The organism is Neisseria sp. P0021.S007, from assembly GCF_051956855.1.
On the sequence record NZ_JBQCXA010000001.1, the window covers coordinates 399,275 to 456,945 of the forward strand.

A 57,671-nucleotide genomic window follows, 5' to 3' on the forward strand; every position below is an offset into this window, starting at 1 on the left:
TTCTGTTTTGGCAATGTGCTGGTATCGCCGTTTTTGTTAGGGTTTTGCGGTGAAAATAATGTGAATTTGGCGTTTTTTACCGAAAACGGACGTTATTTGGGGCGGCTTCAGGGGCGGCAAAGCGGCAATGTGCTACTGCGTCGGGCGCAGTATCGGGGGTCGGAGCAAAATCCTGTGCCGATTGCGCGCAATATCATTGCGGCGAAGATTCAGGCGAGCAAGCGGGTGCTTCAGCGGCAGATTCGCAATTACGGCGAGAATGCGGCGATTCAAAGTGCGGTCGATGCTTTGAACATTTCGCTGTGGCAGTTGAAGGGCGTGGCGGAGCTGGACGTGGTGCGCGGTATTGAGGGCGATGCGGCGGCGCGTTATTTCGGCGTATTTGGGCAGCTTTTGAGCGAAAAAAGCGGTTTTTCTTTTGACGGACGCAACCGCCGTCCGCCTAGAGACGGGGTGAATGCGCTGTTGTCGTTTGTGTACAGTCTGTTGGGCAAGGACATCAGCGGCGCGCTGCAAGGTGTGGGGCTGGATCCGCAGGTGGGCTTTTTGCACGCCGACCGCCCGGGGCGCGACAGTTTGGCGCAGGATATTTTGGAAGAATTCCGCGCGTGGTGGGCAGACAGGCTGGTGTTGTCGCTGATTAACCGCGGGCAAATCAAACCGCAGGATTTTGTTACCGAGGCAAGCGGCGCGGTGAGCTTGAAAGCGGAGGCGCGTAAGCTGCTGTTCCAAGCCTTGCAGGCGAAAAAGCAGGAGAAAATAGTTCATCCGTTTTTAGGCGAGGAAGTGGAAATTGGGCTGCTGCCGTATATTCAGGCAATGTTGTTGGCACGGCACTTACGCGGAGATTTGGCGGAATACCCGCCGTTTTTGATGAGATAGGTTTGCAGGCCGTCTGAAAACGGATCGGATATTTTCAGACGGCCTTTAAAGCAGCCTGTATATGGGAATACAAAATGCTAATGCTGATTACTTACGATATTTCGTTGGAAGACGCGGACGGACAGGCAAGGCTACGGCGCGTGGCGAAATTGTGTTTGGACTACGGCGTGCGCGTGCAGTATTCGGTGTTCGAATGCGATATCGCGCCCGATCAGTGGGTTGTTTTAAAGGACAAACTTTTGAAAACCTACAACCCTGAAACTGACAGCCTGCGCTTTTACCATCTGGGCAGCAAATGGCGGCGGAAAGTAGAACATCACGGCGCAAAACCGGCGGTGGATGTGTTTAAGGATACGTTGATTGTGTAAATCGCCAACCTGCGGTTCTCATGAAAATGCGGCAGGGTTGGCGAATTGGGATTGTTCTTTAATAATCAGGATATTGCGAATGCGGGCGTAACGGAAAAGGCTGTGTTATACTCGCGTTCACGCTTTTCTTAGGAGCTTAGCGAAATCGGGGCTGCGAAACCTGATGGAACAAGGCTTTTAAGAGAGGCTCAGCCGCCTTCGGGCGGCTGTGTGTTGAAACCTTTGCTGCCTGCTTTATCAATCAGGGCAGAGACGCAGCCGCCTTCGGGCGGCTGTGTGTTGAAACAACCTGCAGGATTGTTACGTCAGCAGTGAATACGCGCAGCCGCCTTCGGGCGGCTGTGTGTTGAAACTAACCATGTAGTTCCAGTAGTTCCAGTATCAGACAGCCGCCTTCGGGCGGCTGTGTGTTGAAACCATACAAAGTCCATGATTAATCCTTTCTCTATACCAGCCGCCTTCGGGCGGCTGTGTGTTGAAACAGGCTATTAGCAAAGATGCTGGCGGTGCTAACTTCAGCCGCCTTCGGGCGGCTGTGTGTTGAAACCATGGCTTCGCATTGTACTAGCACTTTTGTTAAGTCAGCCGCCTTCGGGCGGCTGTGTGTTGAAACCTACCCAGTATCTACCCTGCTATCTCCCTGCTATCCAGCCGCCTTCGGGCGGCTGTGTGTTGAAACATACGGTAGGCAACAATGGCAGGCATGAACAAGGCCAGCCGCCTTCGGGCGGCTGTGTGTTGAAACGCACCGTTTTGCAATCCTGTTTTTTCGCCTGCTTCACAGCCGCCTTCGGGCGGCTGTGTGTTGAAACAATTTAAGCAATACCAAATCGACATGGCGCAGATGCAGCCGCCTTCGGGCGGCTGTGTGTTGAAACCCGATTGCTTGGTTAAACTGGACGAGGAAACATTTCAGCCGCCTTCGGGCGGCTGTGTGTTGAAACCCATACGACCTGCCGCCATTTATCAGATTTTGACAGCCGCCTTCGGGCGGCTGTGTGTTGAAACCTGCCGATGGGTTACAAGATTGGTGGGGCGCATACCAGCCGCCTTCGGGCGGCTGTGTGTTGAAACTCTTATTATCCTGAAAGGACAAAACCATGAAGAACAGCCGCCTTCGGGCGGCTGTGTGTTGAAACGGACGGTGCTTGGTACGGAACAACAGGAAGTTGTACAGCCGCCTTCGGGCGGCTGTGTGTTGAAACGCAAATGCTTGACTAGCTTTGCATATACCAAAAAACAGCCGCCTTCGGGCGGCTGTGTGTTGAAACTTTGAAAGTGAAATTGATTCATGCGTCCAGTCTATCAGCCGCCTTCGGGCGGCTGTGTGTTGAAACTTTACATTTGCCGTCATACCTTTTCGCCGCTATCCAGCCGCCTTCGGGCGGCTGTGTGTTGAAACTGAAAAATTTCGTTTGATTGTAAATCGAGGTAGACAGCCGCCTTCGGGCGGCTGTGTGTTGAAACAATGCCTTTAAATGTAAACTCCCCTTTATCGGCCAGCCGCCTTCGGGCGGCTGTGTGTTGAAACAATTTCATAGCCGCCGTATGTGTAATAGTCGGTTCAGCCGCCTTCGGGCGGCTGTGTGTTGAAACAATGATTTCTTCTTCAGTTTTGGTAACTTCTTTGACAGCCGCCTTCGGGCGGCTGTGTGTTGAAACTACGATGTGTTACCCGTCTTTGAAATGCTGATTGCAGCCGCCTTCGGGCGGCTGTGTGTTGAAACCATTATACCCACACTTATCATAGAAGTATTGCGGACAGCCGCCTTCGGGCGGCTGTGTGTTGAAACTTAACAGGGCAGTTATATAAGTACCACGTTAGAATCAGCCGCCTTCGGGCGGCTGTGTGTTGAAACCGCTCACACATAACGCGCCGAAAAATAAAACGGCCAGCCGCCTTCGGGCGGCTGTGTGTTGAAACTGGTTCTTGGCGAATCTGTCGGGCGTGATTGCGAACAGCCGCCTTCGGGCGGCTGTGTGTTGAAACCCTAATGTACCGCTTATACGTGTGCAATATATCCCCAGCCGCCTTCGGGCGGCTGTGTGTTGAAACTACGGATTTTTTAACCGTCGATTTTTTTTTTTCCAGCCGCCTTCGGGCGGCTGTGTGTTGAAACCGCGCCCCCGATGGCATTTATAGCAAGCCACAAACCAGCCGCCTTCGGGCGGCTGTGTGTTGAAACCGTTCCGACCCGCGATTGGGATATGGTATCAATAACCAGCCGCCTTCGGGCGGCTGTGTGTTGAAACTTGAGTTTGTTAAAGGAAGCCTTGTTGTTTTATGCAGCCGCCTTCGGGCGGCTGTGTGTTGAAACAACAGGGGTAGCCCATCTGCAATTTTCCGGTTCACAGCCGCCTTCGGGCGGCTGTGTGTTGAAACTAACTAAAAATTTATAACTAGAGGGTTAGACGTGCAGCCGCCTTCGGGCGGCTGTGTGTTGAAACCGCCGTCCACACCACGCGCCGAAAAATAAAACGGCGCAGCCGCCTTCGGGCGGCTGTGTGTTGAAACTCAAAATGGACTACTAGGCAAAAAAAATATCCCCCCAGCCGCCTTCGGGCGGCTGTGTGTTGAAACATCATATCTATTTATCCTCAGTTTTGTAATGAAACAGCCGCCTTCGGGCGGCTGTGTGTTGAAACAACCCTTTACATAACGGCTATACCTGTGAGGATACAGCCGCCTTCGGGCGGCTGTGTGTTGAAACTCCGGATTCTTATTGAAATCCTCCGCCAGTTTGATGCAGCCGCCTTCGGGCGGCTGTGTGTTGAAACGATCACCTTGTGAGCAATGCCGCAGGCTAAGTGATCAGCCGCCTTCGGGCGGCTGTGTGTTGAAACCCCCGTTTCAAGCTCGACGACGCCGCGCAGGATCGCAGCCGCCTTCGGGCGGCTGTGTGTTGAAACACGGCAAATTTTGGAAAGTGTTGCCGTTGGATTTTCAGCCGCCTTCGGGCGGCTGTGTGTTGAAACAGCACCCACCCATACTGGCACACCAGCAACTACCAGCCGCCTTCGGGCGGCTGTGTGTTGAAACATTGAAAATTAGCGTCTGATTAGAATTATTTTTAACAGCCGCCTTCGGGCGGCTGTGTGTTGAAACAACACGCCAAACCAAACGCCTGCGGAATAAGTGCGCAGCCGCCTTCGGGCGGCTGTGTGTTGAAACTACGCCCCCGATGGTATCTACTGCCAGTCCAAAGTCAGCCGCCTTCGGGCGGCTGTGTGTTGAAACGCTTAACGATTTATTGGCCGCGCAGGCTGCCGATCAGCCGCCTTCGGGCGGCTGTGTGTTGAAACAGACGGCCTAGAAACGGCGCGCTTGGATTTATTCAGCCGCCTTCGGGCGGCTGTGTGTTGAAACCTTGACCTGTTCAGCATTGAGCGTTGTACCCGCTCCAGCCGCCTTCGGGCGGCTGTGTGTTGAAACGTACCGTTCAAGCACGTCATGACGGTGTTGGAAGCAGCCGCCTTCGGGCGGCTGTGTGTTGAAACATTTGAGATATACAAACCGGCGCGTCGGTGTACCAGCCGCCTTCGGGCGGCTGTGTGTTGAAACTCAATATCAAAGCCGTCAGCGCGGAAGATATGATGCAGCCGCCTTCGGGCGGCTGTGTGTTGAAACAAGTACATCTGTGTCATAAACAGGGCAGGCGTTGATTCAGCCGCCTTCGGGCGGCTGTGTGTTGAAACAAGAGCTGGCCGAAAAAGTCGAGAAATTAGAAAACAGCCGCCTTCGGGCGGCTGTGTGTTGAAACCGGCAAGCAGTGGCTGACCGCTGAAGACGATAAAGCAGCCGCCTTCGGGCGGCTGTGTGTTGAAACACTAAACCGGACTGCTGAGCCATAAAATGCGGCTCAGCCGCCTTCGGGCGGCTGTGTGTTGAAACGACTGCTACACATCGTCCCATCGAGACGGTGGCGCAGCCGCCTTCGGGCGGCTGTGTGTTGAAACCGCGTTTGGGGCAACCGCACCTGCACCAACGACCAGCCGCCTTCGGGCGGCTGTGTGTTGAAACCGCGCAAACTCAAGAAATCACACAAAAAATACAAGAGCAGCCGCCTTCGGGCGGCTGTGTGTTGAAACGGCAAACGCCGACTGCGCAGAACCGGCATCAATGTCAGCCGCCTTCGGGCGGCTGTGTGTTGAAACTCAACTTTTTGGACGAAGACGGCCTAATGTTTTCCAGCCGCCTTCGGGCGGCTGTGTGTTGAAACACGGATTAAAAGCAAGCAAGCATGGATTGTTAATTCAGCCGCCTTCGGGCGGCTGTGTGTTGAAACGCCTATGTATTGATAGAGGCCGCCTTTACAATGCAGCCGCCTTCGGGCGGCTGTGTGTTGAAACATCGAAAGAGTAATTAATATTGACGGAATGGTTAACAGCCGCCTTCGGGCGGCTGTGTGTTGAAACCAAAACACGCTGGAATCTCGCAAGAACAGTATTCAGCCGCCTTCGGGCGGCTGTGTGTTGAAACTGCCAAAGCTCACGCGCCTGCCGGTGGCGGTGGTGGCAGCCGCCTTCGGGCGGCTGTGTGTTGAAACACGCAATTACGCGCCCTTGCCGATAACTACGATGCAGCCGCCTTCGGGCGGCTGTGTGTTGAAACACGCAATTACGCGCCCTTGCCGATAACTACGATGCAGCCGCCTTCGGGCGGCTGTGTGTTGAAACTATCTTGGAATTTGACGGCCTGTTGACCCAAATCCAGCCGCCTTCGGGCGGCTGTGTGTTGAAACTTATGCGATCCATTGAAATATCCGCATTTTTCAATCAGCCGCCTTCGGGCGGCTGTGTGTTGAAACAGGCGCGATGGATTCGCCCATTTTGGCTAAAAAGCAGCCGCCTTCGGGCGGCTGTGTGTTGAAACAGGTCGCTGTCGTCGTAGACGGTGTCTTGGTCTTCAGCCGCCTTCGGGCGGCTGTGTGTTGAAACGCAGTGTTTTGGCCGTGTCAGCAATCACTATCGCGGCTCCAGCCGCCTTCGGGCGGCTGTGTGTTGAAACCAGCAAAACCCTCTACTCGCCGCCTTTACCGGCCCCAGCCGCCTTCGGGCGGCTGTGTGTTGAAACTCTGCCACCGTATCTCATGTCTAAGTAAGGAAGAGGGGCTGTATGTTCAAATATTGTCCAAGCAGACCGCTCTTCTTTTGATCCTTCGCTTTCCGAAGCTTTAGTGAAAGCTGTGAAGGATATTAGAAGCAAGTCATAAAGGGTAATCAATAACAATGCCGTCTGAAAAAGTTTCAGACAGCATTTTTTCTATTTGCATATTAAATTTAATATCATATTATCATTGCATAATATCAGTTTAAATTTTTTAGAATTTCAATATGAAAACCCTAATTTACTACGCCCATTCTGCCCAAGACAAACTCGGTAATCTCTTGCCTTACGAACATTGGCAAACCTTACAAAGCCATTTGGTCAATGTTGGGGAAATGGCGGTGGAGTTTGCTCGGGTATTCGGTGCCTGCCATACTGGACAGCTTCATGACTAAGGGAAATATTCGGAAGCCTTTAACCGCCAATTACATGGCAGCCCTTTAGTCGATCAAGCTATCGCCGGAGCCAAAATTGCAAAAATGCTTGCTTCAGGGTGGGTTCCAAAGTATAAACTGTGGTTATCTTTCGTAGGCTAGATAACTTTATTAATGAATTAAAAGGCAAAAATAATGGAAATTAAACAAACCAATCCAACCATCAAATCTCGTGCGGCGGTGGCATTCTCCCCAAATCAACCCTTACAAATTGTGGAAATCGACGTAGAAATGCCACGCAAAGGCGAGGTGTTAATTCGTAACACTCACACTGGTGTGTGCCATACTGATGCGTTTACGTTGTCAGGAAGCGATCCTGAAGGCGTATTCCCTGTGGTGCTTGGACACGAAGGTGCGGGTGTGGTCGTTGCTGTGGGCGAAGGTGTGTCAAGCGTAAAACCAGGTGATCACGTCATTCCTCTTTACACCGCTGAATGTGGCGAATGTGAGTTTTGTCGTTCAGGTAAAACCAACTTATGCGTTTCAGTGCGTGATACACAAGGTAAAGGCTTAATGCCAGATGGCACGACGCGTTTTTCTTATCAAGGTCAGCCGATCTATCACTATATGGGCTGTTCGACTTTCAGTGAATACTCAGTTGTTGCCGAAGTTTCACTGGCGAAAATCAACCCGGAAGCAAACCACGAACAAGTATGTTTACTCGGCTGCGGCGTTACCACAGGTATTGGTGCGGTACATAATACGGCAAAAGTGCAAGAAGGCGACTCTGTTGCAGTGTTTGGTTTAGGGGCGATTGGTTTAGCTGTGGTGCAAGGTGCACGTCAAGCTAAAGCGGGTCGTATTATTGCTATTGATACCAATCCTGCAAAATTCGAGCTGGCAAAACAATTTGGTGCAACGGATTGTTTAAATCCTAACGATTACGATAAACCAATCAAAGATGTGTTGTTAGACATCAATAAATGGGGTATTGACCATACCTTTGAATGTATCGGCAATGTAAACGTGATGCGTCAAGCATTAGAAAGCGCACACCGTGGTTGGGGACAATCCATTATCATCGGCGTAGCGGGTGCAGGGCAAGAAATTTCAACTCGCCCGTTCCAGTTGGTAACCGGTCGTGTTTGGAAAGGCACGGCGTTTGGTGGCGTGAAAGGCCGCTCTGAACTGCCGAAAATGGTGGAAGATTCAATGAAAGGCGATATCGAGTTAGAACCGTTTGTGACCCACACAATGACGCTCGATCAAATTAATGAAGCCTTTGAGTTAATGCATGAAGGTAAATCGATCCGCGCTGTTATTCATTACTAAGGTACGCGATGAAACTGATTGAACAACATCAAATTTTTGGTGGTTCGCAACAAGTGTGGGCACACCATGCCCAAACGCTGCAATGCGAAATGAAATTTGCCGTCTATTTGCCGGATAATCCGGAGAATCGACCGCTTGGTGTGATTTATTGGCTTTCCGGCTTAACGTGTACGGAACAAAATTTCATTACCAAATCAGGCTTTCAGCGTTACGCGGCAGAACATCAAGTAATTGTGGTTGCTCCCGATACCAGCCCTCGCGGAGAGCAAGTGCCGAATGATGCTGCTTACGATTTAGGGCAAGGTGCGGGCTTTTATTTGAATGCGACCGAGCAGCCTTGGGCGACGAATTATCAAATGTATGATTATATTTTGAATGAGTTGCCTAGTCTGATTGAGGAAAATTTCCCTACCAACGGCAAACGTTCGATTATGGGACATTCAATGGGCGGACATGGCGCATTGGTATTGGCGCTGCGAAACCAAGAACGTTATCAAAGTGTTTCTGCCTTTTCGCCCATTTTATCGCCTAGCCTCGTGCCTTGGGGAGAAAAAGCCTTTTCTGCCTATTTAGGAAAAGATCGCGAAAAATGGCAGCAATATGATGCCAGCTCACTCATTCAACAAGGCTATAAAGTACAAGGTATGCGCATTGATCAGGGCTTGGAAGATGAGTTTTTGCCAACACAATTACGTACCGAAGATTTTATTGAAACCTGTCGTGCGGCAAATCAACCAGTCGATGTGCGCTTCCACAAAGGCTATGATCATAGCTATTACTTCATCGCCAGTTTTGTTGGCGAGCATATTGCCTATCATGCGGCATTTTTGAAGTAAACCAAAGAAGTGATTCGTGAATCGACCAAACGTTGGTATGAACGTTAATTTTTTATGTTAACGAAAATAAAAAGGCATCAGATTGATGCCTTTTGTTTTTTATAAATGATAAAAAATAATGCTCTCAAAATGAACTAGTCTGCCCACTCTATTTAAATATCCCCCCATTCCAGTCCAAACCGTTGCAAATACTTTCTCAGTCGATCGCTGTCATTGACTTTTGCCCTTTCTGTTCGGGAGACGTTGAACAATGCACGGCCGGCGGCGGCCATGTTGGGATGTTTGCGGCATTCGTCGATAACGTGTTGCAGTTGTAGTTTGTCGAATAAATCCAATGTGTCCCAATCGATTTTATCGGGGTAGTCTTGTGCTTTTTCAGACGGCCTGTTATGTAGGAGGCCGTCTGAAAAGGGTTCTTCCGACCATAACCATTTGAGGCGTTCGATTTCGGCTTGGACTTGTTCTACTTGTATCCTGCCTTGCGGCGCGAGTGTGGCCAGGCGCATGATGCTGGCGGCGAGGTCGCGGAAGTTGCCGCGCCATGGTGCTTGGTTGGAGTGGGCGAAGTCGAGGTAGGTGGCCAGGGCTTCTTTGTTGAAGCGGGTGGTTCGGCCGAGTTCTTGCGAGGCTAAGGCGAGCTGGTGTTCGACGTTGGGCTCGATGTCTTCGCGACGGTTGGCGAGTGCAGGTAGTGGGTAATTCCAGATATTAATGCGGGCGAACAGGTCTTCGCGGAAGCGTCCGGCGCGGATTTCGTGGCGTAGGTCGCGGTTGGTGCCGGCGATAAGTTGGAAGTCGCTTTTGACTTCGCTGTCGCTGCCGACGGGATAAAAGTGTTTTTCTTCAATGGCTTTGAGCAACATAGCTTGCTCGTCCAAGCCCAATTCGCCAATTTCATCTAAAAACAATACACCGCCGTCGGCGGTTTTCAAATAGCCTTCACGCTTTTCTGCAGCACCGGTAAAGGCGCCTTTTTTGTGGCCGAACAGGGCAGATGCTGCGCCGTCGCCGCGAAGGGTGGCGCAGTTTACATCGACAAATGTGCCTTTAATCAGATGGCGCGCTTTTTTCAATTCAAAAATCCTGCGTGCCAGCATGGATTTACCTGCGCCTGTCGGGCCGGAAAGCAGAATGGGGGAAGGAGAGTTGAGTGCGACTTGTTCAATTTCGGCAATCATGCGGTTGAAGGCGGCGTTTTGGGTAGAAATGCCGCTTTTCAGGTAGCGCACTGCGTCATCGCGCACGGCGGCGAGGCGTTCGGCCAGCACGTCGTAACGCGCCAAGTCCAAATCGATGATTTCATAACTACCGACATTGCCGTCCTCCATACTGCGTCTTTGATTTTTGGGCGGAGCGGTTTGCAACAGTACGCCGGGGATTTGACGTGATTCCACCAATAAAAACAGGCAGATTTGGGCAACGTGTGTACCTGTCGTGATGTGGGTGAGATAGGTTTCTTCTTCTGTATCAAATGGATAGTTTGCTGCCCAATCGTGCAGTTTGGTATAAACCTCGGAGAAATCCCACGGGTTTGCCAGCTCCATAGGCACGAGATTGACGACTGTGTGCGGCGACACCTGCTGAATATCGGCTTTTACATGATCCGCCAGTTCGCGGTATTTCTCCGCATAAAACAGCTCCATACGGTCGAGATGAAAATCTTGACGCTGATTCATGGCGACGTTTGGCCGCCATTTCAACCAACGGCCCTGACCGAAACCTTTGTCCAGCACTGTACCAAGAAAGCTGACGGCGACTTGTTTTTTGGGGATGGTATTCATGTTTCAGAGGGTCTTTAAATTATTTTTCCAGGACAAATTTTCCGTTTACTTAGCCGCAAGTGTTTGTCCAAATCATCGAATCGCATCATATATCCTTGTATATTTTATTTTCTATATAACTATCTATAAATATATTTTTTAGTATTATACGCTATTTGGCGATAAAAGCCACTTTAAAATATATTTTCTTTATATTCAATTAATTAAAAATTATTTTTATAAAAATTTTATTCTTGGCACGCTGTTGGCTATGTTGTGAATGTAACGATACAGCAGATGCTTCGGGAAATACAGTTACCGGAGAAAAATTTTCCGTAAATTTAGTTGCTGTGTGGTTACAGGGCGAATGCCAACAAGACTACATTTGGATTAACAGGTTCGAATCCTGTCTCGTCTGATAGACGTTGAACGTCTTGTTTATTTAGTCGCTCACCCTTTTCAATATGGCAGGCAAATGCCTGGGGAAACTACAACATGGATATCCTTGTGTCGCAGGTTCGAGTCCTGTCTCTGTTATCCAAAATAGCAGAGTAGCTCAGTTGGTAGAGTAAAGGCATGTTTCCCTTAAAAACTTGTTGCGTGCCATATTACTTTTACGGCAGCAGGCGGATGCTCGGAGAGGGTACATTAACCTTTCACGTTAAAACCGTTTCTCTTCATGTTTATCCGCTACGCTGCCATCCATTCGAGGCCGTCTGAAATATTCAGGCGGGCTGATATAAAAACCGTTTTCGGTATATTTGGCAAATACCGGAGGAATTACAGCCTACCAAGCTCGAGGTCGCGGGTTCGAGTCCCGTCTCTGTCGCCAACTATGGCAGAGTAGCTCAGAGGATAGAGCGCGTAAAAATTTCTCCACTCTTTGTTGCCCAATGTGCCACCCCTTATGGGCGAATGCTATTAGGATTACATTCCTTTCTTGCTACAAACCCGAATGATCCTAATTAAACTGGTCGCCCTACGGCAGTAGGCGGATGCCCGGAAGAGAATACATTAGCTTTCAGTTAAAAACGCTTCTCTTCATCTTTAGCCGCCACGCTGCCACCCATTCAAGGCCGTCTGAAAAACAAAGCTAAAACAAGTTCAGACGGCCTCAAACCAACAATATGAAAGAAAATGAAAATGGCTAATACTAATTTGTTTCAATCTATTAAAAACCGTTTTACTAAAACCGATACCCATAATGAAGCCGGCGGCATCGCCTACACGCTGACGCCCAAACAACAGCTGGCACAGCTTGCGGCTACCGGTTGTCTGAATAATACCTTCTATGCTGATGCACAAAGCCAACTTGACCAAGTGCTGAAATTGGCAGAAAGCCTGGATGCCGAGTTTATTGCCAAAACTGCCGTATATGCCCGTCAAAAAGGTTTTATGAAAGATATGCCTGCGCTGTTGCTTGCCGTGTTGGCGCAAAAAGACGTGAACATGCTCGCTCGTGTATTCGACCAAGTGGTGGACAACGGTAAAATGTTGCGTAACTTCGCACAAATTATCCGCAGCGGCGCAGTCGGCAGAAAATCCTTCGGCAACCGTCCGAAAAAACTGATGCAGACTTGGCTTTTGACCGCCACCGAAAAACAACTGTTGAACGCCGCTGTCGGAAATTCGCCGTCGCTGGCAGACGTGGTCAAAATGGTGCACCCAAAACCGCGTGAAGCATGGCGTGCCGCATGGTTTGCATGGCTGATCGGCAAACCGTACGATCGCGAAGCATTGTCGCCCATTACCCGTGCTTTTGAAGATTACAAACAAAGCCGAGAAGGCGAATTGCCCAACGTTCCTTTCCAAATGCTTACAGCTTTAGACTTGAACTGCGGTGACTGGGCGCAAATCGCCCGCAACGGCTCATGGCAGCAGGTTCGCCAAAACCTGAACACTTTCCTGCGCCATGAAGTATTTGCCAAAAGCAAAAACATCAAAATGGTGGCAGAAAAACTGCGTGACGAAACCGCCATTGCCCGCGCCCGCGTCCTGCCTTACCAATTGCTGACCGCGTATCAGGCAACATCTGACCAAATGCCGTTTGAAATCCGCGAAGCCCTGCAAGATGCGATGGAAACTGCCGTACAAAACGTACCGGCAATCCAAGGCAAAGTCGTGGTTTGCCCGGATGTATCCGGCTCCATGCACAGCCCGGTTACCGGCTATCGCGGCAGTGCGTCCACCAAAACCCGCTGCATCGACATTGCCGCACTTGTGTCCGCTGCCATGTTGCGTACTAATCCGCAAGCCCGCGTGATACCGTTTGAGCAAATCACGGTAAACGTGAAGCTCAACCCACGCGACAGCATCATGACCAACGCCGAAAAACTCGCCAATATCGGTGGAGGCGGAACAGCATGTAGCGCACCGCTTGCCATGTTGAACCGTGAAAAAGCTGAAGTGGATTTGGTCGTCATCGTGTCAGACAACGAAAGTTGGGCAGATGACAGCCAACGATGGGGTGGTAAAACCAGTCTGATGAAAGAATGGGACATCCTGAAAAAACGCTGTCCCGAAGCCAAACTCGTTTGCCTGGATATCCAGCCTTACACCAAGGCTCAAGCACGAAACCGTCACGATATCTTGAACATCGGCGGCTTCTCCGACCAAGTGTTTGCCCTGATTGGTTCCTTTGCCGAACGAGGTATGGGTACAGATTTCTGGGTAGATGAGATTGAGAAAACGCCGCTGGCAGCTGTGAACTGAAGCTAAGGCCGTCTGAAAAAAGGGTAGAAATATTTTTTCAGACGGCCTATTTATTCAGGACAAGCTGAGAACAAGAATAAGGAAACAAAATGCAAAAATTTATCTTAATACGCGGTCATCAGGGTTCGGGAAAATCGACTTTTGCCGAACAAAAAGCCGCCGAATTTAAAGCGCAGTATCAGGATGCGGAAGTTGTCCGTATTGAAAACGATTTGTTTATTACCGATGAATACGGTGAATATCGTTGGTCGGGCGAAGCGGTGGATAAGGCGCAGAAATGCGGCAATGCCTTGATGACTGAAACCTTGAGACTTGGACGCCAAAATCCGAATCGAAATATTTTGATCATTAATTCCAATACCAACCAAAAAGCTTCGCGTTGCCGTCATTTATTGGATCAGGCGGAGAAAAGCGGTTTTGAAACAGAAATTTATCGACTGCACAATTTCTATCCCAATCTGCACGGCGTGAAAGAGCATGATGTGTTGGCGGCGTATATCAAGCTGAACTAAAACCGTGTGGCAAACGAAATCCATATCGAGGCTGTGCAGCCGGCAAATACAGAGCAGTTAGAAAAAATCAAACAGATGCAGGCTATCGAGCATAAGCCGCTGCTGTTTGATGAGGCGCAGCAAACCTTTGTGACCGATCATTATCTGCAACACGGCAGCCGTAACTTTACTGCCAAAGCATCCAAGCGTTATCCTGAATTGCGCGTGTTGAAATACGCACGCAGCGTGTTCTATAACAACTGCTTTGATGATGCTTTGCTGGAAATGCGCGGTTTGATTATCGACGCGCACAACCGCATCATCGTGCGTCCGTTTAAAAAAGTGTTCAATTATTCGGAACGTATTGCCAAATGCAGCCGTTATCCGATCATAATCGGCGACGAGAGACTGGTAGATGCGGTGGTGAAAGTAAACGGCTTCCTCGGCTGCTGTACTTTCGTATCGCTTTCAGACGACCATCCGTCCCACGGCGCGACGTTTGACGGCAAAGTGCTGTATTCGACTACCGGCTCGCTTGATAGTGCGTTTGCCGACATGACCGCCGCACATTGCGCTCAATACGAAACCCTGTTCCACGCTTATCCAAACCATACTTTTTTGTTTGAAATCACAGATGCGAAAGACGTGCACATCATCCGCGAAGCATTGGGCGAAACCTTAATCGGCTGCATTGATGTGGCGACCGGCCGTCAATTTTCTGAAGCGGAATTGGACGAAATCGGCAAACAATACGGCGTTCGCCGTCCAGAAACGCTGAAAAACATCACGTTCGGCGAGCTGAAAGGCCGTCTGAAAAATGTGGAGCACGAAGGTTTTATGGTGTTTGATGCCCAAACCGGCGAAATGCTGTTCAAACTCAAATCGCCGTATTACTTGATTTCCAAGTTTCTGGGACGAAGCAACGAAGGCAACATCGGACGCAAGCTCGACAAACGCCACGTCGACGAAGAGTTTTACCCTTTAATCGACCACATCCGCGAACATCGCGAAGCGTTCAACGCCATACCGGAATTGGATAAGATTGCGTTTATCCAAGCATTCTTGCGGCAATTGTAAGGCCGTCTGAAAATATATGGAGCAACATGTATTTATTTTCCGCGCTCGTATGCTTCAATTTCACCGACTTTAGGTGCATAGCCGCTGTTTGTGTCGTGACGCAAGTCCAACCAGATATCGACCAATGCCCAAGCAGCCGGAGCGGCAATCACGTTTTGCCCCATACATAAAACCTGCGCATCATAGTTTTCCACCGAGCCGTGGAGCGTGAGTAAATCATGCGCCGTTGCCGCCCGTATGCCGCGCACCTTATTGGCGGCGATTGCCGTACCCACGCCGGTGCCGCAAATCAACAGCGCACGGTCGGCGCGTCCTGCCGCGACTTCTTCGGCCGCGGCAAACGAGAGTTGCGGATAGGTCCCTTCGGGCGAGGATAAATCGACCAAGCTGCTGACGCGCGGGTCGTTTTGCAGATGCGCTTTGAGCGCGTCTTTCAATATTGCGCCGTTGGCCGGCGCGGCAATAACCAAACGCATAAAAACTCCTTGAAGCACACAATAAACATTACTCAGCATACGCCCGCGCGTGATACGATTCAAGCCTGCAACGCAGAAAGCACGGTATGAGCAAAACCTACTTCACATCAGACCTACATTTCTCACATAAAAACATCGCTAAATTCTGCCCCCAATTTCGACCGTTCGATAACGTGGAGCAGATGGATGAATTTTTAATCCGGATATGGAATGAAACCGTTACGCCTGAAGATACGGTGTACAACTTGGGCGATTTTTCCTTTGCCCAAGACCATAAGCAGATAGAGCGCGTTTTGTCGCGGTTAAACGGGCAACATCACTTGATTTACGGCAATCATGATCATGTGATTCGGCAGTATGCCGATTTTTTCCGCAGCCAAACCAAGCATGACGGCCATCCGCTGCTGTCGTCCATACTGCCGTATTTGAAACTCAAATTGCCGGAAATTAAGAATACACTGGTTCTCTTTCACTATCCGATTCAGGAATGGGACGGCTGCTATCAGGGCTGGTATCACTTGTACGGCCATTTGCATGACAGGGTGGCGGAAATCAAAGGGCGTGCTTTAAATGTCGGATTCGATTTGCACGGCCGTTTTTTGACGGCGCAAGACGTCGATAAGTTTTTGTGTGATTTGCCTAAAATTTCGTATTTTGGTGAAGCAGGATTTAAAGCCAACTCGCCGGAAGAAGCGGCAGAGCTGGTGTCTCGGAAACTGGCGCAGTTAAATCAGGTATAATTTCAGACGGCCTTTGCGGATTTCCGGCAAAGGCCGTCTGAATATCAATTTCCCATTTTTGAGTGATACATGGAAAACCTTTTGGCTTACTTACTACAAAAAATCAGCCTCCCCAACCAAACCGGCAAGGACAAGTCATGAGCAGTAAGCCTTTGAAGTATCCCGTTTCCGCTTTGGTTGTTTTGTATGATAAAGACGGCAATATCCTGCTGATTGAACGCACGGCGCCGCAAGGTTTTTGGCAGTCGGTTACCGGCAGCTTGGAAGAGGGCGAGCGTATCGAAGAAACCGCATGGCGCGAAGTGTGGGAAGAAACCGGTATCCGCCTTGCAGACGGACAGCTGGAAAACTGGCACGACAGCACCGTTTATGAAATCTATCATCACTGGCGCCATCGCTATCCCAAAGGCGTTTTTGAAAACCGCGAACACATCTTCTCCGCCCAAATTCCGCGCGATACGCCTATCGTCCTGCAACCGGACGAACACGTTGCCTACGGTTGGTTTAGTGCGGAAGAAGCGGCAGAAAAAGTGTTTTCGCCTTCCAATAAACGCGCAATTTTAGAACTGGTCAAAAGGCTGAATGCCAAAAAGGCCGTCTGAATACGACAGTTTCACATTTTCAGACGGCCTTGGGTTTGCTATACTTTCGCCGTTTGACTCTATTTAAAATCAAAGGAAACCATCATGGCAGACTTCAATAAAATCCTGACCCCGGGCGATGTGGACGGCGGCATCATCAACGTTGTCAACGAAATCCCTGCGGGCAGCAACCACAAAATCGAATGGAACCGCAAACTGGCCGCTTTCCAACTCGACCGCGTTGAACCGGCAATTTTCGCCAAACCGACCAACTACGGCTTCATTCCGCAAACTTTGGACGAAGACGGCGACGAATTGGATGTATTGCTGGTGACCGAGCAGCCTTTGGCAACCGGTATTTTCCTGGAAGCACGCGTTATCGGTGTGATGAAATTCGTTGACGACGGCGAAGTGGATGACAAAATCGTCTGCGTTCCGGCCGACGACCGTAACAACGGCAACGCCTACAAAACTTTGGCCGATTTGCCGCAACAACTGATCAAACAAATCGAGTTCCACTTCAACCACTACAAAGACCTGAAAAAAGCAGGTACCACTAAAGTTGAATATTGGGGCGATGTAGAAGAAGCGAAACAAGTCATCAAAGAATCTATCGAACGTTGGAACAAACAAGCCTAATCGGTTTGCCCCATCCAATATCAAGGCCGTCTGAAAATCAGATTTTCAGACGGCCTTTTCATATCTCAGCAGCCTATCAATCCTTCAAGCATTTTCAAACTGATATTTCAAACGAATCAATCATATTATTTTAAATAATTGTTCCCTAAAGCCGAAATTTCAGACGGCTAGAGAATAGGTTTTCTAGATTGCAATTACAGCATCAGCCCCAAAACGCTTTTTCAAATCCTGCCGCGCATTCTGGTGGCAGTTCCCGTTGTAGTAAATCATGCAGAGCAGAATATAATTCTGGAGGTATGTCGCAGCTTTCTTCATCGTAGAACTCCCCGCCTGCTTTCCGCCATTCGCGCTCAAAATCATAAATTGCCAATAAGGTTTGCATTAGTATTGCTACGGAAGGGGCGATAAGGCGGCGTTTTTCTATTGTACCGTAACCTATTATCAACCAATAAACAGGACTGCCGGGAGCGGTGGTATCAGCAAAAAGAATTGAATCGTCAAACATTATGCCAAATATCGCCCATTCTTCACGCCAGCCTTGTGTAGGCAGATATTGCTTGGTCTTCCTATCCCAGCCGAAGGCCCAATCGTGCCAACTGTTGGGCAATTTGGGATAAGTCACCCATTGTAAAAACAGAGTTTCCATCTCCAGCCAATAATTGGCAAGTAGATTGTCGGAATGCCATATGCCGTCCATATGGCGGTAGAAGTCGGCTAATGCACCCAAATGTAGATGACGGTTACCTTCCAGTGGGGGCAGTTTCTGCAACGTTTCTGTATAGGGAAAACCAAAGGTTTGTGCGAAGGTGCGTATAAGGGAGTGAGGCATAAAGTTTGCTTGCTGTATTTTTACGGTTTAAGTCCGTGGAAGATAATGGATTATAGTGGATTTAATTAAAATCGGGCTTGACGCAGGCTAATGATGTAAGCCATCGATTTAGTTTATTTTTGATCTGCCAACGTTCATCAGTCAGAACATAAATATAGTAAATTCAAATTGTCTATAAGTTAGTGCGATATTTTGCCAATATAACAAAATCGTCTTTAAAACAAACAAACCATTCTTTCTCATTTTCAGACGGCCTCATTAAAGTAACGCCTATACCAAAAATAAGGAGTGCTTCAATGACTGCTACCACAACCGATCCACGAGCCAAGCTGCCTGAGACGCCTTTGTCCGGCAACGAAGCCTTGAAAGAGCGCAGCGATTATCTGCACGGTACGATTAAGGAGGAGTTGAAAGACAATTTTACCGGCGGCTTTACTGCCGACAACTTTCAACTTATCCGTTTCCATGGCATGTACGAACAGGACAACCGCGATATCCGTGCCGAGCGTACCGAACAAAAACTTGAACCCTTAAAAAACATGATGTTGCGTTGCCGTTTGCCCGGCGGCATCATTACGCCGAAGCAGTGGCTGGGTATTGACAAATTTGCCGGTGAAAATACGATTTACGGCTCTATCCGCCTGACCAACCGTCAAACCTTTCAATACCACGGCATTTTGAAAACCGATTTAAAACAGGCACATCAGGCATTGCACAAACTTGGTTTGGATTCCATTGCCACAGCCAGCGATGTCAACCGCAATGTGTTGTGTACCAGCAATCCGGTGCAAAGCACGTTGCATCAAGAAGCCTATGAATGGGCGGCGCGCATCAGTATGCACCTTCTGCCGCGTACCATGGCATATGCCGATGTCTGGCTGGACGGTGAAAAAGTGTTTACAACCGAGCCGACCGAGCCGCGTAATAAAGAAATTGCTGATGAGGTCGAGCCGATTTTGGGTAAAACCTATTTGCCGCGCAAATTTAAAACTGCCGTCGTAATTCCGCCCGACAACGATGTGGACATTCATTCCAACGATTTGGGTTTTGTGGCGATTGCAGAAAACGGCAAGTTGGTGGGCTTCAATGTATTGGTCGGTGGCGGCTTATCCAGCGAACACGGTAATACCAAAACTTATCCGAACATTTCTTACGAATTTGGTTTCGTTCCGCTCGAATACACCCTCAACGCCGCTGAAGCTGTTGTCAGCACCCAGCGCGACTGGGGCAACCGCAGCGACCGCAAAGCAGCGCGTACACGCTATACGCTGCAACGCGTCGGCGTAGATGTGTTCAAAGAAGAAGTCGAAAGGCGCATGGGCATTAAATTTGAACCTATCCGCCCTTACGAATTTACGCATCGCGGCGACCACATCGGCTGGGTACAAGGGCATGAAGGCAACTGGCATTTGACTTTGTTTATTGAAAACGGCCGTCTGCTCGATTATCCCGGTAGGCCGTTGAAAACAGGTATCCGCGAAATTGCTAAAATCCATCCCGGCGACTTCCGTCTGACGGCAAACCAAAATCTGGTGGTTGCCAATGTACCGCCCGAATTGAAAGACACGATTGATAAAATCGCCAAAGACCATGGCCTTATCAGCAAATCGATTACCATCCAGCGTGAGAACTCGATGGCCTGCGTTGCCTTGCCGACCTGTCCGTTGGCAATGGCGGAGGCTGAGCGTTTCCTACCAACATTCTCCGATAAAATTGACGAAATGTTCGCCAAATATGGTTTGGAAGACGAATACATCGTTTTGCGCGTAACCGGTTGCCCCAACGGTTGCGGCCGCGCCATGCTGGCAGAAATCGGTTTGGTCGGTAAAGCGGTCGGCCGCTACAACCTTTACGCAGGCGGCAACCGTGAAGGCACCCGCATTCCTCGTTTGTTTAAAGAAAACATTACCGAACCTGAAATCCTTGAAATTGTCGAAGGCTGGGTGGCAGATTGGTCTCGAAACCGTTTAGATGATGAAGGTTTTGGCGATTTTGCCATCCGTACCGGCATCGTCAAACCTGTATTGGACGCTCCGCGAGACTTCTGGGCATAATGCATACAACCAGATCCGCAAGTCTACAATAAGAAAATAGAGAAAACCAAAGGCCGTCTGAAAATCAGATTTTCAGACGGCCTTTTATATTGTGCGTATTTATATTAAAGATGGAATATAAACCGAATCAGCGACGGCGGCCAAAGCCCCGACCCATACTTGGGCGGCGGTAGTTGGAAGGCTGACGCGCGGTTTCGCGGTAACGCTGTTGCTGTTGAGCGTTTTGTTGCTGGGCACGCAGGGTGCGCGTATTCAGCTGTTGGCTGGTGCGTCTGTTTGGACGTGCGGTTTGATAATAGTTGGCACGGGCTTGACGTGCAATCGGGCTGTTTTGATTGCTTGCCTGTGTGAATTTGTTGGCCAATGCGTTGCCGATAAATGCACCGGCTGCCGCGCCCACCAAGCTTTGCAGCAGCCAGCTGCCGGTGGATTGGTCGTAGATATATTGTTGGCCGTCTGTACCGGTTACCGGTTGGCCGTTGTTGCCGTTAGCTTGTGCCTCGGCAGGAATGGTGTCTTTCACGGCTTCAGGCGTGAGCTGGTAAACCGTATTGTCTTCTTGTTGGCCGTTTTGTTGTGCCAACTGTTGTTGTAATGCTTCGATTTGTTTTTGTTGCTGCTCAAGCTGCGCTTGGGTATTGTCTTTGCAGGCAGCAAGGGCAAAAGTGGAAAGGGCGGCTAAGGCAATCAGTTTTTTCATTGTTTTTCCTGAGAGAAGTTTGTCTTTGCCGAGATTTCGGCGGAGTGTGTTCGCCTAATATTAAACCATTTCCCTGTTTTTCAAGTAGTTTTACAAAATAATATTGGAAAGTTGCGCTGCAAATGCACGGCTGTTGGCAGCCAGATTGCCCAGTGCGGGCATTTCGTGTTCGGTTTCGATAATCAGCAGGTTGGCAGGGCGGCGGGTGTGCAGGGACATTTGCATTTCAGCGGGAGAGAAGGGCATGTGATGGCGTTTGGCGAAAGCTTCGGCGCGTTTGTTGGCGGTTTTGAGCATGGGCAACAGGGTAATATCCAAATGGAAACGGCGTACGCCCAAAACCAAAATACGCGCTGCGAAGAAATCCGCTTCATCAGTAAAAACGTTGGGGCTGCTTTGATTGAAGTCGTGGCGCTCTGCGGCAATCAAGGTCGCGATGGTGCGTACTTGCGGAATCAGGGCTTCGCTGATGAGGCTGTCAGGCGAATCAGGCAAAGTGTGCATGTTGAGCATGCTGTGGTGGCTGTTGCTGTCAACGACCATGCGGCAGGTGTGTAACATTTGTGTTTGGCTGTGGATTTTAGTTGAGGCAGTCATGGCTGTATTCCTTATTTCTTAAAAATGGGTGGATTTAAGCGGCCATGGTGGGTATAAAAAAAGCCGCTCAAATGAGGCGGCTCTAATTTGCGTATTTTCAATTTGGTCTGTTTTAGACAAGCGCAAAAAAGTACCGCACGTTTGTGTGGTACCAATAGAAGAAAGTAGCAGAGCGTTGCGCGGTTTGCATGATGAAAATACGTCTTTAATGTATAAAAGAATGGAACGTAGTTTAAAACAAGAATGCCAGTAATTTCAATATCCAATCGACAAAACCCACCAATAAATCTACAAGTTGTTGTAATCCTTCCAATTTATTTTCTTTCGAGTGAGTCAAATTTGCACAATTATAATGCAAAACCGGGTGAATTGATAACAATCCGAGCAGGCTCTTTAAAAAGGCCGTCTGAAAACTGAATTTCAGACGGCCTTTATTTTTGTTTATCCAATCAATAAATGTCGCGTTGGTAGCGTTTGTCTTCGCGCAGGTCGTTGAGGTAGTCTTCGGCTTCGTCACGGCTGAGTTTGCCTTGGGTTTCGATGACTTCGATCAGGGCGTTTTCGACATCGCGTGCCATGCGTGCGGCGTCGCCGCAGACGTAGATGTGTGCGCCTTGTTGCAGCCAGTTCCAAACTTCGGCGGCGCGTTCGGTGATTTTGTGTTGGACGTAGACTTTGTATTCGCCTTGACGGCTCCATGCGAGGTCGGCGCGGGTGAGGAGGCCGTCTTTGCGCCAATCGCTCCATTCGAGTTGGTAGAGGAAGTCGTCGGCCAGGCGTTGGTTGCCGAAGAAGAGCCAGTTTTTGCCGCTGTCGCCATTGGCTGCGCGTTGTTGCATAAAGGAGCGGAAGGGGGCGACGCCTGTGCCTGCGCCAATCATGATGATGGGAGTGTCGCCGTTTTGGGGCAAGCGGAAGTTGGGGTTGGGTTCGACAAAGACACGGATTTCGCTGCCTTCTTCGAGGCGTTCGCCCAAGTAGCCAGATGCTGCGCCGGTGTAGGTGTGGTCGTAGTGGTTGAAACGGACGACGCCTACGGTAAGGTGGACTTCTTCGCCGACTTCGTCTTGGGCGGAGGCGATGGAGTAAAGGCGCGGGGTTTGTGGGCGGAATAGGCTGTATAGGGTTTGTGCGTCCAGTGGGTGTGGATGGGCGGCAAATACGCCTACGGGCGGTGTGGCGGCGAGGTAGGCATCCAGTTGGGCTTTATCTGCGACTATGGTTTTGAGTTCTTCGTTGTTTGTTAATTCGGCGTATTGTTGGACGAATGCCGGTGTGTTTTGGGTGATGTCTGCGGATTCGGTCAGGGCGGTGCGGATGTCGGTTTCGCGGTCGTCTGAAAGTTGGACGGTTTCGCTGCCGGTCAGTTGGTTGAGGTCGAGGATTTCTTGGACGAGGTCGGCGGCATTAAGCGGCCATACGCCGAGTGCGTCGCCTGCCTGATAATGCAAACCTGAGCCGCTGAGGTCGATTTCGATGTGTTCGACGTCTTTTTCCGCATCGCGCGAGGTAATTTTTTGGCGCACGGATAGGGTGGCTGTGTAGGGTTTTTCTTTGGTATAAATGGCGTCGTTGCTTGGTGTTGCTGAACTGTTTGGTGCAGCGGTTATACTTGGGCTTGCTGCTTGGGCGGTTAATTCGGCTACTTTGGGTACGACGGCGGCAATCCATGCGTCGGCATCGGCTTGGAATTCTAAGTCGCAAATGCCCAAGTCGTTCAGACGGCCTGCGCCCAGTTCAGCAAATTTGGCATCAAAGTCTTTGCCTGCTTGGCAGAAGTTGGGATAGGAGGAATCGCCAAGGCCTAAGACGGCAAAGGTGAGTTTGCTGAGTTCAGGTTTCTTTTTGCCGTAGATGAATTTGTACAGGGGCAGGGCTTCTTCGGGCGGTTCGCCTTCGCCTTGGGTGGAGGTAACTAAAAGCACGATGTCTTCGTCGGGCAGGGTCTTGCTTTTGAAATCGCCTGTGCTGCTGAGGCGGGCTTCTACGCCGGCGGCTTGAAGTTTGGTGTGTAATGATTCGGCAACGCTACGGGCATTGCCTGTTTGTGAGGCGGAGAGGACTAATACGCGGCGGCCGACTGTCGAGGCGGCTGCTTGCAGGGCAGATGGTTCGGCTGCTGCTCCGGATACGCCTTGGCTTTGCGCCCAGCAATAGCCAGAGAGCCAGGCAAGTTGGGTGGGGGATAGGGTGGAGAGTTGGACGGAGAGTTCGGGTGGAAGCGGATTGGCTTGGCTCATTTGGATTCCTTTGTTGGACGGCTATAACCGATTGTTTGAATAATGGACAATCGCCACTTTAAACAGGCCGTCTGAAAAAAGGAAAGAATGCTTGGTTTTAATTTAAGATGATTTCGTTATATTCGGGAAGGTATTAGGCCGTCTGAACATGCTCGTTCAGACGGCCTTGGATTGGATAGAAACGAGATTTTCAGTTTCCGCTGGAGAGTTTCATCACTACGACGCCGGAGATGATGAGAAATGCGCCAAGCCAGCGGCCGAAGTTGGCAGCATCGTTGAAAAATACAACGCCTACCAAAAAAGCCCCTGCCGCGCCTATGCCTGTCCAGACGGCGTAGGCTGTACCCATCGGAATACTTTTTTGGGCAAGGTAAAGGAAGTATCCGCTGCCGACGATGCAGGCAAGCGCGGCGGCAAAGCCATGCCAGCGGTAGCCTTCCTGTTGTGCCAGCTTCAAGCCCAATGGCCAGCCGATTTCCAGCATACCGGCTAAGATTAAATAAAACCAACTCATAATATGTCCTGATAGTGTGTTAAGGTTTCAGACGGCCTTAGAAAGATTGTTTTCTTCCGAGAGTTCAACGCGTTGTCCGATATCTTTTAGATTGGAGTATTGTTCGACCAAGCGCGGTACATCGTCCAAGCTCATTGCAAACATCCATAAATAAGTGCTGACGGAATAGATATGGCCGGCGCTTCCGTAGCCTTTAAGCGTCATGTGTATAAAGGCGAAGCCGAACAATACGCTCATCGCCATGCCGATACTGAGATAGCCTAAGGCTTCGCGGTTGGAAATCAGCACGCGTAGTTTGGCAAACCAGCCATAGTGGCGGTAGAGCTGATGCTCGTTGCCGTCGCGGATAAGGTGGTTGTCGCGTTCAAACCGATTGTTTAAATGGAAATATAGGTTTTCGCTGATGGCGGCAAAACGCGGCAGCAACCATAAAAACAGGGCAAGTATCGCGACAGCCAATACGCCCACCCAAAATTCCAATATCAGCAACATCATACATGCACCGAAGATGGAGACCAGCGAAGTAGCAGCGATGGGCAGGTGTTCTTCAAAAAAACTGACAAACTCGCGCGATAGGGCAACGCGTGCGGTAATGGCGGAATGCGGTACTTCTCGCTTGCGCTGTTCCAAAACGACCGGGACGGCTATTTCAGTATAGATTTTGGTAAATGTACGCGTATCGGCTATCCTTCGGGCGGCGCCGATTATCCACATTAATAAGACCACCACACCATACAACATTGCCTGCCAGACGTTGCCTTCCATAACGGCATTAATCGCCCAGCCTCCAAACACGGGATATACCAGCAAGAGCAGATTATCCAAGCCGACGAGAGAGAAGGTTGTGATGAGTTTGCGGCGGTGTGTTTGACCGATGTGTTTCAACATTTTCCACATGGTTGCCCTCCTTCCTTATTTAGTATTGAGGGTTTGCGCCATTAATTCGGCCAACGCGTCCAAATCGGCAAACAGTCGGGCTGCACGTTTTTCACCGAAGGCGGTAAAAATTCGTTTGCTGAATTCCTGCATGTTTTGCACCAATGGTGCGGCGGATTCTTTGCCTTGCTCGGTCAGCGACAATAAGCGTTCGCGTTTGTCTTGTTCGCTTTCGTGAAATGTCAGCAAGCCTTGTTCCGCCAGCGTTTTGCATGTGCCGGAAACGGTTTGCTTGGGCAGGCTCCATTCTTCGCCTATGTGTTTTTGAGTGCGGCTGCCTTCGGTGGCCAAGGTGTAGAGAACGGCGAAGGTATTGTAGTTGGTGTTTTGCTGTTTAATCCATTGGTCAAATGCGCTGTCTATGTGGCTGATACGCATGCCGAGTTGGTCGAGCTGATTCATAAATTGGTCTCAATATTGACTAATTGGATGCGGATTATAGTCATGTTTAGGACTAATTGCAAATGGAGGGCCGTCTGAAACAATCATTTTCAGACGGCCTTGAAACCGTTAAAATAATTAATGTAGAAACGATATATTCAAACTACGATAAACCTAATAAAACCATCTTCAGCACATACGCCATGATTCATTTCTTATCTCAAAACATCTCCTCTAAACAAGCCACTGCCATCGGGCTGCTTGCCGTTGCTTTGTGGAGCTTTGTCATTTCTCTGATACGCTCTTTGAGCCTGCATATGGGGGCAGTGGGCGGAGCGGCAATGATGTACACCCTGTCCACCGTATTGATTTGGCTGATTTTCGGCCGGCCGCATTTACGCAATTACAACCGCAGCTATCTGTTTTGGGCGAGTGTGTTTTTTGTCGGCTGCGAACTGTGTTTGTCGCTCTCGGTCGGTTTTGCGCAAAACGCGAGACAGGCGGTGGAAATCGGCATGGTCAATTATTTGTGGCCGACGTTTACCATCGTCGGAGCGGTATATTTCAACAAACAGCCGTCAAAATGGTGGATAGTCATCGGCTTTGTGCTGTCGTTTTTAGGGATTGCCACTGTATTGGGCGGCGATGTCGGCTTGTCAATTTCCGGCATCTACCACAATGTCCGCACCAATCCCGGCGGCTACATCATGGCATTTGCGGATGCGGTGTTTTGGGCGGCATATTGTACGCTGACGGCGCGCGTGAAAGCGGAAGGCAGCAGCGTCGGCTTTTTCTTTGCGCTGGTGTCGATATTGTTGTGGATAGAGTATTTTCTCAGCGGCGCGGATACGTTGAGTTTTGATTCCGTATCGCTCGGCTATGCCGTTGCCGCCGCGTCTTGTATGGGCTTGGGCTATGCAGTGTGGAATATCGGTATTTCGCGCGGCAACCTGACCGTATTGGCAGGCGCATCTTATTTCATTCCGGTATTGTCTGCGGTAGTGTCATCATTTTTGATTAGCGCGCCTTTGTCCATGACATTTTGGCAGGGTGCGGGAATGGTGTGCTTAGGGTCGATTGTATGTTGGTTGGCGACCCGGAGAAAACGGATGGTGTGAGGTAATATCCCATAGTTTTGCGATATAACGAAAACAGCTTTTTTAACAACCAAACATTCTTTCCCATTTTCAGACGGCCTGTTTAAAGTAGCAGTCAGTTTGAGAAATCACGAGAAATGGGAAAGAATCATGACCGTAGCTTCCGCTCCGCTTTTACGCTTCATTACCGCTGGCAGTGTCGATGACGGCAAATCCACCCTCATCGGCCGCCTGCTCTACGACAGCAAAACCTTACTGACCGACCAGATTGACAAGCTCAACCGTGCCACTGAAAACGGCGAAACGCCTGATTTTGCCAGTTTGACAGACGGCCTTGCCGCCGAGCGCGAACAAGGCATTACCATTGACGTGGCCTATCGTTATTTCGCCACGCCCAAACGCAAATTCATTATTGCCGACACGCCGGGACACGAGCAATACACCCGCAACATGGTAACGGGTGCATCGACCGCCGATGCCGCCATCGTCCTGATAGACGCAACGCGCGTCGATTTTTCCGGCAGCGAACCCGTCCTTCTGCCGCAAACCAAACGCCACAGCGCGATTCTGAAACTCTTGGGCTGCCCCAACGTCATCGTCGCCGTCAACAAACTCGACCTGCTCGACTTCGACGAAACCAAATATCAGGCCATTACCGCAGCCTACCGCAAACTGGCTGAACAAATCGGTCTCCAAGCCCAAATCCACTTCCTGCCCATCAGCGCGTTAAAAGGCGACAACATCGTCAACGCCAGCAGCCAAACCCCGTGGTATCAAGGTTTGCCGCTTTTACCCCTGCTCGAAAGCCTGCCCGTCAACCGCCAAAACGCCGCCGACCAAGCCACCCACTTCCCCGTACAGCGCGTCGCACGGCAAGACGGCAGCAGCAGCGACGACTTCCGCGGCTATCAAGGCAGGCTGGAAGCAGGTCGTCTGAAAACCGGAGACGAAATCAAAGTCCTGCCTAGCGGACACACCGCCAAAATCGCCGAAATCTACAATCCAAACGGCAAAACCGAATCTGCCGAGGCAGGGGAAGTGTTGACTGTCGTTTTGGATACCGATATCGATATTTCACGCGGCAACAGTATTGTTTCAGCCGACAGCGCCATTGTTCCCGAACAACAATTTCAAGCCGCGCTTTGCTGGTTTGACGATATTCCGCTCAATCTGCGCCGCAAATATTTGCTGAAGCACACTACCCAAACCACGCCCGTAAAAATCAGCGAAATTGCCTATGTTTGGGACGTGAACACCCTCAGCCGCGTCGAATCCGCCGAAACGCTCAAGCTCAACGACATCGGCAGCGTCAGCCTCAAAACCCAGCAGCCGCTTTCTGCTGCCGCATACGAAGACAACCATGCACAAGGCGCGTTTATTTTGATTGACGAAGCCACCAACCATACTGTCGCAGCAGGCATGATACGCAAAGTCAGTGAAACAAACAGTTTTGAAATTTAAAAGAAAGTTGCAATAAAAAAAGGCCGTCTGAAGTTTCAGACGGCCTGTTATTTTATCCAAGGCGAAATGCTTATGCGCCGTAAACCGGATATTTATTGCACAAAGCAGTCACTTGTTCGCGGACTTTGGCGAGGTTGGCTTCGTCTTCAGGGTTGGCCAATACGTCGGCAACCAAGTTTGCCAATACGCGCGCGTCGGCTTCGTTAAAGCCGCGTGTGGTCATGGCGGCGGAGCCGATGCGGATGCCGGAGGTAACGAATGGTTTTTCCGGATCGTTCGGGATGGCGTTTTTGTTGACGGTGATATGAGCTTTGCCCAAAGCGGCTTCGGCGGCTTTGCCGGTGATTTTCATCGGTTGCAGGTCAACGAGGAAAACGTGGCTTTCAGTACGGCCGGAAACGATGCGCAAACCGCGTTTAACCAACTCTTCCGCCATAGCGGCAGCATTGATTTTCACTTGTTTTGCGTATTGTTTGAACTCAGGTTGCAACGCTTCTTTAAACGCCACGGCTTTGGCAGCGATAACGTGCATCAACGGACCACCTTGCAGGCTTGGGAAGATAGAAGAGTTCAGCGCTTTTTCGTGGGTATTGTCACGGCACAAAATCACACCGCCGCGAGGGCCGCGCAGGGTTTTGTGGGTGGTGGTGGTTACGAAGTCGCAGAATGGTACGGGGTTAGGATATTCGCCGCCGGCAATCAGGCCGGCATAGTGCGCCATGTCGACAAAGAGGTATGCGCCGACTTTATCGGCGATTTCGCGGAATTTTGCCCAATCGATTTGTAGCGCATAGGCAGATGCGCCGGCCACAATCATTTTAGGTTTGTGTTCAAGCGCCAAGCGTTCTACTTCGGCATAATCGAGAACTTCGTTTTCATCCAAACCATAAGTAATGGCGTTGTAGAGTTTGCCGGAGATGTTAACGCTTGCGCCATGGGTCAAGTGGCCGCCGTGTGCCAGAGACATGCCCAAAATGGTGTCGCCCGGTTTCAAAACTGAAGCATATACGGCTTGGTTGGCTTGCGAGCCGGAGTGCGGTTGGACATTGACATATTCTGCGCCAAACAACTCTTTAGCGCGGTCAATCGCCAATTGTTCGACAATATCAACGTATTCGCAGCCACCGTAGTAGCGTTTGCCAGGATAGCCTTCGGCGTATTTGTTGGTCAATTGCGAACCTTGGGCTTCCATAACGGCACAGCTGACGTAGTTTTCAGAGGCGATTAGCTCGACGTGGTCTTGCTGGCGCTTGTCTTCTTGGGCGATGGCTGCTGCCAAATCGGGGTCATATTGTGCGAGGGTAACGCTTTTTGAAAACATGTTCTCGATTCCTTTGTGATGGGCTGAAAATATGGGATGGAGTGCTGCGGATTGGTTCAAGATGAACTATTTTTCTTGCATTGTCAACAATTGTGTCGGGTGTTTGGTTTCAGACGGCCTGAGATTGAAGGGTTTATTTGAAAATATCATCTTGTTTTAAATGAAAATCCATTTTTTCCAGAAGTGCGACCAAATCGGATTCGGCTTGGGCGGCTTTAAGATTTTTTGCCAGTTCTACCAAGGCTACTGCATTTAATCGTTCTTTCTCCAACCGTAGAGCTTCTTCGCTGAAGATTTTGATATTGTCTGCCGATTCGGCGGCATCTATTTTTTCAAATGGATAAAATGATTCTTCGTGCACGGCCAAACCGTCAGGCAAGGGGGCAGCATGGTTGAAATCGGCATCATTGACCGGCATCCATGAAGGATGGTTTTCAAGCAGGATAAATTGTCCGTCCATGCCGTTGATATGACGGAATAGGGTGGTTCGGCCATTGTGTAAACGCATAAGCCCGATTGTATGCCCAAGTCGGCAAACCGTCTAGAAACCTGTTTCTTTCCATTGGGACGATGGCTAATGGTGATATTATTAATTTTGACATAAAACAGTTTCGGCTTAAAAAAGACTGGATAAAACGCCCGTGTTTGTTATAATGAAGCTAAAGATTAATTCGTCCTAGTTTTTGGCAGCAGTACTTTTTTATTTAATTAACAAGAGAGGAAAACAAAATGTTTCCAGAATATCGCGATCTGATTTCTAAACTGAAACAAGAGGATGCACACTTTGCCCGTTTGTTTGAGGAGCACAACGAGCTGGACGATAAAATTACCGGTTTGGTGAATAACGTGGTAACCAGCGGCGCCGAAGAAATCGAGGAGCTGAAAAAAGCCAAACTCAAACTCAAAGACGAATTGTATGCCCTTTTGCAAAAAGCAGCAGGCAAATAATTAAAATTTGAATAAGGCCGTCTGAACGGTATGATGGAAATCTCAGATTCCCTTTCATGCCGGTTTAGACGGCCTTTTTAATTATTAGGCATTTGGTTATTTTTATTGGCTTAATTTAACGAATAATTGTAAATCACTCTTAATTGCATTGAAAACTCTGTTAAGTTTATTTAAAATCTCGAATAATTTTTATTTTGATTTTTAACAAACAAAGTTAAAGAGAAACGATGCAATGAAAACATTCACACTCGCCATTTTGCCTTTGGCGTTAATTAGTGCATTCTCACACGCAGCTGAAGAGAAAGCAGTTGAGCAGGCTGAAGTCGATACCGTTTACGTTACTGCCGAGAAGCAGTTGCAGCAATCGCTCGGCGTATCGCGTATTTCGAAAGACGACATTGACAAGCGTCCGGCCGTCAACGATATTTCCGAATTTGTCCGCACCATGCCGGGCGTCAACCTGACCGGCAATACAGCGACGGGTCAGCGTGGCAACAAACGCCAAATCGACTTGCGCGGTATGGGCCCTGAAAACACATTGATTCTGATTGACGGCAAGCCTGTGAACTCGCGCCAATCCGAGCGTATCAGTATGCGCGGCGAACGCAATACGCGCGGCGACAGCAACTGGGTGCCGGTTGAAGAAATTGAATCCATCACCGTTTTGCGCGGTCCGGCGGCAACGCGTTATGGCTCGGGTGCGATGGGCGGCGTGGTCAACATTGTCACCAAAAAAGTACCGAAAGAATTCAAAGGATCAGTGAACTATTACACTAACCAGCCGCAAGACAGCAAGGAAGGGGCAACCAACCGTGTCGGCTTCAACCTTGGCGGGCCGATTATCCAAGACGTATTGGGCTTCCGTATCTACGGCAATTTCAACAAAACCGATGCCGATTCCACAGACATTAACCGCGATTCTATCACCACTGTTACTACGAAAAACGGCCCGATACGGGAACGCGGACGTGTCGTTGTGCCTGCCGGACAAACCCGCACTGTTACCAACACCACCTATGGAGCGGCAGGGGTGGAAGGTGTGAAGAATAAAGACATAGCCGGCCGCCTACAATGGAAAATCAGTCCGTCACAAACCCTGATTTTAGACAGCAGCTACAGCCGTCAGGGCAATATCTACAACGGCGATTCGCAAAATTCCAATGCTGCCAATACACGGACCGTCATTACAGATACTGCCACAGGCGTGGTGATTTCCGACACCGATTCGACCCTGCGCGAAATTTACCGGAGCGGCATTAAGGAAACCGCTCGCCTCTACCGTTCCTCCTACGCCCTGACCCATGACGGCGCGTGGGACTGGGGCGACACCAAAAACGTATTGAGCTACGAACGCACCACCAACAGCCACCTGCCCGAAGGTTTGGCAGGCGGGCCTGAGGGCAGCTATGTCGGCACGGAATACGTCCAAAGCCGTCTGAAAAACCTGCGTTTCAGCAGCGAGGCCAACATACCGTTCAAACTCGGCGTAGAAAACGTACTGACCGTCGGTGCGGAATTTACCGACAGCAAACTGGACGATCCCTCATCCAACCGCCAAGGCTTTACCGACCAAGGCCAAACATCGACCTTCCCGGGCGTTTCCGCCATACGTGGCGGCAAAACATCGCAGCAGAACAAGGCAATCTATGTCGAAGACAATATTTCGCTGACCCCGTCCACCAAACTGATACCGTCCCTGCGCTACGACCACAACAGCAAAAGCGGCGGCAACTGGAGTCCCGCGCTCAACTTCTCCCAGCAGATCGGCGCAAACTGGCTGGTCAAAGGCGGCATCGCGCGCGCCTACAAAGCCCCCAACCTGTACCAAAGCAACCCCGAATTCATCCTGTACACGCGCGGTAACGGCTGCCCCGTGGAATTGGGCAGCGACCCACACTGCTACTTTATGGGCAATGCCAACCTAAAACCCGAAACCAGCGTCAATAAGGAAATCGGCATCGAATTCGAAAAAAACGGCTGGCAGGCCTCGGCAACCTACTTCCACAATGCCTACCGCAACAAAATCATCACCGGCACGGAAATCATAGCCCGCAGCAGCACCAGCTCAGGCATCCTCTACCAATGGGACAACTCACCGAGGGCGACTGTTTCCGGCCTGGAGGGCAACCTCGTCATCCCCCTGCACAACACGCTGAAATGGAGCAACAACTTCACCTACATGCAGAAATCGGAAGACTACAAAGGCAACCCCCTGTCGCTGATTCCGAAGTTCACTATCAACAGCACGCTGGCCTGGACGCCGAACGAACGCTTTGACGCCAACCTGACCTTCACCCAATACGGCCGCACCAAACCGCGTTCGGTCGCCATCAACAACATCGAACAAAGCGGCAGCGGCGGCAGCGGAGAAACCCTGGCTTCAGCCCGCAACCAAACCGTTTTGGGCGGATACAGCATCTGGGGCATCAACGCCGGTTACAACTGGAACAAACGCGTGGCCGTGCGCGGCGGCATCAGCAATCTGTTCGACAAAAAACTGTACCGCACCGGCAACGGCGCGCAGACCTACAACGAGCATGGCCGTGCCTTCTACGGCAGTTTGAAAGTATCGTTTTAAGTAGAAGCGTATTAAATCAGGCCGTCTGAAACGGTGTGAAATGAAATCTAGGATTTCTGACACATGGTTTCAGACGGCCTTCTGATTTTAAATTTAGAAGTATTTGTTGTTACGGAATTTGCTTCTCTTTTTGGAAAAGTAAAAGGGCGGTTTTGCCGCCCTGAGAATACAAACTACTTATTCGACCCAAGTCACCATTTCATCAATCGGCTTGCGTGATTTTTTAGTGATTTCTTTGGCGCGATAGCCGAATGTTGCCGCTACGGATACGCCCCATTCGTTGGCATCAAACAGGCCTTCTGCTGCCAATACTTCGTTCATTTTGTCGTAGTTGAAGCCTTCGATTGGGCAGGAATCGATGCCGATGGCCGCTGCACCTGTAAGCATATTGGCCAAAGCAATATAGGTCTGCTTGCCGCTCCAGTCAAAGAGTGCGCGTTGGTCGTCGGCAATTTTAATGTCGGTTTCTTGGAAGCTTTTGTATCTTGCCAATGCTTTTTCCAGTTGCTCTCCTTGCAGGCCCCTGCGTTCGGCAACACTGCGGAAGAACGGGGTATCGTAACGGGCATTTTTCTTGGCAAGGATAATCACCAGATGGCTGCAGTCATCCAGTTGCGATTGCATCCCCCAGCTGAAAGGCTTGATTTTCTCACACAGGGCTTTGTTTTGAATCACCAAGAATTTCCATGGCTCGGAGCCGACGGAGCTTGGGGAGAGGCGGGCAAATTCTAGAATCGCTGCAAAATCTTCTTGGCTGATTTTTTTGTTGGGATCGTAATAACGGGTGGAGCAGCGATTTTCGAATACTTGCAGCATTTGTTCGCGTGTAATTTGATTCATCTGGTTTTCCTAATAAATGAAGATGTTATTCCAATATCCGGTTCCTTTTGAGGCATCATTACCGGCATAACCTTAAGGAGGAAACAGGCTGGGGCAACACCATGTTAAATCAAACCTGACGGTCAGGCTATCTTTTAATTCTGAATTTCGCAAAAAAAATTCGATAAATATCAATATCAATACGAAAAGGCCGTCTGAAACTTTAAACGTTAAAGTTTCAGACGGCCTTTGATTTCAAATCCTAATTACAGATGAGGATTAATCAGGTTTTCTGGAGAGAGGATGCGGTTGAGCTCTTCTTCGCTCAACAGGCCGCGCTCCAGTACGACTTCGCGCACGCCTTTGCCGGTTTGGGCGCAGATTTTTCCGACCAAGTCGCCATTGCGGTGGCCGATGTATGGGTTCAGATAAGTGACCAAACCGATGGAGTTGAAGACGTAGTGTTCGCAGATTTCGCGGTTGACCGTAATGCCTTTGACGCATTTGTCGGACAGGTTGACCGCGGCATTGCCCAAGAGGGAAATAGTTTCAAACATACATTGGGCGATGACCGGCTCCATAACGTTCAGCTGCAACTGACCTGCTTCGGCTGCGAAAGTGATGGTGGTGTCGTTGCCGATGACTTTGAAGCAGACTTGGTTGACGACTTCGGGAATCACGGGATTGACTTTGGCAGGCATAATGGAAGAACCGGCCTGCAATTCAGGCAGGTTGATTTCTTTCAAACCAGCGCGCGGACCGGAAGAGAGCAGGCGCAAGTCGTTACAGATTTTAGACAGTTTGACGGCTGTGCGTTTCAATGCGCCGTGTACCATCACATATGCGCCGCAGTCGGAGGTCGCTTCGATCAGGTTTTCAGTCAGTTTGCAAGGCAGGCCGCTGACTTCGGAGAGTTTCTCAACAACCAAAGCCGCATAGCCTTTAGGCGTATTCACGCCGGTACCGATGGCTGTGGCGCCGAGGTTGACTTCAAGCAGTAGGGAGCGGGTACGGTCGAGGTTGAGGATTTCTTCTTCCAACAACACTTGGAAAGATTGAAACTCTTGTCCGGCAGTCATCGGCACGGCATCTTGAAGCTGGGTGCGGCCCATTTTCAAAACATCTTTAAACTCTTCGGCTTTTGCGGCAAAAGAGTTTTTCAAGATGGCCAGTTTGTCGAGCAATTCGCCGATGCTGTAATACACGGCAAGGCGGAAGCCGGTAGGGTAGGCGTCGTTGGTGGATTGGCTGGCGTTAACATGGTCCATCGGATTGACGATGTCGTAGTGGCCTTTTTCGTGACCCAAGACTTCTAATGCGAGGTTGGCAATGACTTCGTTGGTATTCATGTTGACCGAAGTACCGGCGCCGCCTTGATAAACGTCGGACGGGAATTGGTCGAGGCAGCGGCCTTTGACCAATACTTCATCGCAGGCTTTTTCGATGGCGGCCGCGATTTCCGGCTTGATGGCACCCAATGCGCCGTTGGCTTGCGCGGTGGCTTTTTTAACCATGACCATGCTGCGGACAAATTGCGGTACGTCGGAAATTTTTTGCGTGGAAATTTTAAAGTTTTCAATGGCGCGCAAAGTATGGATGCCCCAATATACTTCAGCAGGGATCTCGCGGTCGCCCAATAAATCGTGTTCGATTCGTACAGTCATTTCTCTTACCTTCTCGTATAGTTGTGTTGGTGTGCGTTATGCGTTTGGAACATTAGCCCAGTTTGGCAAGATTGTCCAGTCGGTAAGGCTTAATCGTCAGGGTGAAGGCGCGCTGCTTCGCGTTCCTTGGCAACCGTATCTTTGTCTTTCAGCTTCGCACCCAGGCCCAACATTTTTTCATATTCGGATTGTGGCGTTCCGTCATCCTGCATACCGAACGCGCTGGCGTTGACCCAGAGGGCGAGCAGGGAAACGATAATGGCGAAAAAGCTGACGATATACCAAAACATTTTTTTCTTCCTTGTGTGTCTGCGTGTGCAGATTGTTGTGGTTTGTAAAGATGTGAATGTAGCACAAACGCGGTTGGGTTTAAATTCTTCTCCCGCATCCTTTCATTGATTTACCTGTAATTGTTTAGAAAGGAAAAGGCCGTCTGAAAAGTAAGACTTTTCAGACGGCCTTGGGGGCTTTGTCGGGAAGATTAGCCGCCGCATGCGCCGCAGCAACCGCCTTCGCCATGACCGCCGCGTTTTTCTTCGTTGTTGATAACGGGCAGCTCGGTTTCTTCGGTTTGCTCTTTTTTATCTTCAGGCAAATCGTTTACTTTGATTTTGTTTTCTTCGGCCATGATACATCCTTTCAATGGATTGAGGAGTGGAAAGATTCATAAAGATAGCATCTTTAAACGAATAAACCAAGCAGCACAAAACTGCCTTGTGATAATGCCATGACTTGGAACAATAAATTTGCTTGTAAAAGCGTTAAGGCCGTCTGAAAAAATCCAAAGAGGAGTGTTGGTTTTATGGTTTGAAATGGCAGCAGAAAGATTTAAGAATGCTTGATTTGAAGGGATAAACTGACATTGATTTCAAAAAACAATACAATGTTATCATCATCTGGAAACAGCCAATTTATCGGAGCATATATGTATTCACACCACAGCGAACGCCATTTCAGCGACCGCAACAACTGGCTTCGGGCAAGCGTATTGGGTGCCAATGACGGCCTGATTTCCACTGCCTCGCTGTTGACGGGCGTAGCCGCTGCCGCGCCTGATTTCCAAACCCTGCTGTTGACGGGCGTTTCGGCGCTTATCGGGGGCGCAGTATCAATGGCGGCGGGGGAGTACGTTTCTGTGTCCAGCCAATCGGATACGGAAAAAGCCGATTTACACAAAGAGCGTTTTGAGTTGGCAAATAATCCTGATGCGGAGTTGGAAGAGCTGACGGAAATTTACCGCCTCCGCGGTTTGTCCGATGCGCTTGCCGCAGAGGTGGCCAAAGCCTTGATGGAACACGATGCGCTCGCCGCCCACGCGCGTGACGAAATCGGCATTACCGAAGCTTCTTCCGCCCGTCCCATGCAGGCTGCGCTGGCTTCTGCCGCTTCATTTTGTGCCGGCGCGATTTTGCCGTTACTGGTCGCATTGACAGCTTCTAGCGCCATTGTTCCGGCCTTGGCAGTTTCCACTTTGTGCGGACTGGCAGGACTAGGCTATGTCTCCGCCAAACTCGGTGGCGCGCCTGTTGTTCCCGCCGTTTTGCGCGTGTGCCTATGGGGCGTTGCGGCATTGGTGATAACCGGATTTATTGGAAAACTGGCCGGCGTGGCCGTCTGAATGTAAGGGCTTATATTCTTTTAAACCTGTATCCAGTAAAATTGAAAATCTATTTGATCGCTAAAGGCCGTCTGAAAATTTTTCAGACGGCCTATGGTGCTTGTATTTACTTACTTACAAACTGTTTTGTCATGACCTATCCGATTCCCAAACCTCGTGAAAAATCCCGTTGGCTCAATCTGTCTCAAGGCTCGCTGCCCTTGGCTTTGGCGCGTTATCTGCCGCATAAGCAGCTCAAGGTTGTCTTGACCCAAGATGCGGAACAGGCGCTACGCCTTCAGACGGCCTGGCTGTTTTTCCGTCCGCACGATACGGCGGTATTCCTGCCGGACTGGGAAACGCTGCCTTACGAGCGTTTTTCACCGCATCAGGATTTGGTGTCGGAGCGCTTGTCAGCATTGTGGCAGATTAAAAGCGGCACTGCGGATGTGTTGTTCGTACCGGTTGCCACGGCGATGCAGAAGCTGCCACCCGTGCCGTTTCTGGCAGGGCGTACGTTTTGGCTGAAAACAGGGCAGACTTTGGATATAGGCCGTCTGAAAAGTGATTTGGTGGATGCAGGTTATAACCATGTTTCCCATGTTGTCGCGGCAGGCGAGTTTGCCGTGCGCGGCGGTATAGTCGATTTGTTCCCGATGGGCAGCGAAATACCGTACCGCATCGATTTGTTTGACGATGAAATCGACAGCATTAAAACCTTCGATACTGAAACGCAACGCACCATTTCCCCCGTTTCCGAAATCCGCCTGCTACCGGCGCACGAGTTTCCCACCGACAGCGAGGCGCAAAAGATTTTCCGCAGCCGCTTTCGTGAGGAAGTCGATGGCAATCCGAACGATGCCGCTGTGTACAAAGCCGTCAGCAACGGCCACTTCGGCGCGGGCGTGGAATATTATCTGCCGCTGTTTTTTGAAAACGAGCTGGAAACGCTGTTTGACTATATCGGCGAAGATGCGCTGTTTGTCTCTTTGGGCGATGTTCATGCCGAGGCAAACCGTTTTTGGAGCGACGTCAAATCGCGTTACGCCATGGCACAGGGCGATGAAACATATCCGCCTTTGCTTCCACAGCATTTGTATCTCTCTTCTGATGTCTTTGCAGGCCATCTGAAAAACTACGGACAAGTGCTGCCCGATGTTTCCGGCAAGGAACACACCCTGCCCGACCTTGCCGTCAACCGCCAATCCGACGAGCCGTTGCAGGCATTGAAGGATTTTCAGACGGCCTTTGAAGGACGGATTTTGCTGTGTGCCGAAAGTCTGGGACGGCGCGAAACCATGCTCGGTTTCTTGCAGCAAAACGGCTTAAAAGTCAAAAGTGTATCCGACTGGCAGGGCTTTTTGTCGGCACATGAGCCGCTGATGATTACAGTGGCGCCGTTGGCTTACGGGTTTAAATTAGAAGATCAAAACATCGCGGTCATTACCGAATCCGATCTTTATCAATATGTTGCCCGCTCACGCAAACATCATCGTAAGAAACACGCCGCCGTTTCAGACGGCCTGTTGCGCGACCTTGCCGAAATCAATATCGGCGATCCTGTTGTACACGAAGAACACGGCATCGGGCGCTATATGGGCTTGGTCACAATGGACTTGGGCGATGAAACCAACGAAATGATGTTGCTCGAATACGCGGGCGAAGCGCAGCTTTATGTGCCTGTTTCGCAGCTGCATTTAATCAGCCGCTACTCCGGTCAGGCGCATGAAAACGTTACTTTGCACAAGCTCGGCAGCGGCGCGTGGAACAAAGCAAAACGCAAAGCTGCCGAAAAAGCGCGCGATACCGCCGCCGAGTTGCTCAATCTCTACGCCCAACGCGCTGCCCAATCGGGATACAAGTTTGAAATCAACGAGATGGACTATCAGGCGTTTGCCGACGGTTTCGGCTATGAAGAAACCGAAGACCAGGCCGCCGCCATTGCCGCCGTGATTAAAGATTTGACGCAGGCGAAACCTATGGATCGCCTCGTGTGCGGCGATGTCGGCTTCGGCAAAACCGAGGTCGCCCTGCGCGCCGCGTTTGTGGCGGTAATGGGCGGCAAACAGGTCGCCGTACTTGCCCCGACCACGCTTCTGGTCGAGCAGCACGCGCAAAACTTCGCCGACCGCTTCGCCGATTTCCCCGTGAAAGTCGCCAGCCTTTCGCGTTTCAACAACAGCAAAGCCACCAAAGCCGCGCTGGAAGGCATGGCGGACGGTACGGTCGATATCGTTATCGGCACGCACAAATTGGTGCAGGACGACATCAAATTCAAAAATTTAGGTTTAGTGATTATCGATGAAGAACACCGCTTCGGCGTGCGCCAAAAAGAGCAGCTCAAACGCCTGCGCGCCAATGTCGATATCCTCACCATGACCGCCACGCCAATTCCGCGCACCCTCAGCATGGCGCTCGAAGGTCTGCGCGACTTCTCGCTGATTACCACCGCACCCAGCCGCCGCCTCGCCGTCAAAACCTTTGTCAAACCCTTCAGCGAAGGCAGCGTGCGCGAAGCCGTGTTGCGCGAACTCAAACGCGGAGGACAAGTGTTTTTCCTGCACAACGAAGTGGATACCATCGAAAACATGCGCGAGCGGCTGGAAACCCTGCTACCCGAAGCCCGCATCGGCGTGGCGCACGGACAACTGCGCGAGCGCGAGCTGGAGCAAGTCATGCGCGACTTTTTGCAGCAAAGATTCAACGTGTTACTCTGTTCCACCATCATCGAAACCGGTATCGACATCCCCAACGCCAACACCATCATCATCAACCGCGCCGATAAATTCGGGCTGGCGCAACTGCATCAGCTTCGCGGGCGCGTCGGCCGCAGCCATCACCAAGCCTACGCCTACCTGCTCACGCCCGAATACATCACCAAAGACGCAGAAAAACGCCTCGACGCCATCGCGGCGGCAGACGAACTCGGCGCAGGTTTCACCCTCGCCATGCAGGATTTGGAAATCCGCGGCGCCGGCGAAATCCTCGGCGAAGGGCAGTCCGGCGAAATGATACAGGTCGGCTTCACACTCTATACCGAAATGCTCAAACAAGCCGTGCGCGACCTCAAAAAAGGCCGCCAGCCCGACCTCGACGCGCCGCTGGGCATCACCACCGAAATCAAACTGCACAGCCCCGCCCTGCTGCCCGAAAGCTACTGCCCCGACATCCACGAACGGCTCGTCCTCTACAAACGCCTTGCCGTCTGCGAAACCGTGCAGCAAATCAACGCCATACACGAAGAACTCGTCGACCGCTTCGGCCTGCCCGAACAACCCGTCAAAACCCTCATCGAAAGCCACCACTTACGGCTTGCGGCAAAAGAATTAGGCATTGATGCCATTGATGCGACCAGCGAAGCGGTAACGGTAACCTTTGGTAAAAATAACAATGTCGATCCAACCGAAATCATCCTGCTGATTCAAAAAGATAAAAAATACCGCCTTGCCGGAGCCGATAAGCTGCGATTTACCGCAGAGATGGAAAATATCGAAGTGCGGATTAATACGGTGAAGAACGTATTGAAGACTTTGAAAGACAGGGTGATAGCAAAGTAGAGGCTAGTGAAAAAAGGTCGTCTGAAATGATTTTTCAGCTTTCAGACGACCCTTTATAAAGACGATATGGAATATAAAAGCAATTAATCTTGTCAAATCTTTTAACCGCGTGCGTCCCAAACGTTCACTATAAATAGACTTCATGTAGGCTATGACTTGCTTAAACGCTCCGTCATCGCAATTTATTGTTATTTCAACGATAATATCGGGTTACAATCTAACATTTAGATTAAATTTATTCAGACAAACAATTATTTGGAGACAATAAAATGCTAGATGAAAAAAATAAGCTAATTTTTCAAACTTGTTTATTGCTGGTTCGTCATATTACAAATTTAGTTGAACACGAAAAGAGTACAGGAGTACGAATAGGTTACCATAGCCGAATATTCGATTCTTTATTACACCCACAAGAGTATTTTATTTCTTTAGGGAAATCAGAAAAATTATTAGATGGGGTTCAGGGTCGTATTGAGCACGTTGTCCCTTGTGCGTATATAGTTGAAAAGCTTGAAGAGTTAATTAAGGAGCAAAAATATACACAAGAAGAATTGGCGCATGCATTACAGAAAAATTGGAAGGTGGCACATATTACGAAAGAAGAAGCAAAGTTTATGGACTTCAATTTAAAACTCAAATCCACCATGCCAAAAGATTGGGATTTTATGACAGGAAGGCCTGAAATTAGATTGGAAGCAGCAGGAATCAGATTAGTCCCTAACAATCCACATTAAACAACACACGCTCATATTTACGTTGTTTATTTCAAGTGGCACACGATAGCAAGCCATAGCCTGCATTAAACCTGTAGGCAGGGTGTGTGCGGTACGCACGCGAGCTTTAAGTGTAAATATAGAAGCAGTATAAAAAGGTCATCTGAAAATAAATACAATAAAGGCCGTCTGAAAAATTTTCAGACGGCCTTCCTATTCCGGCAATATTTCAAGATTTTTCTGCGCAGAAAAAGGAATACAGCAACTGTATCATCTTGGTTACCCTCGGGTCGGCAATGTAATATTGCCGTTCCCGATGGTTCACTTCAAACGATACCAAACCGGCTTCACGCAGTAGGGCTAATTGGCTGGACATTGCCGCTTGTGGCAGTCCGGATGATTCAGCCAACTCGGTTACATTGTGCGGCCTTTCATGTAGTTTGCACAATACGGCGAGGCGGTTGGGATTGGCCAGTAGTTTGAGAAAAGCGGTGGCTTCTTCGTAGGGTGGTTGATTGTCGGCAGTGGTCATTTTTCACGCTTGTCGGCAAATGAGGAGGTCGAATTATCAGTCATAATAGTCTTAGCAGCAACTTTCAGACGGCCTTTGCTTAATGATTCCATGGCATTTTGGCCAGCAGGCGTGCCATGCCGCAGAATCCGGTTAACCCCGCCGTTAACAGGCCTGCACCGACCATTACGTCTATCAGATAAAACCAAGGCGATACCAGCCAACCTGCCAGCACGCCCAACAGAATCAAACTGCCCGCAATGGTTTGCACCTGCCGCATGATGTCCGGTGCGGCACGGTCGGCAACAGTAGGAAGCCCTGCAGCCTTCCATGCCTGTAAGCCGCCTTCTAGAATATAGCATTCTCGACCTTGGCCAAGCACTGACAATATTGTTTCTGCCCGTGTTGTACGTTTGCCGCTCAGGCAATAAAAAATCAGGCATGGGGCTGTATCATCGGGCAGTTTGTCTCGCTGCTGTTCAGGCGGAAGGGATAATGCACCGCCAATATGCCTGCCCCGATATTCGGCTTGGCTTCGGATATCGACTGCCAACGCGTCCTCACGGATTTTTGCCGTAGCTTCGGAAGGCGTGATTCGCGGGAGTTGTCCGACCGTACTCATGTTTTGTCTTCGTTATTTTTTGTTGATGCGGCAGGTGTTGATGCCCAATAAGCTGTACAGTGCGCAGTTGCCAATCAGTGCTGTGCCCAGAGGGACGATGCCCAGCCAACCCCACCAGCCAATTTGTCCGGTAGCGGCTGCAGCAATCAGCGCTACGCCGATAACAATACGGATTACGCGATCCAAAGTACCCAAGTTTCGTTTCATTTTATTGCTCCTTGTTTCAGAATGAATTGTCTATCAATAAATATATATAACAAAAATCATATATGAGAAATATTATAGCTTTAAAGATGACTTTGTCAAATGGTTTACAGTAAAAGTGTAATGAATATTTGGATTGTATTTTTAAACTCCAACGTCATGGTTAAATGTAAAAATACAGCCTTATATTTTCAGACGGCACTGGAGATGATCTATATAATATTTTATTTATATTGGAAGAATTGGTAGTCAGTTTTCAGAAGGAATCAAATCATGACCGATTTGGAAAAGAAGCCCAATGGAGAAGATTTGAAGACTGGATAATCCGTTGTGTAACTAGAAAGGGAGAGGAGATACTTTAAAATCAAATTGTCTACGAATTATAAAAGGCCGTCTGAAAACTGAATTTCAGACGGCCTTTGGTTTCTTTATAACGTCGTTCGTATCATCAGAAACGATAGTTCACGCCCAAGGCAAACTCGCGGCCGCGTTCGTAGAAGGGCATGCGTCCGTTGCCGTCAGGGAAGCGTTGGCTGTGCGAACGGTATTGCTTGTTGCCGATGTTGTTGACGGCGAAGTTGACGTTCAGGTTGTCTTTTTTCAGCGGCTGCCAGTTGGCGTAGATGTCGTGTACGCCGTAGCCTGATTTCTTGCCGTGTATCGTGCCTTGTCCGCGGGCGACGTCGGTGTATTTCACGCTTTGGGCGTAGCGGCCGCGCCAGCCGATTTCGAGTTTGGGGTTTTCAAACTGATAAGACAGACCGGTCAGCCATTGGCGGCCGGTGTTCCAGAAGGTGAACGAGCTTTCGTGGTCTTCCGCTTGAATCGGGCTTTCGCCGTAGTACATTTCGCCGTTCAGACGGGGTTTGACGTAGGACACGCCGGCGCGCGCGGTCAGACCGCCCCAGCGGTAGGATGCGTCAAGTTCGTAGCCGTAGGTTTTGAGCGTGCCGCCGTTGTAAATCTTGCCGCGTTCGGTGATGGAGGCGGTGTTGTTGTTGATTTTTGCCCAACGGTAGACGATGAGGTCTTTGATGCGTTGGTGGAACACGCTGCCGCTGACGTTGAAGTTATCGTTGCGCCATTTGAAGCCGAGTTCGGCACGGCGGGCGGTTTCGGCTTTGAGGTTGCTGTCCAAATCGGCGGCGGCGCCTGCGCGTTCGTTAGCCAACAGGGCTTCGTTCAGGCGGGGCGCGCGGCTTGCCTGATTGAGGTTTGCCAAGAGCGAGAAGTTGTCGTTGATGTCCCAAATCGCGCCGATGCTGGGGTTGAGCTGGCCGTGGGACGCGCTTTGTCTGCTGGCGGCGTTGTATTTGAAATGGTCGTAACGCAGGCCGGTGGTCAGGGTAACGGGGTGCAGGTTCCAGATACCTTCCGCGTACACGCCGTATTCGGATTTCTTCTCTTTGTCGCGGTCATACAGGCCGAGAATCTTCAGCCACGCGCCTTTGTCGGACGGCTCGGAGGTTTCGTGGCGGTAGTTGACGCCGTATTTCACCATGTGTCCGTCGCCGAAAGAGCTGGCGAGGTTCAGATTCGCGCCGGTTGCTTTGATTTTGCTTAACTCAAGCTGGCCAATGGGAACGCCGCCTTGCGCCGTGCCGGAAGCTTGGGCTTTTGGAGAAGGAGCGCCTTTAGGCGGTTTGGTGTCGTCGGTGTTGATTTGGAAGACATTGGCGTCGATTTTGTCGATGAAGCCGACGTTGCGGCCACGGTATTCCAGATTGTAGGTCTGCTCTTTTTGATAAGTGCCGTCCACGCCGACGTAGCTGTCAACGTTTTGGAACTCGGCTTTATCGGTGCGGTTGCCTTTTTGGTATTCCTGACGGTAGGTCAGGCGGATGCCGTGGTCGTCGTTGAAGTCGTAGCCGATTTTGGCGAGGTAGCTGTGCTGTTTCAGACGACTGCCGTGGTTGACATTGCCGTTGCCGTCTTTGTAGTCGCGGTTGTTGAGGAAGTTGCCTGCAAACAGGGCATCGAAGCCGTTTTGATAGCCGTAAACCGCCGCGTTGCCGGTTGAGCCTTTATTGCTGCTCAAGCCCGCGCCGAGTTTGAAACCGAAAGGTTTGCCGTCGGTCAGCAGGTCTTTCGCGTCAACCGTCGTCACGCGGATGGTACCGCCGACCGCGCCCAAGCCCGCGCTCGCCGCGCCCGTGCCTTTTTCGACGTTGATGCTTTTCACCAAAGCAGGGTCAAGCTGGAAGCGGCTTTGGTGGTGGAAAATTTTGGTGGATTGGCTGGTGCCGTCCACTTCCAGATTAATTTTGTCCTCGCCGACGCCGCGGATGCTGTAAAACTGCGCCACGCCGTTGCCACCGCCGACATCCATACCGATTTGGTCTTTCATGACTTGTTTCAAATCGGTCGAAGTCTCGCGGTCAAGCTGGTTGCGGGTAACGCGGGTCGGTACGGCGGTACCGGTAACCTTAATTTCATTCAGTTCGGCAGTTTCTGCGGGGTGCGTATTTTCGGCATGGGCGAAGCCTGTTGATAGTGCGAGTGTAATGAGACTAAGGCGGAATACAGGAAAAGAGGTTTTATTCATGATTTTTCCCAAGGAATAAAAAATTGACCGCTTATTCTAATTATTTTAATAATGATTATCAAACTACAAATAAATGTAAAAGAACATATTAGTCTCATTTTGATTTGTAGTTTGAATATTTTTATAAATATCAATCGGTTTATTTATGGTTAAATTTTGTAAAACTATTTTAAGAGAAAATATAGTGAGGCTTACTTTTTTGAAACTGAAGAAAAGGGATGAGTTGAATATTTATCGATGATCAATATTGTGTATAGGTGTTTTAAAAGGCCGTCTGAACAGTGCTTTCAGACGGCCTCACTACTTCTTTTTTACAGCAAAGGACTCATCAGGCGGACGGCATTTTCTACGAGGCCGCGGAGTTTGGAGCGTTGTTGCCATGATTTGATGGCAATGTAGCTGCTGTTTTTGAGGTAGTCACGTTGGAGGTTGCAGATTTGTTTGGTGGTGTCGCGATCGTAGATGGCGAGGCTGATTTCTAGGTTGAGGAAGAAACTGCGCATGTCCATGTTGACCGTACCGAAGAGGGAGTAGTCTTCGTCAATAGTCATGGTTTTGGCATGTAGAAGACCACCTTCAAACATGGCGATTTTGACGCCGGCTTCCAGCAGCATAGGGTAGTAGGCGCGTGAGGCGTAGCGTACCATCAGTGAATCGACTTTGGCGGGCAGTATCAGGGTTACTTTGACGCCGCGTTTGGCGGCGACGGTTAATGCCATGAGAAGCGGCTCGTCAGGGACGAAGTAGGGGGTGGTAATTGTGATTTGTTTGGTAGCGGCATAGATGGCGCTGATGATGGTTTCGTAGATGACGAAGCTGCTTTGCTCGGGGGCGGAGGGAATGATTTGGGCAACAATATTGCCTTGCTGCATTTTTTCGGGAAGGATTTGGGGCAGCAGGTTTTTTGCTTGGTTGAGGTATGTTTGTACGTTTTGGAGGTTTTTATCGGTTTCGACGGCAAGGTCGGCGAAGAAGACGGCTGACAGCTCCAGTACCATAGGCCCTGTGCAACGCATCATGGCATCTATCCATTCGCCGACGCCTGAGTTTTGTTTGAAGTAGCGCGGATCGACGAGGTTGAAGCTGCCGGTGTAACCGATTTTGCTGTCGATAACGAGGATTTTACGGTGGTTGCGCAGGTCGGTGCGCGTGAATAACGTACGCCAAATGCCGACAGGCAATGAGGTATGTACTTCAACGCCTGCTTGGCGCAGTATCTCTACCCAATCGCTTTCAAGAAAGCTCCTGCTGCCGACGGCATCGGCCAATATGGAGCAGTCTACGCCTCTGGCTTTGGCGGCAAGGATTTCATTTAGAATTTCTTCGATGCGGCCTTTGGGTTCGATAATGTAAAAGGCCAACAGGCAGGAATGGGCTGCGGCGCGTATGTCGGCAAGCATGCTGTCGATGATTGCATCGGTGGTCGAGAGCAGGCTCATGGCGTTGCCTTTGGTTGCGCCCAGCCCCGTTCCTTTTTCGGCAACTTTACTGATGCCGTGGTAACGTGATTTGACTTGGTCGGCAATGTCGAGATAGATATCGGCTAGATGGGTGGCGGCAAAGTTGCGGTAGAAGCGGTTCATTTCGCCGGTACGTTTGGCGCGGGCTGTGCCGAGACGAGGCTCGCCGATAAGGATGTAGGCGATGGTTCCGAATACGGGGAAAAGGAATAGGATAATCAGCCAGGCGAAGGTTGAGCCGATGTTTTTTTGTTTATACAACACGCGCAGCATGCAGACGAGTGCGGCGCAGGTGTGGGCGAAGATGAAAATTTCGGTCCAGGTGATGTCTTTTAAAAAATTCATATTCGGTAGCGGGAGTGGATGTGTTTTAAGTTTGAAGGTGTCAGCTGATAAGCTTCAGATATTAAGTATATAGAAAAACCGTCTGAAAACAAATTTACACGATAATTGTGTTTTTGTTTTCAGACGGCCTTTGCGTTGTTTCCATTAACGGTGATACTGACGGGACAGTTCGTGTACGGTATCGACCAAAATTTTGGCGTGTTCCGGGTCGGCGTGTTGATTGATGCCGTGTCCGAGGTTAAATACATGGCCGCTGCCGTTGCCGTAGTCGGCAAGGATGCGTGCGACTTCGGTGCGGATAGATTCCGGTGTGCCGAAGAGGGCAAACGGGTCGAAGTTGCCTTGCAGGGCAACTTGTTCGCCGACGCGACGGCGTGCTTCGCCGATGTTGTATGTCCAGTCCAAGCCCAATGCATCTGCACCGATTTCTGCCATGCTTTCCAGCCATAAGCCGCCGCCTTTGGCAAATACGATAACAGGCACGCGGCGACCTTCGCTTTCGCGTTTGAGTCCGGCAACGATTTGTCGGATGTATTTCAGGCTAAACTCTTTAAACGCTGCATCGCTCAACACGCCGCCCCAAGTGTCGAAAATTTGTACGGCTTGTGCGCCGGCATCGATTTGGGCGTTGAGATAAGCGGTAACGGCTTGGGCATTGGTGTCGAGGATTTTATGCAGCAAATCAGGACGCGAATACATCATGGTTTTAATGGTGCGGAATTCTTTGCTGCTGCCGCCTTCAACCATGTAGCAGGCGAGTGTGAACGGGCTGCCGGAGAAGCCGATGAGCGGAACTCGGCCGTCCAGTGCTTTACGGATGGAAGTTACGGCATCAAAGACGTATTGCAGTTTTTCCATGTCGGGAACTTGCAGTTTTGCAATGTCGGCTTCGTGTTGCAAGGCGCGTTCAAATTTCGGGCCTTCGCCTTCGGCAAAATACAGGCCCAAACCCATGGCATCGGGAACGGTCAGAATATCGGAAAACAGAATTGCTGCGTCCAGATCAAAACGTTCTAAAGGCTGGATGGTAACTTCGGTTGCCAGCTCGGTGTTTTTGCACAAATCGAGAAAGCTGCCTGCGCGTGCGCGTGTGGCTTTGTATTCAGGCAGATAGCGTCCAGCTTGGCGCATCATCCAGATGGGAGTGTATTCGACAGGTTGTTTGAGCAGGGCGCGGAGGAAAGTGTCGTTTTTCAGAGCAGTCATGATAAATAGGCTTTCTGATTTGGTATGTTGGACAAAGTTCAGACGGCCTTAGATATGTATAGAGGCTGTCTGAAATGATTAAATGGTTGGTTTTGTTGTAGATTTCATATTGTCGCTTAATGCGAAATCAGCACATCAATTTGGTTGAGGAAGGGCTGCCGGATGTTCTTCTTCGGCCACGCTTTCCAAAACTAGATTGCGTTGTTCTTGCGCTTTTTGCGGTTGATCGGTTTCATCAAACACGCGAGCCAAGACCAAATGTGCGGATACGCTGGGTTGCAGGGCGATACTGGCTTCGAGGTAGCCCTGGGCTTTGCCCCAAAGTTTTCGGCCGTAGGCCAGTTGGCCAAGATACATCAACAGCAGTGCATTGTCGGGTTGTTCCTGTAACCAAGAGTCTGCTAAGTCGATGGCTTTTTGTTGCTCGCGCTCGCTTAGGAAACGCACGGATTCGACAAATGCCTCCAAAAGCTCGGGCTGGCGGGTTTGCAGATAATGGGTTTTAACCCATTTGACTGCATCGGCATACAAACCCAAACGCTCGTATTTTTCGGCAATCGCGACGCACAATTCGCCAGACTTCACACTTTCGGGAATCTGTTTCAAACAGGCTTTCAGACGGCCTGCATCGGTTACTTCGCTCAAGAGGCGGCGATATGCCCAGTTTTGATACTGTTCGGCTTCGTAATCGTTGATGGCGCCGGCTTTGACCAGTTTTTCCGCTTTTGCCAAGACATCTGAAGCATCGCCGTGATCAAAGGCATAACGTAATTGCAGACGCACCAAGCGGCTCAAGTTGCCGTTGATTTTTGCTGCGGCTTCAAGGTTTTGTGCGGCAGTCGGATAATCGCGGCGGCTCAGTGCAGATTCGGCCAGCAAAAGATGACGGGAAAGCTGTTGTTTTTGTGGCAGGTGTTCGATTTCGTGTAGGTAGCGGTCGCGCAATTCGAAGTTTTCCATTTGGTCGGCTGCGTGCGCGCCCAACATCAAAGCCAGGGTGCGGTTGTCGCCGGCTTCTTTGTTTTGCAAGACTTTGGCAGCTTCTTGTTCGGCTTTTTCAAAACGACCTTCAAAATATGCCAGACCTGCGCTGTTCAAAGAGGCAGAAGCCTGACGGCCTTTGCGGGCAATGCCGAAGCGTTGCATACGCGCCGGAAGGTTCAAGAGGCCGAACACGAATTTAACCAGGAAATACAAAACGAATACGCTCAATAGCAGGCCTAAAACAAAGGCATGCAGATTGATACGTAGCATGGTTTGCTCAACCACGACATACACGTTACCTGTATAAATGCCGGAAGCCAACGCTAAACCAACGGCGGCTGCAAACAGAATGACAATCCAAACGACGGTTTTCATGCTTGCTCTCCTTTAATTTTGGCAGCAGGCTTGGTTTGGTTTTGTGGTTTGGCAGCTTCAGCGGCCGGTTCTTTTTTGTTTTCAGACGGCAAAGCAGGTGCTTCCAGAGATTGAGGTGCAGAAGCGGCAGTGGGTGCAGCAGTTGTGGCTTGTTCGGTAGCTGCAGCCGGAGCGGAAGCGGTTTTCTCGGTAGCTTGGGTTTGTGCAGCTTCTTCGGTCGTCATTTGTGTACGCGAACCTTCTTGATAAGCGCGAACGGCGCTCAAGCTGGCTTTCAAGCTGTCGTCTGAGATCATGCGGACATCAAGGGCTTTGAGTTCGGCCAACTCTTTCAACCATGACTGGGTAGCAGGGGATTTGCTGTCGAAGTATTGTTTTACAGTTGCTTCAACGTTGTTCAAATCGCTTTGATACACTTCGCCGTTGTGTTGCAACAGGGCAATGCGCGCATCCAAAAGGCGCAGGCGCAGGTTTTCACGGATGAAGTAGGTTTGATCGGGTGAAATCAACATGGCGTCGTTGCTGTCCAGATGACGGACTTCAACCAAGCCTTTGAGGGCATTGAGGGATTTTTCCCATGTGTTTTCCCACCAAGTTCCTGAATTGGCGGCTTCGACAGGCGCGGCACCTGGTTTCAATACGCCGTCCAAAACCAAAGGCAGGCCTGAAATACCGGTTTCCAAACGGTCGATACGCAAGGCAGTGGCGGAAATATCGACATAAGGACGGTTTTTCAGCGCGGCCAAATCATTGCTGATGGCTTGCTTGATGGGGATAAGCTCAGGCTGTTCAAAACGGCTTAAGCGGCTGTCGATGTGTTCCAATACGCTGACCGCGCCTTGAAGGTTGCCTGACAGCATCAATTGTTGCGAAGCAGTGTTCAACATGGATTCGGCTTCGTCGACCAACCAGTTGATACGACCTTTGAGTAACTCTTGATAAGCTTTCTGCGTTTGCAGGATTTGATCGCTATTGTTTTTTTGACCGTTGTTCAGGCGGTCTAACTCGGCCTGAATAGCGGTTTGGCGGTTGAGGTTGTCTTTTAAAAGGCTGGCGTTTTCAGATTCGCCCAATGCGGCTTTGTCGATTTTTTGGTTGAATTCGAGCTCTTGGTTTTTTAAAACATTTTGACCCTGTACAAACAGGAATCCGCTCGCGCCCAAGCTAAGCAGTGCCAAGACGGTTGCACCTGCAGCCAAGGCTTTGCCGCCAGATTGTTTGATGATAACAGGGGCGTTGTTTTGTGGGAGATTGTTGGACTCGGTCATGCTCGCCTCCACTCGCTGAGGTTGGGTAGGTTTGATTTGTTCAGAAGGCCTGGTGTTTTCAGAACGTTCAGGCGCCGGAGCTGCCGTATTGGCAACTTGTTGGGTATCTTTATTGTCTTCGACTGGGTTCACTGCTTGGCTCCTTTGTGGCATGGATAAAAGTGCAGCGGATAAAGAAGTGACGGTTTCTACATGTTTGGCGCCGACGATGCGAAGCGCATCGGCAATACGCGGATGGTGGGTGAAGTATAGCAAGGATTCGAAGAATCGGGAAAATTGCGGCGGAATCTGATGGAAAAATTCGCGCGCGAGCTCGCCGGATGTGACGTAGGCGGCGGCGATGTCTTCGGTTTTAAAGTTCTGCCAATCGATGGCGTGTGGCCGTCTGAAATAGATTTCGGCGATGTCGATTTGGAAACCCAGTTCGGTCAGTTTATCTGCTAAAAAATCACGGCCTCCATGGCCTCGAATGATTAGAACTCGGGCGTTGGGTGGCAGGTTTTTCCAAATAGGCATTCTCAAGACGGCTTCGCTGTCGTTGCCGTCTTCGGGAGAGAATACGGGATAGGGGGAGAATTGCGCCAAAGTATGTTGGCTGGTTTGGCCGACGGTAATGTGTGCTTTAGGGCCGTCTGAAAAGTTCAGATGCGGCGCTGCGGTTTCAATAGCGGTGGGGCTGACCCAAAACACGACATCGGCTTGCTTAAATTGTTCGGGAAGTTTGTTTAGTGCCGAACGGTCTGCCTCTATTTCGATCGGACTCAATACTTGAGCCTGCCAACCAGCTGCATGGCAGGTTTGGATATCTTGCTGTGGACGGTTGGACGGACGGATGATGAGTAGAGTAGGCATAATGTGGGATAAATTATTAAGGTTTAGGCCGTCTGAAAGAAGGGTTTCAGACGGCCTGCTGCCGGGGATACGTTATTGATCGACGAATGCGCGCTCAATCAGGTAGTCGCCGCGGACACCGGTTTTCGGAGAAACGGTCAGGCCGAATTCGTCCAAGACGTTGCAGGTGTCTTTCAACATAGCAGGGCTGCCGCACAACATGGCGCGGTCGTCTTGCGGATTGATTTTAGGCAGGCCGATGTCTTCGAAGAGTTTGCCGCTGCGCATTAAATCGGTCAGACGGCCATGGTGTACATAGTCTTCGCGTGAAACAATCGGATAGTAAATCAATTTTTCTTTAACCAAGTCGCCCAGGTATTCGTGTTCGGGTAATTCTTTGGTAAAGCGGTCGTAGTATGCCAAGTCTTTTTTGTAGCGTACGCCGTGAACCAAGATGATTTTTTCGAATTGCTCGTAAATTTCAGGGTCTTTGGTAATGCTCAAGAAAGGTGCGATGCCGGTACCGGTGCTCAAGAGGTAGAGGTGTTTGCCCGGATTCAGGTCGCCGGCAACCAATGTACCGGTCGGTTTTTTACTGATGAGGACATCATCACCGACTTTAAGGTGTTGCAGGCGGCTGGTCAATGGGCCGTCTTGTACTTTAATGCTGAAAAATTCCAGATGCTCTTCCCAGTTGGCAGAAGCCACGCTGTATGCGCGCATCAGCGGTTTGCCGTCAACCATCAGGCCGACCATGACGAACTGGCCGTTTTCAAAGCGCAAAGATTCGTCACGGGTGCAGGTGAAAGTGAAGTAAGCGTCGGTCCAGTGGTGTACGGACAAGACTTTCTGGGTGTTGAATGCTGCCATTGATATTTCCTGTCGGATAAGGCCGTCTGAAAAGGATAGGTCGGGGCGGCCAAGGTTAATAAAAAGAATGGAATATGCTGTTCAGCTACTTACTTGCCGGTTTGGCTGATTTTTCGCTGAGGCTGTGCAGGTCGGAATAGCGTCCGCCTGCGTTGATCAATTCATGATGAGTGCCTTGTTCGACTACATTGCCTTCATGCATCACAACGATGTTGTCGGCTTTTTCGATGGTCGAAAGTCGGTGGGCAATCACTAATGTGGTACGGTTTTGCATCAGGTTTTCCAATGCGGTTTGTACCAAACGTTCGGATTCATTATCCAATGCACTGGTGGCTTCGTCCAAAATCAAAATCGGTGCATTTTTCAAAAGCGCACGCGCAATGGCGAGGCGTTGACGTTGGCCGCCAGACAGTTTTAAACCGTTTTCGCCAACTTCAGTGTGCAGGCTTTGCGGCATTTTTTGGATAAATTCCCAAGCATTGGCGGCTTTTGCAGCATTGATAATTTCTTCTTCGCTGAAGTTACCGGCTTGAGCATAGGCAATGTTTTCAGCAATCGTACCATTAAACAGGACAACGTTCTGGCCGACGAAAGCCATGCGGCTGCGTAGGCTTTCGAGTGTATATTCATTGATGTTGATGCCGCTAATCAAAACCTTACCTTCATCCGGATTAAGGAAGCGCGGCAACATATTGGCCAAGGTGGTTTTGCCGCAGCCTGATGCGCCGACCAATGCGGTCACTTTGCCTTGCGGTACAAGCAGGTTGATGTGGTTCAAGCTGTTGCGTTCGGCTTCAGGATAGCGGTGTACAACGTCGCAAAATTCGATATCGCCAGGGTTTGGGCTGAGGATTTGTTTGCCTTCGTTGCTCTCTTCGGGTTGATCCAAAAAGGTGAAGACACTTTCAGCCGCCGCCAAACCGCGTTGAAGGGATTGCATCACGCCGGTCATGCGTTTGATGGGATCAAACATCATGATCATACTGGACAAAAACGACATAAAATCGCCTGCGCTGAAGCCGGAAAGCCCTGCTTGGCGTGCGGCTGCGTAAATAATCGCAGCCAGAGCAACCGAGGCCATTAATTGCGTAATGCCGGTACCGGCAGAGCTGGCGGAAACCTGTTTGAGCAGGTTGCGGCGAACATCATTGGCAATACGGTCGAAGCGGCGGTTTTCATAATCTTGACCGCCGTAGATTTTTACAACGCGTTCACCATTAATGCTTTCGCCCAAGACCTGCATCAGCTGGCCAAGATAAATTTGGTTGTTGGCAGACAGTTTGCGCAGGCGTTTGCTGACTGTTTGGATACATACAGCAACAACCGGCAAGATGATAAAAGTAATCAGGGTCAAACGCCAGTTCAGATAAGTCAGCAAGCCCAATAGGCCGACTACGCTCACGCCGTCTTTAGCAATCACGGTAATGACGTTAAACCCTGCATCGGTAATTTGATTGACGTCGTTCAAGATACGAGACATCAAACGGCCGCCGGTATTGCTGCTGAAATACGAAGTCGGCAGGTGCATCATTTTGTTGAACATTTCACCGCGCAAGCGCTGCACCAAGTGGCTGGACAGATACGTCGTGCAATATTCGTTGATGAAGTTAAACAGGCCGCGAACGAAAAACAGCGCCACAATTGCCAGCGGCAACCATGACATGCTTTTCATGTTTTTATCGACAAAACCTTCATTGATCAAAGGTTTGAGCAAGTAACCGAAAGCCGGCATCGTACCGGCGACAATCAGCATGGCCACTACGGAGACGATAAACATCTTCCAATAGCTTTTCAAATATCCAAGCAAGCGCTTGTATAGCTCCCAGTTGGATGTGGCTTGTGTTGTCTGCATATCAATCCAAATTTAGAGCAAACATGCAATTCTAAACGAAAATATCTGTCATTACAATGTTTGCAATTGAAAGTCAAAAGGAGTTGGTATTGTTTTAACACCTTGATTTTATATTAGGAACGACTGCGGCGTGGTGGGTTTGGCAATAATGTTACCCACTTCTCAAATATCGGTTGCGGCCGTCTGAAACTTTTTCAGACGGCCTGTGCAGTCGTCAAGGACGGCCGGTTAAGCCAGGGCTTCCTTAATGATGTCTTTCACTGCTGTTGCATTATTAGGGACAACACGGACACGTTGCGGCAGGTTTTCCAAGCCTTCCAATGCGGCCGGACGAGGGATGGAAACTTCGCCGACAGCCTCATGGATGGTGGCTTCAAATTTGGCGGCCAGTGCGGTTTCGAGGCAGACGATGGTTTCGCCGGCTTCGCGGACTTCACGCGCTACTTTGACACCATCAGCTGTATGCGGATCAATCAATTCACGGTCTTGCTCGTAAACCTGTTTGATGGTGGCAAGGCGGTTGGCATGGGTCGATTTGCCGGAAACAAAGCCATATTGTTGATGTACTTTGTTTAAGACAAATTCCAAATTGAAACCTTTGCCGGAACCTACTTCCGCCCATAAGGTTTTGATTTCGTCTGCATCGCGGTCCATCAGGTCAAACACAAAACGCTCGAAGTTGGAGGCTTTGGAAATATCCATAGACGGGCTGGAAGTAACGTGGGTGTGTTCGCTGTTGCGCGGGCGGTATGCACCGGTTTTGAAAAATTCGTCCAATACGTCGTTTTCGTTAGTGGCGACAATCAAGCGGTGGATGGGTAGGCCCATTTGACGGGCGATATGACCGGCGCAGACATTACCGAAGTTGCCGCTTGGTACGCAGAAGCTGACTTTTTCGTCATTGCTCGAAGTGGCGTTGAAATAACCGGCAAAGTAGTACACGACTTGGGCGACAATGCGGCCCCAGTTGATGGAGTTGACTGTGCCGATGTGGTATTTGGCTTTGAATTCGGCATCGTTTTGTACGGCTTTGACGATGTCTTGGCAGTCGTCAAACATACCTTCAACGGCGATATTGTGGATGTTGGCATCTTGCAAGCTGAACATTTGCGCGCGTTGGAATGCGCTCATTTTGCCTTCCGGAGACAGCATGAAGACATTGATGCCTTTTTTACCGCGCAGGGCATATTCGGCGGCAGAGCCGGTGTCGCCACTGGTGGCGCCTAAGATATTGAGTTCTTTGCCTTCTTTGTTCAATACATATTCAAACGCATTGCCCAAGAATTGCATGGCCATGTCTTTGAATGCCAAAGTCGGGCCGTTGGAGAGGGCTTGGATTTTGATGCCGTCTGAAAGTGTGCGCACCGGAGTGATGGCTTTGGTACCGAATACTTCTTCGGTGTAGGTACGGTTGATGATGTCGCGTAAATCATCAGCAGGGATGTCGGTAGCAAACAGGCTCATAACTTCAAACGCCAGCTCAGGATAGCTGAGTGTGCGCCATTGGTCTAAAGTAGCACGGTCGATTTGAGGGTATTGCTCAGGCAGCATCAAACCGCCGTCAGGAGCCAAACCCATCAATAAAACTTCGCTGAATTGCTTGCGTGCGGTCGCACCGCGGGTGCTGATGTATTTCATAGTTTCTTCTCTATGTATTTAAAATTCAAATAGAAAGTCAAAACGAATTCAGACGGCCTCGATATTAAAAAAGGCCGTCTGAACGATTATTTGTAGAGTCGTTTGAAGCAGGCGGTAACCGTTTTCGCAGTAACGGACGCAATGGCCTGATCGCGGGTTGCCGGGCTCAAGACTTGCATCATTTCGGTTGCAGTCAATTGGTTTGGTGCTTCTTCGCTGGCGCAGCCGCAGATTTTATTTTCCCATTCGGCTTGTTTTTCCGCACTCATGGCCAAAGCAATGACACGCCATTCGTTACGTTTGTTCAATTCGGTACGGCATTGGCTGTCTACCGCCATTTTCACTACGCTGCTGCCGATACCTGTACCGCTGCCCAAGCCGCCGAAAGATTCGCCGCCGGTAGCGCATGCACCCAATAAGAAAGCTGATGTAACAGCTGCCAAAAGAGTTTTTGAAGTCATGATGTTTCCTGTTAGCAAGGCCGTCTGAAACGCCCGAAGAGTTCTCAAAATAGCATGTATTATACCGTAATGCGGCCCGATATGTGAGTTTGCGAAACTGCCGTATAATGCTAGCGAGTTTTCTTTTTAATCAATCAGCACGAAAGCCGCTATGTCCGACCTTTTCGCCCGCCAACCCGAAGCCCCTTTAGCCGAACGCTTGCGCCCGCATTCTTTAGATGATGTCATCGGGCAGCAGCACTTAATCGGCGAAGGTAAACCTTTGCGCGTGGCGGTGGAAGGCGGGAAGCCGCATTCTATGTTGCTATGGGGGCCGCCGGGTGTAGGCAAAACCACGCTGGCACGGATTTTGGCGCAGAGTTTCAATGCCCAGTTTCTGCCGGTTTCCGCCGTATTTTCCGGCGTGAAAGACATACGCGAGGCAATCGAGAAAGCTGAAATTGCCTTGCAGCAAGGGCGCGCGACAATTTTGTTTGTTGACGAGGTACACCGCTTCAACAAAGCGCAGCAGGACGCATTTTTGCCTTATGTCGAAAGCGGCTTATTAACCTTTATCGGCGCCACCACGGAAAATCCGTCATTTGAAGTCAATCCGGCTTTACTTAGCAGGGCGCAGGTGTATGTCTTGCAATCCTTGTCTTCAGACGACCTGAAGAAGCTGATTACCAAAGTATTGGCTTTGCCTGAATACCAAGATTTCACGATTGAAGCAGATGCGCAAGAATTGCTTGTGAATACCGCCGATGGCGATGCGCGCAGATTGTTGAACTTGATCGAGCAGCTTTTACGCGCTGCTAATACACGTCGTCTGAAAACCCTGACCGCCGAATTTCTTGCCGACAGTTTGGGTGCGCAAATCCGTCGTTTTGATAAGGGTGGCGAGAGTTTCTACAATCAGATTTCCGCGCTGCACAAATCCGTGCGCGGTTCGCATCCTAACGCGGCCTTGTATTGGTTCTGCCGTATGCTCGACGGCGGTACCGACCCGCGCTATCTTGCCCGCCGCATTGTCCGCATGGCATGGGAAGACATCGGCTTGGCCGATCCGCGTGCCTTAACGATTGCCAATGATGCCGCCGCTACTTATGAGCGCTTAGGCTCGCCCGAAGGGGAGCTCG

General features: G+C 50.1%; 44 protein-coding genes, 3 pseudogenes and 1 CRISPR repeat array (2 of these 48 running past the window's edge). Of the genes and pseudogenes, 19 read left to right on the top strand and 28 right to left on the bottom strand.

The window, feature by feature from the left end; translation table 11 throughout:
- The 5 genes and pseudogenes from cas1c to fghA form a co-directional block, all read left to right on the top strand.
- A protein-coding gene (cas1c, locus tag ACTHUR_RS01910; RefSeq protein ID WP_070625731.1) for a type I-C CRISPR-associated endonuclease Cas1c crosses the window boundary here: on the top strand, nt 1–882 show its 3' portion. The gene continues 132 nt to the left of window position 1, outside the view; 882 of the gene's 1,014 nt are visible here — the last part of the coding sequence; the start codon falls outside the window, past its left edge; the stop codon is at nt 880–882.
- A 74-nt stretch (nt 883–956) separates the two neighbouring features.
- Nucleotides 957–1,250: a CRISPR-associated endonuclease Cas2 gene (cas2, locus tag ACTHUR_RS01915; RefSeq protein ID WP_049349119.1), complete on the top strand. Its 294-nt coding sequence runs from the start codon at nt 957–959 to the stop codon at nt 1,248–1,250.
- Between the two features lie 189 nt (nt 1,251–1,439).
- Nucleotides 1,440–6,324: direct repeats of the CRISPR family, unit length 31 nt; unit sequence CAGCCGCCTTCGGGCGGCTGTGTGTTGAAAC.
- A 260-nt stretch (nt 6,325–6,584) separates the two neighbouring features.
- Nucleotides 6,585–6,833, top strand: a pseudogene (locus tag ACTHUR_RS01920) (CRISPR-associated helicase/endonuclease Cas3); the annotation flags it as partial.
- A 93-nt stretch (nt 6,834–6,926) separates the two neighbouring features.
- Nucleotides 6,927–8,063 carry an S-(hydroxymethyl)glutathione dehydrogenase/class III alcohol dehydrogenase gene (locus tag ACTHUR_RS01925; protein ID WP_004520025.1) on the top strand — a complete coding sequence of 379 codons (1,137 nt, stop codon included), beginning with the start codon at nt 6,927–6,929 and terminating at the stop codon, nt 8,061–8,063.
- A gap of 8 nt (nt 8,064–8,071) precedes the next feature.
- Entirely contained in the window at nt 8,072–8,899 is an 828-nt protein-coding gene (gene fghA, locus ACTHUR_RS01930) for an S-formylglutathione hydrolase (RefSeq protein WP_440361126.1), read from the top strand.
- Between the two features lie 152 nt (nt 8,900–9,051).
- Here fghA and rtcR read toward each other — a convergent pair whose 3' ends face one another.
- Nucleotides 9,052–10,680 (bottom strand): RNA repair transcriptional activator RtcR, encoded by a 1,629-nt coding sequence (rtcR, locus tag ACTHUR_RS01935; RefSeq protein WP_004520021.1) that lies wholly within the window; start codon nt 10,678–10,680, stop codon nt 9,052–9,054.
- Between the two features lie 1,116 nt (nt 10,681–11,796).
- Between rtcR and ACTHUR_RS01940 the strand changes: the two genes are divergently transcribed.
- Nucleotides 11,797–13,371 carry a vWA domain-containing protein gene (locus ACTHUR_RS01940; RefSeq protein WP_049336823.1) on the top strand — a complete coding sequence of 525 codons (1,575 nt, stop codon included), beginning with the start codon at nt 11,797–11,799 and terminating at the stop codon, nt 13,369–13,371.
- Nucleotides 13,372–13,460: 89 nt separating this feature from the next.
- Nucleotides 13,461–14,939: pseudogene (locus ACTHUR_RS01945) on the top strand (RNA ligase).
- Between the two features lie 32 nt (nt 14,940–14,971).
- Here the strand turns inward: ACTHUR_RS01945 and ACTHUR_RS01950 are convergent.
- A complete protein-coding gene (locus ACTHUR_RS01950) occupies nt 14,972–15,415 on the bottom strand; it encodes an RpiB/LacA/LacB family sugar-phosphate isomerase (RefSeq protein WP_039862203.1) in 444 nt (147 codons plus the stop codon).
- Between the two features lie 86 nt (nt 15,416–15,501).
- Here ACTHUR_RS01950 and ACTHUR_RS01955 point away from each other — a divergent pair, with 86 nt between their 5' ends.
- From ACTHUR_RS01955 to ACTHUR_RS01965, 3 genes are all read left to right on the top strand, one after another.
- Nucleotides 15,502–16,155 carry a metallophosphoesterase gene (locus ACTHUR_RS01955; protein WP_004520016.1) on the top strand — a complete coding sequence of 218 codons (654 nt, stop codon included), beginning with the start codon at nt 15,502–15,504 and terminating at the stop codon, nt 16,153–16,155.
- A gap of 137 nt (nt 16,156–16,292) precedes the next feature.
- Complete coding sequence (gene nudB, locus ACTHUR_RS01960; protein WP_004520014.1) at nt 16,293–16,757, top strand: dihydroneopterin triphosphate diphosphatase; 465 nt, start codon at nt 16,293–16,295, stop codon at nt 16,755–16,757.
- Between the two features lie 84 nt (nt 16,758–16,841).
- Entirely contained in the window at nt 16,842–17,375 is a 534-nt protein-coding gene (locus ACTHUR_RS01965) for an inorganic diphosphatase (protein WP_004520013.1), read from the top strand.
- 202 nt (nt 17,376–17,577) lie between these two features.
- Here the strand turns inward: ACTHUR_RS01965 and ACTHUR_RS01970 are convergent, their stop codons facing one another.
- A complete protein-coding gene (locus ACTHUR_RS01970; protein ID WP_004520011.1) occupies nt 17,578–18,204 on the bottom strand; it encodes a hypothetical protein in 627 nt (208 codons plus the stop codon).
- A 296-nt stretch (nt 18,205–18,500) separates the two neighbouring features.
- Here ACTHUR_RS01970 and cysI point away from each other — a divergent pair, with 296 nt between their 5' ends.
- Nucleotides 18,501–20,258 (top strand): assimilatory sulfite reductase (NADPH) hemoprotein subunit, encoded by a 1,758-nt coding sequence (cysI, locus tag ACTHUR_RS01975; protein ID WP_070695666.1) that lies wholly within the window; start codon nt 18,501–18,503, stop codon nt 20,256–20,258.
- 127 nt (nt 20,259–20,385) lie between these two features.
- Here cysI and ACTHUR_RS01980 read toward each other — a convergent pair whose 3' ends face one another.
- The 6 genes from ACTHUR_RS01980 to ACTHUR_RS02005 all read right to left on the bottom strand — a co-directional run bounded on the left by ACTHUR_RS01980 (nt 20,386) and on the right by ACTHUR_RS02005 (nt 25,647).
- Complete coding sequence (locus tag ACTHUR_RS01980; RefSeq protein ID WP_004520009.1) at nt 20,386–20,958, bottom strand: hypothetical protein; 573 nt, start codon at nt 20,956–20,958, stop codon at nt 20,386–20,388.
- Between the two features lie 90 nt (nt 20,959–21,048).
- A complete protein-coding gene (locus ACTHUR_RS01985; RefSeq protein WP_003685697.1) occupies nt 21,049–21,555 on the bottom strand; it encodes a hypothetical protein in 507 nt (168 codons plus the stop codon).
- A gap of 449 nt (nt 21,556–22,004) precedes the next feature.
- Nucleotides 22,005–23,795, bottom strand: coding sequence for an assimilatory sulfite reductase (NADPH) flavoprotein subunit (locus ACTHUR_RS01990; protein ID WP_440361125.1), 1,791 nt, complete (start codon nt 23,793–23,795; stop codon nt 22,005–22,007).
- A 190-nt stretch (nt 23,796–23,985) separates the two neighbouring features.
- Nucleotides 23,986–24,309, bottom strand: a complete 324-nt coding sequence (locus ACTHUR_RS01995) for a DMT family transporter (RefSeq protein ID WP_004520006.1) — start codon at nt 24,307–24,309, stop codon at nt 23,986–23,988.
- 27 nt (nt 24,310–24,336) lie between these two features.
- Nucleotides 24,337–25,206 (bottom strand): ABC transporter six-transmembrane domain-containing protein, encoded by an 870-nt coding sequence (locus ACTHUR_RS02000; RefSeq protein WP_070588398.1) that lies wholly within the window; start codon nt 25,204–25,206, stop codon nt 24,337–24,339.
- A gap of 15 nt (nt 25,207–25,221) precedes the next feature.
- Nucleotides 25,222–25,647: a MarR family winged helix-turn-helix transcriptional regulator gene (locus ACTHUR_RS02005; RefSeq protein ID WP_070588400.1), complete on the bottom strand. Its 426-nt coding sequence runs from the start codon at nt 25,645–25,647 to the stop codon at nt 25,222–25,224.
- Between the two features lie 182 nt (nt 25,648–25,829).
- On the opposite strand from ACTHUR_RS02005, the gene yddG reads away from it, so the two are divergent.
- Together yddG and ACTHUR_RS02015 are read left to right on the top strand one after the other, a co-directional pair.
- Nucleotides 25,830–26,744 carry an aromatic amino acid DMT transporter YddG gene (gene yddG / locus ACTHUR_RS02010; RefSeq protein ID WP_039862220.1) on the top strand — a complete coding sequence of 305 codons (915 nt, stop codon included), beginning with the start codon at nt 25,830–25,832 and terminating at the stop codon, nt 26,742–26,744.
- Between the two features lie 129 nt (nt 26,745–26,873).
- Nucleotides 26,874–28,184, top strand: coding sequence for a sulfate adenylyltransferase subunit 1 (locus tag ACTHUR_RS02015; RefSeq protein WP_049336816.1), 1,311 nt, complete (start codon nt 26,874–26,876; stop codon nt 28,182–28,184).
- A gap of 70 nt (nt 28,185–28,254) precedes the next feature.
- On the opposite strand, the gene glyA is transcribed toward ACTHUR_RS02015, so the two are convergent.
- Entirely contained in the window at nt 28,255–29,505 is a 1,251-nt protein-coding gene (gene glyA / locus ACTHUR_RS02020) for a serine hydroxymethyltransferase (protein ID WP_004520001.1), read from the bottom strand.
- 133 nt (nt 29,506–29,638) lie between these two features.
- Nucleotides 29,639–30,013 carry a hypothetical protein gene (locus ACTHUR_RS02025; RefSeq protein ID WP_039862199.1) on the bottom strand — a complete coding sequence of 125 codons (375 nt, stop codon included), beginning with the start codon at nt 30,011–30,013 and terminating at the stop codon, nt 29,639–29,641.
- Nucleotides 30,014–30,234: 221 nt separating this feature from the next.
- On the opposite strand from ACTHUR_RS02025, the gene ACTHUR_RS02030 reads away from it, so the two are divergent.
- Together ACTHUR_RS02030 and ACTHUR_RS02035 are read left to right on the top strand one after the other, a co-directional pair.
- Nucleotides 30,235–30,453, top strand: coding sequence for a YdcH family protein (locus ACTHUR_RS02030; RefSeq protein WP_003746288.1), 219 nt, complete (start codon nt 30,235–30,237; stop codon nt 30,451–30,453).
- 232 nt (nt 30,454–30,685) lie between these two features.
- Nucleotides 30,686–33,031: a FepA family TonB-dependent siderophore receptor gene (locus tag ACTHUR_RS02035; protein WP_049336815.1), complete on the top strand. Its 2,346-nt coding sequence runs from the start codon at nt 30,686–30,688 to the stop codon at nt 33,029–33,031.
- Nucleotides 33,032–33,208: 177 nt separating this feature from the next.
- Here the strand turns inward: ACTHUR_RS02035 and ACTHUR_RS02040 are convergent, their stop codons facing one another.
- The 4 genes from ACTHUR_RS02040 to ACTHUR_RS02055 all read right to left on the bottom strand — a co-directional run bounded on the left by ACTHUR_RS02040 (nt 33,209) and on the right by ACTHUR_RS02055 (nt 36,142).
- Nucleotides 33,209–33,871, bottom strand: coding sequence for an NAD(P)H-dependent oxidoreductase (locus ACTHUR_RS02040; RefSeq protein WP_070588404.1), 663 nt, complete (start codon nt 33,869–33,871; stop codon nt 33,209–33,211).
- Nucleotides 33,872–34,116: 245 nt separating this feature from the next.
- Nucleotides 34,117–35,514 carry an aspartate ammonia-lyase gene (gene aspA / locus ACTHUR_RS02045; RefSeq protein WP_049336813.1) on the bottom strand — a complete coding sequence of 466 codons (1,398 nt, stop codon included), beginning with the start codon at nt 35,512–35,514 and terminating at the stop codon, nt 34,117–34,119.
- Nucleotides 35,515–35,603: 89 nt separating this feature from the next.
- Nucleotides 35,604–35,804 carry a hypothetical protein gene (locus ACTHUR_RS02050; protein WP_004519993.1) on the bottom strand — a complete coding sequence of 67 codons (201 nt, stop codon included), beginning with the start codon at nt 35,802–35,804 and terminating at the stop codon, nt 35,604–35,606.
- Nucleotides 35,805–35,995: 191 nt separating this feature from the next.
- Nucleotides 35,996–36,142 carry a hypothetical protein gene (locus tag ACTHUR_RS02055; protein ID WP_049336812.1) on the bottom strand — a complete coding sequence of 49 codons (147 nt, stop codon included), beginning with the start codon at nt 36,140–36,142 and terminating at the stop codon, nt 35,996–35,998.
- A 297-nt stretch (nt 36,143–36,439) separates the two neighbouring features.
- Here ACTHUR_RS02055 and ACTHUR_RS02060 point away from each other — a divergent pair, with 297 nt between their 5' ends.
- The 3 genes from ACTHUR_RS02060 to ACTHUR_RS02070 all read left to right on the top strand — a co-directional run bounded on the left by ACTHUR_RS02060 (nt 36,440) and on the right by ACTHUR_RS02070 (nt 41,402).
- The gene (locus ACTHUR_RS02060) at nt 36,440–37,132 is read left to right on the top strand and encodes a VIT1/CCC1 transporter family protein (RefSeq protein WP_004519991.1); all 693 of its coding nucleotides are present in this window, start codon (nt 36,440–36,442) and stop codon (nt 37,130–37,132) included.
- A 131-nt stretch (nt 37,133–37,263) separates the two neighbouring features.
- Nucleotides 37,264–40,668 (top strand): transcription-repair coupling factor, encoded by a 3,405-nt coding sequence (mfd, locus tag ACTHUR_RS02065; protein ID WP_049336826.1) that lies wholly within the window; start codon nt 37,264–37,266, stop codon nt 40,666–40,668.
- Nucleotides 40,669–40,937: 269 nt separating this feature from the next.
- Nucleotides 40,938–41,402: a hypothetical protein gene (locus tag ACTHUR_RS02070; RefSeq protein ID WP_049336811.1), complete on the top strand. Its 465-nt coding sequence runs from the start codon at nt 40,938–40,940 to the stop codon at nt 41,400–41,402.
- A 208-nt stretch (nt 41,403–41,610) separates the two neighbouring features.
- Here ACTHUR_RS02070 and ACTHUR_RS02075 read toward each other — a convergent pair whose 3' ends face one another.
- The 13 genes and pseudogenes from ACTHUR_RS02075 to ACTHUR_RS02135 all read right to left on the bottom strand — a co-directional run bounded on the left by ACTHUR_RS02075 (nt 41,611) and on the right by ACTHUR_RS02135 (nt 56,553).
- On the bottom strand, nt 41,611–41,913 hold the full coding sequence (locus ACTHUR_RS02075) for an ArsR/SmtB family transcription factor (RefSeq protein WP_049336810.1): 303 nt from the start codon (nt 41,911–41,913) through the stop codon (nt 41,611–41,613).
- 79 nt (nt 41,914–41,992) lie between these two features.
- Entirely contained in the window at nt 41,993–42,514 is a 522-nt protein-coding gene (locus tag ACTHUR_RS02080) for a rhodanese-like domain-containing protein (protein WP_440361124.1), read from the bottom strand.
- 12 nt (nt 42,515–42,526) lie between these two features.
- A complete protein-coding gene (locus ACTHUR_RS02085) occupies nt 42,527–42,721 on the bottom strand; it encodes a YgaP family membrane protein (protein ID WP_003746314.1) in 195 nt (64 codons plus the stop codon).
- Between the two features lie 445 nt (nt 42,722–43,166).
- The gene (locus ACTHUR_RS02090) at nt 43,167–45,263 is read right to left on the bottom strand and encodes a TonB-dependent receptor plug domain-containing protein (RefSeq protein ID WP_049344199.1); all 2,097 of its coding nucleotides are present in this window, start codon (nt 45,261–45,263) and stop codon (nt 43,167–43,169) included.
- Nucleotides 45,264–45,574: 311 nt separating this feature from the next.
- On the bottom strand, nt 45,575–47,068 hold the full coding sequence (gene cls / locus ACTHUR_RS02095; protein WP_070504698.1) for a cardiolipin synthase: 1,494 nt from the start codon (nt 47,066–47,068) through the stop codon (nt 45,575–45,577).
- Between the two features lie 144 nt (nt 47,069–47,212).
- Nucleotides 47,213–48,274: a uroporphyrinogen decarboxylase gene (gene hemE, locus ACTHUR_RS02100; protein ID WP_070504695.1), complete on the bottom strand. Its 1,062-nt coding sequence runs from the start codon at nt 48,272–48,274 to the stop codon at nt 47,213–47,215.
- Between the two features lie 135 nt (nt 48,275–48,409).
- A complete protein-coding gene (locus tag ACTHUR_RS02105; protein ID WP_070695663.1) occupies nt 48,410–49,633 on the bottom strand; it encodes a heme biosynthesis protein HemY in 1,224 nt (407 codons plus the stop codon).
- On the bottom strand, nt 49,630–50,901 hold the full coding sequence (locus tag ACTHUR_RS02110; protein ID WP_224783372.1) for a uroporphyrinogen-III C-methyltransferase: 1,272 nt from the start codon (nt 50,899–50,901) through the stop codon (nt 49,630–49,632). Before ACTHUR_RS02110 ends, ACTHUR_RS02105 begins: the two co-directional genes overlap by 4 nt.
- Nucleotides 50,902–51,114: 213 nt before the next feature.
- A pseudogene (locus ACTHUR_RS02115) lies at nt 51,115–51,753 on the bottom strand (uroporphyrinogen-III synthase); the annotation flags it as partial.
- Nucleotides 51,754–51,825: 72 nt separating this feature from the next.
- Nucleotides 51,826–52,602: a ferredoxin--NADP reductase gene (locus ACTHUR_RS02120; protein ID WP_003746329.1), complete on the bottom strand. Its 777-nt coding sequence runs from the start codon at nt 52,600–52,602 to the stop codon at nt 51,826–51,828.
- An 85-nt stretch (nt 52,603–52,687) separates the two neighbouring features.
- Nucleotides 52,688–54,454 (bottom strand): lipid A export permease/ATP-binding protein MsbA, encoded by a 1,767-nt coding sequence (msbA, locus tag ACTHUR_RS02125; protein ID WP_004519977.1) that lies wholly within the window; start codon nt 54,452–54,454, stop codon nt 52,688–52,690.
- Nucleotides 54,455–54,682: 228 nt separating this feature from the next.
- Nucleotides 54,683–56,092: a threonine synthase gene (thrC, locus tag ACTHUR_RS02130; RefSeq protein ID WP_004519976.1), complete on the bottom strand. Its 1,410-nt coding sequence runs from the start codon at nt 56,090–56,092 to the stop codon at nt 54,683–54,685.
- A gap of 86 nt (nt 56,093–56,178) precedes the next feature.
- Entirely contained in the window at nt 56,179–56,553 is a 375-nt protein-coding gene (locus ACTHUR_RS02135; protein ID WP_004519975.1) for a hypothetical protein, read from the bottom strand.
- Nucleotides 56,554–56,704: 151 nt separating this feature from the next.
- Between ACTHUR_RS02135 and ACTHUR_RS02140 the strand changes: the two genes are divergently transcribed.
- Nucleotides 56,705–57,671 carry the 5' portion of a replication-associated recombination protein A gene (locus tag ACTHUR_RS02140; RefSeq protein WP_049336804.1) on the top strand. It continues 341 nt past the right edge of the window, so the window shows 967 of its 1,308 coding nt (coding positions 1–967); it begins with the start codon at nt 56,705–56,707; its stop codon lies beyond the right edge, outside the window.

Coding starts and splice junctions, on each gene's coding strand:
- cas2 (WP_049349119.1), top strand. CDS start 957: ATGCTAATGCTGATTACTTACGATATTTCGTTGGAAGACGCGGACGGA.
- ACTHUR_RS01925 (WP_004520025.1), top strand. CDS start 6,927: ATGGAAATTAAACAAACCAATCCAACCATCAAATCTCGTGCGGCGGTG.
- fghA (WP_440361126.1), top strand. CDS start 8,072: ATGAAACTGATTGAACAACATCAAATTTTTGGTGGTTCGCAACAAGTG.
- rtcR (WP_004520021.1), bottom strand. CDS start 10,680: ATGAATACCATCCCCAAAAAACAAGTCGCCGTCAGCTTTCTTGGTACA.
- ACTHUR_RS01940 (WP_049336823.1), top strand. CDS start 11,797: ATGAAAATGGCTAATACTAATTTGTTTCAATCTATTAAAAACCGTTTT.
- ACTHUR_RS01950 (WP_039862203.1), bottom strand. CDS start 15,415: ATGCGTTTGGTTATTGCCGCGCCGGCCAACGGCGCAATATTGAAAGAC.
- ACTHUR_RS01955 (WP_004520016.1), top strand. CDS start 15,502: ATGAGCAAAACCTACTTCACATCAGACCTACATTTCTCACATAAAAAC.
- nudB (WP_004520014.1), top strand. CDS start 16,293: ATGAGCAGTAAGCCTTTGAAGTATCCCGTTTCCGCTTTGGTTGTTTTG.
- ACTHUR_RS01965 (WP_004520013.1), top strand. CDS start 16,842: ATGGCAGACTTCAATAAAATCCTGACCCCGGGCGATGTGGACGGCGGC.
- ACTHUR_RS01970 (WP_004520011.1), bottom strand. CDS start 18,204: ATGCCTCACTCCCTTATACGCACCTTCGCACAAACCTTTGGTTTTCCC.
- cysI (WP_070695666.1), top strand. CDS start 18,501: ATGACTGCTACCACAACCGATCCACGAGCCAAGCTGCCTGAGACGCCT.
- ACTHUR_RS01980 (WP_004520009.1), bottom strand. CDS start 20,958: ATGAAAAAACTGATTGCCTTAGCCGCCCTTTCCACTTTTGCCCTTGCT.
- ACTHUR_RS01985 (WP_003685697.1), bottom strand. CDS start 21,555: ATGACTGCCTCAACTAAAATCCACAGCCAAACACAAATGTTACACACC.
- ACTHUR_RS01990 (WP_440361125.1), bottom strand. CDS start 23,795: ATGAGCCAAGCCAATCCGCTTCCACCCGAACTCTCCGTCCAACTCTCC.
- ACTHUR_RS01995 (WP_004520006.1), bottom strand. CDS start 24,309: ATGAGTTGGTTTTATTTAATCTTAGCCGGTATGCTGGAAATCGGCTGG.
- ACTHUR_RS02000 (WP_070588398.1), bottom strand. CDS start 25,206: ATGTGGAAAATGTTGAAACACATCGGTCAAACACACCGCCGCAAACTC.
- ACTHUR_RS02005 (WP_070588400.1), bottom strand. CDS start 25,647: ATGAATCAGCTCGACCAACTCGGCATGCGTATCAGCCACATAGACAGC.
- yddG (WP_039862220.1), top strand. CDS start 25,830: ATGATTCATTTCTTATCTCAAAACATCTCCTCTAAACAAGCCACTGCC.
- ACTHUR_RS02015 (WP_049336816.1), top strand. CDS start 26,874: ATGACCGTAGCTTCCGCTCCGCTTTTACGCTTCATTACCGCTGGCAGT.
- glyA (WP_004520001.1), bottom strand. CDS start 29,505: ATGTTTTCAAAAAGCGTTACCCTCGCACAATATGACCCCGATTTGGCA.
- ACTHUR_RS02025 (WP_039862199.1), bottom strand. CDS start 30,013: ATGCGTTTACACAATGGCCGAACCACCCTATTCCGTCATATCAACGGC.
- ACTHUR_RS02030 (WP_003746288.1), top strand. CDS start 30,235: ATGTTTCCAGAATATCGCGATCTGATTTCTAAACTGAAACAAGAGGAT.
- ACTHUR_RS02035 (WP_049336815.1), top strand. CDS start 30,686: ATGAAAACATTCACACTCGCCATTTTGCCTTTGGCGTTAATTAGTGCA.
- ACTHUR_RS02040 (WP_070588404.1), bottom strand. CDS start 33,871: ATGAATCAAATTACACGCGAACAAATGCTGCAAGTATTCGAAAATCGC.
- aspA (WP_049336813.1), bottom strand. CDS start 35,514: ATGACTGTACGAATCGAACACGATTTATTGGGCGACCGCGAGATCCCT.
- ACTHUR_RS02050 (WP_004519993.1), bottom strand. CDS start 35,804: ATGTTTTGGTATATCGTCAGCTTTTTCGCCATTATCGTTTCCCTGCTC.
- ACTHUR_RS02055 (WP_049336812.1), bottom strand. CDS start 36,142: ATGGCCGAAGAAAACAAAATCAAAGTAAACGATTTGCCTGAAGATAAA.
- ACTHUR_RS02060 (WP_004519991.1), top strand. CDS start 36,440: ATGTATTCACACCACAGCGAACGCCATTTCAGCGACCGCAACAACTGG.
- mfd (WP_049336826.1), top strand. CDS start 37,264: ATGACCTATCCGATTCCCAAACCTCGTGAAAAATCCCGTTGGCTCAAT.
- ACTHUR_RS02070 (WP_049336811.1), top strand. CDS start 40,938: ATGCTAGATGAAAAAAATAAGCTAATTTTTCAAACTTGTTTATTGCTG.
- ACTHUR_RS02075 (WP_049336810.1), bottom strand. CDS start 41,913: ATGACCACTGCCGACAATCAACCACCCTACGAAGAAGCCACCGCTTTT.
- ACTHUR_RS02080 (WP_440361124.1), bottom strand. CDS start 42,514: ATGAGTACGGTCGGACAACTCCCGCGAATCACGCCTTCCGAAGCTACG.
- ACTHUR_RS02085 (WP_003746314.1), bottom strand. CDS start 42,721: ATGAAACGAAACTTGGGTACTTTGGATCGCGTAATCCGTATTGTTATC.
- ACTHUR_RS02090 (WP_049344199.1), bottom strand. CDS start 45,263: ATGAATAAAACCTCTTTTCCTGTATTCCGCCTTAGTCTCATTACACTC.
- cls (WP_070504698.1), bottom strand. CDS start 47,068: ATGAATTTTTTAAAAGACATCACCTGGACCGAAATTTTCATCTTCGCC.
- hemE (WP_070504695.1), bottom strand. CDS start 48,274: ATGACTGCTCTGAAAAACGACACTTTCCTCCGCGCCCTGCTCAAACAA.
- ACTHUR_RS02105 (WP_070695663.1), bottom strand. CDS start 49,633: ATGAAAACCGTCGTTTGGATTGTCATTCTGTTTGCAGCCGCCGTTGGT.
- ACTHUR_RS02110 (WP_224783372.1), bottom strand. CDS start 50,901: ATGACCGAGTCCAACAATCTCCCACAAAACAACGCCCCTGTTATCATC.
- ACTHUR_RS02120 (WP_003746329.1), bottom strand. CDS start 52,602: ATGGCAGCATTCAACACCCAGAAAGTCTTGTCCGTACACCACTGGACC.
- msbA (WP_004519977.1), bottom strand. CDS start 54,454: ATGCAGACAACACAAGCCACATCCAACTGGGAGCTATACAAGCGCTTG.
- thrC (WP_004519976.1), bottom strand. CDS start 56,092: ATGAAATACATCAGCACCCGCGGTGCGACCGCACGCAAGCAATTCAGC.
- ACTHUR_RS02135 (WP_004519975.1), bottom strand. CDS start 56,553: ATGACTTCAAAAACTCTTTTGGCAGCTGTTACATCAGCTTTCTTATTG.